Source organism: Conexibacter sp. CPCC 205762, from assembly GCF_030646155.1.
Taxonomy (GTDB): Bacteria; Actinomycetota; Thermoleophilia; order Solirubrobacterales; family Solirubrobacteraceae; genus Conexibacter.
Genome location: NZ_JAUTDN010000012.1, coordinates 56983 through 114653 on the forward strand (window position 1 = coordinate 56983; position 57671 = coordinate 114653).

Sequence of the window (57671 nt, forward strand, 5' to 3'; positions counted from 1 at the left end):
GGCGGTATCGTGCTGGTGATCGGCGGCGTCGTCGCGCTCGAGGCGGGGGCGTCGCATTGAGCGGTCCGGTCCCCGAGGACGGCCGCCGCGCGCGCGGCGCCGCGCGCCGCGAGCAGCTCGTGCGCGCGGCGATCGAGGTGATCGAGCAGGGTGGCGTCGCCGCGCTCACGCACCGCGCGATCGCCGAGCAGGCCGGCGTCTCGCTCGCCTCCGTCAGCTACCACTTCGCCGGCATCGACGGCCTCGTCGCGACCGCGCTGCAACAGGCGACCGACGACCTCCTCGCGACCCTGCACGAGCAGCGCGACCACTCGCTCGCCGCGCTCGCGCGGCTGCTCGTCGAGGACCTCGGCGGCACCGGCGACCGGCTCGTGATCAGCTACGAGCTGTACCTGCTCGCGCTGCGCAGACCGCACCTGCGGCCCGCCGCGCTGAGCTGGCTGGAGGCCGTCGCCGACAGCTTCGCGCCGGCGCTGAGAGGCGCCGAGCGGCAGGCGTTCCAGGCGGCGGTCGAGGGTGTCTGCCTGCACATGCTGCTGCGCGACGAGCCGTGGCCGCCGGAGCAGATCGAGACGCTGCTCAGGCTCACCTGGCCGGGCGCGCGCCCGCGCTAGGATCGCCCGCCGCGGTCGCTCACGGCTCGGCGCGCGCCACTTCCCAGGCGCGTCATTTTTTACGCGTCCGAGTTATTCGAACCCCGTCAGCACCGGTTCGGAAGATCCGAACAGGGACCTATTTATTCGCTTGATTGTCTCTGTGACGTGCCGCTAGAGTGCGCGCCGTACGGTTGTGACGGACGGCGTTCGAGAGGTTCGAACGGGCCGCGTCACCAAGCTCGGCTGCCGTGGTACGCATCAAGGCGCGCCGAGCGGACGGAGGAGAGACGTGTGCTGCTGCCTGCACGCCGGGACGCCCCCGCGCCCGGTGACAATTCACCCTGCCCGCCGGCGGGAGGACACGCGATGATCGCCGAGGGCTCCGGCACCTCGACCAGCGTCGTGCGCGCCTTCGACGTGCTCGAGCGGATCGCGCTCGCCGGCGAGGACGGGATCACGCTCGGACAGCTCGCCGCGATGATCCCGACCGCCAAGTCGACGACGCATCGCTACGTCGCGACGCTGCTGCGCCTCGGCGTGCTGCGGCGCGACGAGCGCGGCCACCTGAGACTCGGCTACAAGCTCGTCGAGCTGGCTGGCACGCTGCTCGACGGCGACGACGTCCGCAGCGCCGCCGCGCCGATCCTCAACACGCTCGCGGCGCGCACCGGCGAGACCGTCCACCTCGGCGTCGTCGCCGACGACGAGGTCGTCTACATCGCCAAGATCGAGAGCCCGCACTCGGTCCGGCTCGTCTCCCGGATCGGCGCGCGCGTCCCCTTCTACTGCTCCGCGATGGGCAAGGCGATCCTCGCCAACCTCGACGGCGAGCCGCTGGAGCGGGCGCTCGCGATCCCGCGCGCGGCCCGCACCGAGCGCACGATCGTCGAGCGCGCGGCGCTGCTGGCCGAGGTCGACAGGGTGCGCGCCGTCGGCGTCGCGCTCGACGACGAGGAGAACGAGATCGGCGTCCGCTGCATCGGCGCCGCGGTCGTCGTCGGCCACGAGCCGGTCGCCGCGATCAGCGTCTCCGCGCCCGAGGTGCGGATGAGCCACGAGCGCTGCACCGAGCTGACGCCGCACATGATCGCCGCCGCCGCCGAGATCTCCAGACGGCTCGGCCGCGCCCGCATGCACGCCCCCGCTTCGACCCACACGAGGTAGACGACGATGACCGCCACCGCAGCGCACGAGCTGGAGATCCGCAACCCCGCCGACGGCTCGCTCGTCGGCACGATGGAGATCGCCGACGCAGCCGCCGTCGCGCGCGCGATCGCGCAGGCGCAGGAGGGCCGCAGAGCGATGGCCGCGCTGCCCGCGCACGCGCGCGCCGACCTGCTCGCGCGCATCGCCGACGGGATCGCGGCGCGCGACGAGGAGCTGGCGACCCTGCTCGCGCGCGAGAACGGCAAGCCGATCGCGCAGACGCGCGGCGAGGTCGCCGCCGCGATCCGCATCTTCCGCGGCTACGGCGAGGAGGCCAAGCGCCTCTTCGGCCGCCAGATCCCGCTCGACGCCGTCCCCGGCCTCGAGCGCCACCTCGCCTTCACGCGCCACGAGCCGCTCGGCGTCGTCGCCGCGATCGTGCCGTTCAACTACCCGGTCGAGCTGTACGCGCACAAGGCCGCCGCGGCGCTCGCCGCCGGCAACGCGGTGATCGTCAAGCCGCCGGAGAAGTGCCCGCTGGCGGTGATCGAGGTCGCGCAGATCGTCGAGCAGGCCGGCGCGCCACCCCACGCGCACCAGCTGCTCGGCGGCGGGCCGGAGGTCGCCAGCGCGCTCGCCGCCGACCCCGGCGTGCAGCTGATCAGCCTCACCGGCTCGACCGCCGCCGGCCGCGCGCTGTCGGCGCTCGCCGCGCCGACGCTCAAGCGCGTCCACCTCGAGCTCGGCTCCAACGACCCGATGATCGTCTGCGCCGACGCCGACCTCGACAAGGCCGCCGAGGCGATCGTGCTCGGCCGCCTCGCGCGCGGCAACGGTCAGATCTGCTGCGCCGTCAAGCGCATCTTCGTCGAGGACGCCGTCCACGACGCGCTCGCTGAGAAGCTCGTGGAGCAGGCGCGCGGGCTGAAGCTCGGCGACCCGCTGCAGGAGGAGACGGAGGTCGGCCCGCTGATCACCGAGGCGGCCGCGAAGGCGGTCGAGGCGTCGATCGCGCAGGCGGTCGCCGACGGCGCGACGCTCGCGCTCGGCGGCACGCGCGACGGCGCCTTCGTCGCCCCGACGGTGCTGACCGGCGTGAGACCCGACGAGCCGGCGATCCGCGACGAGATCTTCGGCCCGGTCGCGCCGCTGGTGCGCGTCGACAGCGCCGAGCAGGCGGTCGCCTACGCCAACGACTCCGACTACGGCCTCCACGCCGCCGTCTTCACGCGCGACGTGCAGCGCGCCTTCGCGCTCGCCGCGCGGCTGGAGGCCGGCGGCGTGATCGTCAACGGCTCGACCGCGCTGCGCTCGGAGAACCTGCCGTTCGGCGGCGTCAAGCAGACCGGCGGGGCGCGCGAGGGGATCCACGACACGCTCAAGGACATGACCGAGGAGAAGACGGTCGTGGTCATGGACGCCTTCAGCTGATGCTCTCGCTGAGAGGAGTCCGCAAGGCCTACTCGGGCGTCGAGGTCCTGCACGGGATCGACTTCGAGGCGCACGGCGGCGAGGTCGTCGCGATCGCGGGCGCCAACGGCGCCGGCAAGTCGACGCTCATCAAGATCCTCTGCGGCGCGGTCGCGCGCGACGCCGGCACGATCGCGGTCGACGGCCGCGAGGTCGCGCTCGGCTCGCCGGCCGCGGCCGCCGCGCTCGGGATCCGCACCGTCCACCAGGAGCTGACGCTGGTGCCGCAGCTGAGCGTGACCGAGAACGTGCTGCTCGGCGACCTGCCGAAGAGAGGCGGGCTGGTCGACTGGCCCGCCGCGCACGAGCGCACGCGCGCGCTGCTGAGCCGGACCGGCTTCACCGGGGTCGACCCGAGAACGCCCGCGAAGCGGCTGAGCGTCGCGCGCCAGCAGATGGTCGAGATCGCGAAGGCGATGGCGAGCGAGCCGCGGATGCTGATCCTCGACGAGCCCTCCGCGGTGCTCGCCGGCGACGACCTCGACCAGCTGTTCGCGCTGATCCGCTCGCTGCGGGCTGACGGCGTGCTGGTGCTGTACGTCTCGCACCGGCTCGACGAGGTGATGGAGATCGCCGACCGCATCACCGTCATCAAGGACGGGCTGATCGCGGCCACGAGCACACCGAGAGAGACCAACGAGGAGGAGATCGTGCGGCAGATGGCCGGCCGCCGGCTGGAGCAGATCTACCCGGACCGGCGCGAGAAGCCCGGACGGGAGCTGCTGGGGACCACCGGACTGACGCGCGAGGGCGCGTTCGAGGAGGTCTCGCTGAGCGTCTGCGCCGGCGAGGTCGTGGGCGTCTTCGGGCTCGTCGGGAGCGGGCGCACCGAGCTGGCCGAGTGCCTGTTCGCGGCCGCCCCGCACGACGCCGGCGAGATCCGCCTCGCCGGCAGAGCGGTGAGGCTGCGCTCGCCGAAGGAGGCGATCGCGCAGGGGCTCGCGTTCGTGACCGAGGACCGCAAGGGCAGCGGGCTCGTGCTCGACCTGTCGGTGCGCGACAACGCGGCGCTGGCGACGCTGCCGCGCTGGCGCAGACACGGCCTGCTCGACCGCAAGCGCCAGCAGGCGGCGATCGAGGACATGAACGAGCGGCTCGACGTGCGCCCGCGCACGACCAGCAAGCCGGTCAAGCAGCTCTCCGGCGGCAACCAGCAGAAGGTGGTGCTGGCGAAGTGGCTGCTGTCGAGACCGAAGGTGCTGATCCTCGACGAGCCGACGCGCGGCGTCGACGTCGCCGCGCGCGTCGACCTCTACCGCGAGATCGACCAGCTCACGCGCGCCGGGCTCGGCGTGCTGATGATCTCCTCCGACCTGACCGAGGTGATCGGCGCGACCGACCGCGTGCTGGTGATGCACGAGGGCCGGCTCGTCGCCGACGTGCCCAGCGCCGAGGCCGACGAGGAGCTGCTGCTGGCCCATTCGATCGGGGTGGCGGCGTGATCGTGCAGCGTCTGCGCGACGACCGCAGCCTGCTGATCAACGGCAGCTTCGTCGTCGCCTTCGTCGTCCTGCTGATCGTCGCCGCGACGACGACCGACTCGTTCATGACCGACGACAACATCACCAACCTGATGAAGCAGTCGGTCACGACCGGCCTGCTCGCGCTCGGGATGCTGATGGTGATCCTGACCGGCGGCATCGACCTGTCGGTCGGCTCGGTCGTCGCGCTCGCGGGCATCATGGCGGCCGGCCTCTCGGCCGACCTGCCGATCCCGCTCGCGATGGCGATCGGCGTCGCCGCCGGCGTCGCCTGCGGCTTCGTCAACGGCATGCTGGTGGCGCGCTTCCGGCTGGCGCCGTTCGTCGTCACGCTCGCCGCGCTGACGACGATCCGCGGCCTCGCCTACGTCTACAGCGAGACGCCGGTGACGCCGACCGACATCGGCTTCCTCTGGATCGGGACCGAGTCGATCGGCCCGTTCCCGGTCGCGACGCTGATCGTCGTCGCCGTCTTCGCGCTCGCGTGGGTCTTCCTCACGCGCACCGGCGCGGGCCGCGCGATCATCGCGATCGGCGGCAATCGCGAGGCCGTCCGCCTGGCCGGCGTCAACGTGCCGCGCCACATCCTCGTCACCTACATGATCAGCGGCTTCCTCGCCGGCCTGGCGGGCGTGATCCTCGCCTCGCGCGTCGGCATCGCGCAGCCGTCCGTCGGCGTCGCCTTCGAGCTGAACGCGATCGCCGCCTGCGTGATCGGCGGCGCCAGCCTGGCCGGCGGGCGCGGCTCGGTGCTCGGCACGCTCGGCGGCGTCGTGCTGCTCGCGCTGATCGACAACCTGCTCACGCTCTACGACGTCCAGAGCTACTGGCAGCAGGTCCTCAAGGGCCTGATCATCGTCGCCGTCGTCCTGGCCCGGCGAACGGAAGACGAACGATGAGGGACCGGCTGCTGGTTGGCGCCGTGAGCCGGTCCCCCCATCGCCCATTCGTACCAACAAGGAGGAGTATCCCAATGCGACGACTGCTCGCTTTGGCAGTTGCCGTGCTGTGCGTCTTCGGGGTCGCGGCCTGCGGCTCCAGCGACGACAAGGACAGCGGCTCGTCCGGCTCGTCCGGCACCGCGTCCACGACCGCCTCGGAGGGCTCGGGCGGCAGAAGATTCAAGATCGGCATGGCGAACTTCACGCTCGGCGCGCCGTACTTCATCGGCATCTCCAAGACCGTCGAGCGCGACGGCCAGAGAGCCGGCAACGAGGTGCTCGTGACCGACGCGAAGGGCGACGCGGCCGCGCTGACCTCCAACGTCGAGGACCTGCTCGCGCAGGGCGTCGACGGGATCGTCATCTCCGGCGGCCCGCTGGAGGCGGCGCCGGCGGCGCTGAACGCGATCAAGCAGAAGGGCATCCCGGTGGTGCTCGTCGACCGCAAGTTCCAGTCCGGCGACTACACCAGCTGGGTCGGCCCCGACAACGAGGCGATCGGCAGACAGGACGGCGAGTACATCTCCGAGAGACTCGGCGGCAGCGGCAAGGTCGCGATCATCCGCGGCGGCCCGGCCGACAACTCGATCGGCCTCGCCCGCACCGAGGGCGTCAGATCGGTGCTCGAAGGCGCCGGCATCGAGCTGGTCGTCGCGCCGGACTTCGGCGAGTGGTCCTCCGACGGCGGCCTCAGAGTGATGGAGAACCTGCTGGCGAAGAACAAGGACCTCGACGCCGTCTTCTGCGAGAACGACTCGATGTGCCTCGGCGCGCAGAAGGCGATCAGAGACGCCGGCAAGAGCGAGCAGATCTTCATCGCGGGCGTCGACGGGCAGAAGGAGGCGCTGGCGGAGATCAGAAGAGGCGGCAACTACGAGGTCACCGGCCTCAACGACGCCGTCACGATGGGCGACGCCGCCTTCGAGCGCCTGATCGAGCTGCTCGACGGCGGACAGGCCGAGAAGGACACGGTCGTTCCCTCGCCGCAGATCACGAGAGCCAACGTCGACGACTACTACGACCCGAACAGCGAGTTCTGATGTCGTGGTCACGGATCGCACGGGAGCGGATCCGATGACGGATGTCCGCGACGGAGGGCGCCAGCACGGCGCCCTCCGGGCCGGGCCGGCGTGCATCGCGACGCTCGGCGAAGGACTGCTGGAGGTCGGTGTCCACCCGCGCCTCGGCGAGGACGTGCTGGCCCGCGGCTACGGCGGCGACGCCGCCAACGTCGCCGTGATGGCGGCGCGGCTGGGGGCGCGGGCGCGGCTGCTGAGCCGCGTCGGCGACGACGCCGCCGGGCGGCTGCTGCTCGGCTTCTGGCGCGGCGCAGGGGTCGCGCTGGACGAGGTCGCGGTCGACGGCGACGCGCCGACCGGCCTCTACGTCAACGAGGTCGACGAGGCCGGCCGTCATCAGTTCAGCTTCCACCGCAGCGGCTCGGCCGCCTCGCTGCTGGCGCCCGCCGACGTGCGCGCGAGCTGGTTCGCCGGGCTCGACGTGCTGCACGTCAGCGGCATCGGCCTGTCGATCTCCGACTCCGCCGCGGCCACCGTCGAGCAGGCGGTCGCGCAGGCGCGCGCCGCCGGCGCGGCGATCTCCTTCACCGTCAACTTCCGGCCCCAGCTGCGGCCCGACCGCGAGCGGCTGCTCGCGCTCGCGCGCCGGGCCGACGTCGTCTTCGTCTCGGCCGAGGACGGCCGCGCGCTCGTCGGCGAGAGCGACCCCGAGCCGCTCGTCGCCGCGCTCGGCGCGCCGGCCGCGGAGATCGTCGTCACGCAGGGCGAGCAGCCGGCGTGGCTGTTCGCCGACGGCGACGCGCTCTCGCTCGCGCCGCCGCCGGTGCTGCTGGTCGACGCCGCAGGCGCGGGCGACGCGCTCGCCGGCGCGTACCTGGCGCGGCGCTTCGCCGGCGCCGCTCCGGCGGCCGCGCTCGCGGCCGGCGTGGCGGCCAGCGCGCTGTCGTGCCAGGCGAGCGGCTGCGCGCTCGGCTACCCGCAGGCCGACGAGGTCGCGGCTGCGACCGCGCGGCTCGGCGTGCCGGTGCCGGTGCCGGCGCCGGCCGCCACCGCGCGCGCGAGGGGCGCCCCCGCGCGCGGCGCCGCCCGCTCGCGTGACACGGGAGCCGTCCGGTGAGCGCGCCGGCACCCGCCGGCGACGCGGCCGGGCTGGCACAGGCCGGCATCGTCGCGGTCCTGCGCGGTCCCTCGCCGGAGGCGGTCGTCGCCGCCGGCGGGGCGCTGCTGCGCGGCGGCGTGCGGGCGCTGGAGGTGACCTTCACGACGCCCGGCGCGGCGCTCGCGCTGCGCGAGCTGCGCGCCCGCCACGGCGATGAGCTGCTGCTCGGCGCCGGCACGCTGCGCAGACCGGCGCAGGTCGAGGAGGCGGTCGCCGCCGGCGCGCGCTTCCTCGTCTCGCCGGGCCTCGACGGGACCGTGCTGGCGACGATGGGCGCCAGCGGCCTGCCGACCTGGGCCGGCGTCTGCACGCCGACGGAGGTGATGCGAGCGACGGCGCAGGGGCTGACGACGCTGAAGCTGTTCCCGGCCGGCGTTGGCGGGGTCGCGCTGCTGCGGGCGCTGCGGGAGCCGTTCCCGGAGGTCAGCTTCATGCCGACCGGCGGCGTCACGGTCGCCAACCTCGGCGAGTGGCTCGCGGCCGGCGCGGTCGCGGTCGGCGCCGGCGGCTCGCTCTGCCCCGCGGCGGAGCTGGCCGAGGGCGCCTGGGAGGCGATCGAGCGGCGCGCGCGGGAGTTCGGCGCCGCGCTTTCGGACGCCCGATCGAATTATTGAGACGGTCGAATAATTCAAACGGCGAAGTTTGACGGTGCAGTACCGCTGGGCTAGGTTAATTGTCCCACCCATGAGGAGGATCGACCGTGAGTCGACGAGGCAAGGGCGTGGTCGCCACGGCGCTCGCCGCGATCGCGGCTGCCGCCGTGCTGCCGGCCGCTGCGCAGGCTGACCCACCGGCCGCGAGCAACTGGAGACTGAAGTACCACGAGACGTTCGACAGACCGATCGGTCTCGACAACACGCCGTGGGTGCGTGAGGACTACGTGCAGTCGTTCGACAACATCATGGACGACGCCAGCCCCTGGTGGGCCAACGACTACGGCGCCCCCTGGCTCAACCAGTTGCACAGCTTCACGACGTACAGAAAGAAGGTCAAGATCGGCCAGGACGGCTGGCTGACCGCGTCGATGACCGCGCGCGACTGGAACAACGACGGCGACATCGAGGCGCCGCCGACGATCCGCACCGAGACGGTCGAGGGCCAGGGCGGCGTCGCGAAGATCGACGTGCCCGACCACACCGGCGGCGCGATCTTCGTCCCCTCCGACGCGCTGCCGTCGCAGTACCGCGTCGAGTACAGACTGAAGACGCTCGACTTCGGCGGCAGACGCAACGGCTCGATCTTCTACGACGGCAAGGAGAACGGCTACAAGCTCGACGGCAGATGCCGCACGCAGCACCCGTGGCCCGAGGGCGTCAACACGCCCGGCTGGAACTCCGACCCGTCGGCTCCCTACTGCGAGTGGCAGGAGGTCGGCAGAGGCAGATACGGCTACAACGGCTTCCACTACATGGCGATCGTCGACTTCGACCATCCCGAGCCGCGCAACAACCACTTCTGGCACTACCGCCGCAAGGTCCTGATGGACGGCTTCGCGCAGCACCCGGACCGCGTCGGCACGGGCACCGGCGGCCTCGTCTGCAACGCCGCCACCGGCCAGACCTACACCTACGCCGAGTCGACCTACAACACGGTCAACATGTGGGTCAACGGCCTGCCGACATTCAGACCGGGCAGAGGCGGCATCACCGGCAACCAGCAGCGCTTCATCACCGACTGCCAGGGCGGCGTCGACAGAACCGGCCTCGCCTCCGCGGCCGAGCTGCAGCCGGAGCTGATGCCGAGAGAGGACTACACGTTCGCGATCGAGCGCGACGCGACCGGCTACGTGCTCGAGGTGACGGGCGACTTCGCCCGCGCCGGCAGACGGACGATCCGCTTCCACCGCAACTTCGTCGAGAACAACGTGCCGATCTGGCACTACAACAGCTCGCCCGGCGAGTACGACGGCAGATACAACAGCTCGATCTTCCAGAACGGCTGGCTCGGCACCAGACAGGAGATCCCGAACCAGTGGCCGAGAGGCTCCGCCTACCCCGACTACTTCGTGATCGGCGACCTCTACACGAACGTCTACGAGGGCAACGCGCGCGTCGACGACATCAAGCTCTACATCCCGCGCGACGCCGGCGACCGTCCCGGCCCGGTCGCGACCGCGCCGCCGCAGATCGAGGGCGCCGCGACCGAGGGCGAGACGCTGACCGCGACCGACGGCACCTGGACCGGCCTCGCGCCGACGTTCAGACACCAGTGGCTGCGCGACGGCCAGCCGATCGCCAGCGCGACGGCCACGACCCACGTCGTCGCCAGCGGCGACGTCGGCCACGCGCTGCGCGTCCGCGTCACCGCCTCCAACGCCGAGGGCGTCACCGAGTCGACCTCCGAGGCGGTCACGCCGCAGCCGCGCGGCGCGACCGGCGAGAGAGGCGAGCAGGGCGACAAGGGCGATCCCGGCCCGGCCGGCCCGAAGGGCGAGAAGGGCGATCGCGGCCCCGCCGGCCGTGACGCGAAGGTCACCTGCACGATCGGCGGCCGCCCGAACGCGCCCAGCATCAGCTGCAAGATCACCTACGCCAGAGGCGCCGCCGCGAGAGCGAGAGCGTCGAGCGCGCGCGTGAAGGGCAGCGCTCGCCTGGTGCGCGCCGGCCGCACCTACGCCGTCGGCACCAAGCGCGGGTTGAAGGCGACCCGCGCGATCAAGCGCGGCAGCTACCAGCTGCGGATCCGCAGCGGCACGCACGTGACCGTGCTGCCCGTCCGCATCCGCTGAGCACTCAAGTCCCCCCCAGCAGGAGAGAACCCAGATGGCTCATCCCTCCGCACGCCGGCACGGCGTGCGCGTCCTGCCGGCGGTCGCCGTCACCGTCGTCGCCTGCCTCGGCAGCGGCGTCGTGACGAGCGCCGCCGGCGCGGCCGGCCTCTCGATCGAAGAGGTCGTCGCGCGCGACGCCAAGACGATCGACGTCGCCTTCAACAAGCCGCTCGGCCCCGACCTGCTCGGCATGGTCGCGGCGAACAACAGCAACACCAGCTACCTGCACCAGTTCGTGCGCGTCGCGGGCGGCCAGCCGAGCGAGTCCGACGCGGCGCTGACCGGCGCCGCGGCGCTCTCCAGCGAGGCGTCCGGCACGCGCAACTACGTCGTCGAGACGCCGCGCCGTGACACGCTGCGGCTCGTGCTGCCGGCCAGCGGCCCGGCGCTCGTCGCGGGCCGCACCTACCAGCTGCAGCTCGACGCGAGCGGCGACTCGCTCGCCGGCCTCTTCTTCAGAGGCGACGACGGCTCGTCGGTCAGCGGCACGAGAACGGCGCCGGTCGCCTTCACGGGCCCCGCCGACGCCGCGACGACGGCGGCGATCTCCTCCGCCAAGGCGCTCGACCGCCGCACCGTCCGCGTCGCCTTCAAGACGCCGGTCCTGAGCGGCTTCCCGGTCGGCACGTACACGAACACGTCGAACATCCAGCTGAGAGAGAGCGGCAGCGGGACGGTCTTCACGCCCGCCTACATCGAGCCGGGCGTCAACAGCGACCGCAAGGTCTGGGACCTCCAGTTCACGAGAGACCTCGACCCCAACGCGACCTACGACCTGACGCTCGCGACCGGCCTCGGCCTGACGACCTCCGGCGGCAGAGCGCCCAGCGCGCTCGTCGCCCCCGGCGTCGCCTCCAGCGCGAAGCCGTGGAACCAGCCGGAGATCACCGGCGTGACGGTCGACCAGAACCGCAACGAGCTGCGGATCTCCTTCAACCACCGGATCGCGAAGGTGAGAGTGCCGTCGGCGCCGGCTGTACCGGCGAGAGTCGACGGCGAGTCGGCGAGAGGCTACGTGATGGTGCGTGAGACGGCGAACCAGCGGATCGCCGCCGCCACGCTCACCGCCGAGGACGTGCGCGCGCTGCTCGACGTCGACGCGACCGTCGAGGACGACCAGGGCGGCCCCGGGCCGTTCAACGAGATCTTCGGCGACGCCTCCGACGGCGCCAGCCGCCTGCACGACGTCGCCGGCTACTTCCCCGATCGCAGAACGCTCGCGATCCGCTTCGAGAACGGCGTGCGCCTGCAGCCGTTCGCGCGCGGCAGCGTGCAGCTGCGCGGCGGCGGCCGGCTGGTCGACGTCGCCGGCGCCGACAACGCCGCGGCGGGCAAGGCGCATGCCTTCGCGGCGCCGGTCGGCAGCGTCACGGGCGCGGGCACCGCGCCGGGCTACGACCCCAACAGCGCCGACTTCCTCTCGATCGACAAGCAGGAGTCGACGACCTTCCGTCACTTCGCCTACGACATGAGAGACCCGGAGGGCTTCTTCGTCAGAGGCGCCGACGTGAAGGACCGCCTCACCGACGAGAGACTCAACGCGATCGTCGTCGAGAACAAGTACATCAAGGCGCTCTTCACGCCCGAGTACGGCGGCCGCATGGTCTCGCTGATCTACAAGCCGACCGGCAACGACCTGCTGTACACCAACCCGGTCGGCACGCCCTACGGCAACGGCACGGACCCGAGAACGTCGCCCTTCTACGCCGGCTGGCTGATGGTCTACGGCGGCGTCTTCCCGACCTGGGTCGAGGCCGAGCACGGCAAGTTCTGGTTCAGACCGTGGGATTACAGAATCGTCCAGAGCGACGACAGAATCGACATCGTCATGACCAAGGACGACGATCTCGACTTCTCCGGCAGACCGACCCGCTTCCGCTACGGCCGCACCGACCTGAGAGCGACCGTCACGTACTCGATCTCGAAGACGAGCCCGGTCGTCGACATGAACGTCTCGCTGCACAACCCGACCAGCGCCGACAAGGAGTACGAGTACTGGACCTGCACGACGCTCGCGCCCGGTGAGGAGACCTACAACGGCTCCTCGACGATGGAGATCATGTCCAACGTCAGAACGCTGAGACAGGGCTCCGGCTACAACTGGATGCGCGACGTCGAAGAGGTCAGAGAGATCAGAGACGGCTTCGCCTACCTGAGACTCGACAAGCTCAACAAGATGTCGGAGTGGACGAGAGACGGCATCGCCTACGGCCAGGAGCTGGCGACGCTGCCGCAGGCCAACTGGTGGGGCGTCGTCAACCACGAGAACGGCGAGGGCGTCGTCCGCACGGGCGACAACACCAAGACGCCCGGCATGAAGTTCTGGGAGTGGGGCTACAACGGCTCGTTCAACACCTCGCCGTACACGAAGGGCTCCTCCGCCCGTCCGTACATCGAGCTGTGGGCCGGCGTCTCGCCGGAGTTCTTCACGCCCGACGTGCTGAGAGCCGGCGCGACGAAGACCTGGACCGAGTCCTACGCGCCGTCGATGGACATGAAGAACGTCACCAACGCGACCAGAGCCGGCCAGGCGCTGATCGAGTTCGGCGACCACCGCGCCAGCGCGCGCGCCTGGTCGACGCTCGTCGGCCAGCAGCTGACGGCCGAGCTGAGCGACGCCGCGACCGGCAGAGTGATCGACACCGTCGCCTTCAGCGGCGACCCGATGCGCTCGGTCGAGCTGTCCGGCTACGTCAAGTCGGGCACGACCGTGAAGCTCGTGATCAAGGACGCCAGCGGCACCGTCGTCGTCAGCGCCGAGAAGTCCGACGGCCTCGCGCCCAACCCGGACGACCCCGACGCGCCGACCGTCGCCCCGGCGCTCGTGAGCGCGCCGCAGGTCGTCGGCGACGCCGTCGAGGGCGCGACCGTGACGGCCGCGCCCGGCAGCTGGGACGGCACCGACCCGGCGTTCGCGTACCAGTGGCTGCGCGACGGCCAGCCGATCGCCGGCGCGACCGGCGCGACGCACACGGTCGCCGCGGCCGACGTCGGTCACGCGCTCAGCGTGCGCGTGACGGCGAGCAACAGAGCCGGCAGCGCCGAGGCCGACTCCGCCGAGGTGCGCCCGGTCGGGCGCGCGCAGGACGGCGCGCAGGGGCCGGCCGGCCCGAGCGGCCCGGCGGGTCCCGCCGGTGAGCGCGGCGCCGACGGCGCGAGAGGCGCGGACGGCGCGAGAGGCGCGGACGGCGCGCGCGGTGCCGACGGCGCCGCCGGCCCCCGCGGCGAGCAGGGCCCCAGAGGCGCGACCGGCGCCGCCGGCCGCGACGCGAAGGTCACCTGCAAGCTCGTCAGCAGAGGCCGCCGCCAGTCGATCTCGTGCAAGGTCACCTACACGAGAGGCAGCGCGACGAGAGTGCGCGGCAGAGCGCGCCTCGTCCGCAACGGCCGCACCTACGCGGTCGGCACGAAGGCGGGCCTGCGCACGACGCGCAAGCTCACCCGCGGCGCGTACACCCTGCGCCTCGCCGGCGCCCGCACCGTCACGAAGCTGCCGGTGACGGTCCGCTAGCGAGCGCGGGCTTGCAGACGCCGGTCAGAAAGGCGTCCAGCAGCTCACGCCCCGAGGAGGCGGGCAGGCGCGCCAGCGCGTCCTGCCCGCGCTTCTCGGCCGCATCGGTCGCCGCGCGCGCCGTCGCCTTCAACGCGGCGACGCGCGCGGCATCGGACTGCTCCCGTGCGATCTCGTCGCTCGCCAGCCGGTTGCTCGTCATGAAGTCGAGCGTCGTGTCGAGCCGGGTGCGGCGGCCGTCGAGCGCGAGCAGCTCGTCGACGTGGAGGAAGGCGCGCCCGCATTCGGAGCCGACGTCGCGCAGCGTCTCGACGGTCGCGTCGTCGGCGCGGGCCAGCTCGGCGCCGAGGCGAGCGGGGAACTCGTACATCGCCGCGCTCGTCGCGTCGGCCGAGACGTTCGGGTCACCGGCGAGTCGCTGGGCGCGCAGCGTCGAGAGGTCGGCGAGCCACTGCGCGAAGCTCCACGACACCTCGGGGCCCGACATCGCGATCAGGCGCGCCGCCTGGCCGAGCAGGAAGTCGCCGCCGACGACGACGCTGACCTGCGCCCAGTCGAGCCCGCGCCGCGCGTGCGCGTCGGGCGCGGCGCCGAGGAAGGCGAGCGCGCCCATCATCGCCAGCTCCAGCCCGCCGCCGAGTGTCGCGTGACGCACGTCCAGCTCGCGCCCGGCGGCGAGCGTCGCGGCGAACAGCAGCAGCGCCGGCCGCAGCCGCTCCTCGGTTCCGACACCGGTCACCGCCATCCGCGCCAGGAACGGCCAGTCCTCGCGGATCGTCGACACCATCACCTCGTCGCAGGCGATCAGGAACGGGCCCGCGAGCGCTTGCAGCTCCGGCTCCAGCGTCGCGATCAGCGTGTCGGTGATCCCTTTCAGCCCCTCCGGCAGCAGGATCGCCCGTCGCCCCTTCGCGAGGAACGGGTGATCGCTCTCGGCGGCGTCGGACAGGTAGCGCCAGGCGAGGTGGTCGCGCCGCACCGCGCGGCGCGAGGTCTCGACGTTGCCGGCGAAGGCGAAGTCGACGCGGCGGACGTAGCCGCGCTGCGCCTCGGCCGGGTCGTCGGGATGGGCGAGGATCGCCTCGGCGGCCATCGCGCCGCTCTCCAGCGCGTAGCTGAGCCCTTCGCCGGTGAACGGGTTGACGAGCCCGGCGGCGTCGCCGACGAGGATCCCCTCGGCGCCCGCGACCCGCTCGCGCGAATAGCCGGTGTCGAGCACACCTGCGACGAGGCCGCCGAGCGGCGTCAGCGGGCCCAGCTGCGGCACCTGCGCGCGCAGCGCGTCGAGCCCTCTCGCCAGCAGCGACGCGTGGTCCTCGTCGTCGGGATTGGTCGCGGCGACGCGGATCGTCAGCTCCGCGTCGGTCACGCCGGGGACGGCCCAGACGCTGAGCGCGGTCGCGCTGAGCGTCGTCGCGTCGGGCGGGACGAACAGCATCTCCATGCCGCTGTCCTCCTGCGGGGAGGCGCCGGCGCAGCGCGCCGCGACCGCCACCGCCCGGCGCTCGTCCGCACTGTGCCCCGCGGCCGGGACGCCGATCCCCGCGCCGCCGCTGGCGACGATCAGGTGGCGGGCGCGCAGCGGTGTGGCGCGCTCCGCCGTCATCAGCTCGAAGCAGCCCTCGCCGCGCTCGATCGCGATCGCCTCGTCGGCGCGCAGCCGCACGCCGGCGGAGGTGGCGGCGAAGAAGAGCGCGTCGTGCAGCGCCCCTCGCCGGATCGCGTAGGCGCCGACGTCGGTCAGCGTCCGCAGCGGGCGGCCCGGCAGGCGCAGGCGGATCGACTCGATCGCGTGGTGGGCCGCGAGCTCGAGCGAGGGCGTGTCACGCAGCGTCTGCACGGCGACCGACGTCAGCAGCAGGTCGATCGCCGGCTGCGGGCCGACGGCGTCCTGGACGATCGCGACGTCCATCCCCGCGCTCGCGAGCTGGATCGCCGCCGAGCAGCCGGCGGCGCCGGCACCGACGACGACGACGTCCAGCAGCGGTGGCACGCTCATGCGGGGGCTCCCTTCAGCTGACGTGCGAGCGCCGCGAGCTGCTCGCGGCCCGGCCCGGCGGGAACCGCGTCGAGCACGCTCAGCGCGCGGTCGATCCGTTCGGCCGCGAGCGCACGCGCCGTCGCGACGCCGCGGTGCCGCTCGACCAGCGCGCAGACGCGCCGCATGTCGCTGCCGTCGAAGTCCGGGTCGAGCAGCAGCCCGGCCAGCTCGCGGTCGTCGCCGGCGGCCTGCAGCGCGCAGAGGATCGGTGCGCCGAAGATCCCGAGCGCGAGATCGCGACCGCCGGGCTTGCCGGTGCCGGCGTCCTCGATGTCGAGGCAGTCGTCGAGCAGCTGGAAGGCGACGCCAAGATCGGCGCCGAAGGCCGCGACGGCGTCGGCGACCTGCTGGTCGCAGCCGCCCTGTACCGTCCCGAGCTGGCAGCCGAGCCGGAACAGCGGCGCCGTCTTGCCCTCGACGACCGCGAGATAGTCGGGCTCGTTCAGCTTGACGTCGAAGGCGCGCTCGACGTCGAGCATCTCGCCGCGCGCGAGATCGGCGACCGCGCGCGCCGTGACGGCGTTCGTCGCATGGCCCAGCTCGGCCGCCTCCAGTCCCGCCAGCGCGAAGCAGGCGACGCCGCCGAGCAGCGCGGACTCGACGCCGTGCGAGACATGCGCCGCGGGCGCGAAGCGGCGCGTGTCGGCCTGGTCGACGACATCGTCGTGCAGCAGCGAGGCGACCTGCAGCAGCTCGACCACCGCCCCCGCACGCACGACGGCCTGCGCATCGGCCGGCGTGCCGAGCGACGCGCAGATCGCGACCAGTCGCGAGCGCAGCCGCTTGCCGGGGCGCTCGACGAGGCCGCAGACGACCTGCTCCAGCTCCGGCCCGAGGCCGCGCGTGAGCGTGCGCAGCCGCGCGCTCACCTGCTCGGCGAAGGCGGCGGGGTCGAACGCTGCCGATCCCGCCGCCGACGCGGCCGTGTCACTCAACGGCGTCGAACGTTCTCGCGGTGCCCCACAGTCTCAGGGAGGTCATCCCCTGAGCCGCCGTGCGAATCGAGTTGAGGCAGACCGCGGTGTTCATGTAGTCGATCACCGCGGCGCGGTTCATGCCCAGCATCACCTGGTGCGTCTGCGCGAGGTCGTAGGCGATTCTGCTCTCGGTCGCCGTCAGCACGCCGGTCTGGCCGAGCTGGGTGCAGAGTGCCTGGTACGTCTGGCCGTCCTGCTGGGTGATCGCCCGCGTCGAGCTGGGATTGGTCATCACGTCGGTGATGACCGGCTGGTACGTGTTGTAGAGGGACTGCATGTACGCTCTCGACTGCGGCGTCTGCGTCGGCGCCAGCCGCGTTCTCACGAGCGTCGTGTTGAGGTACGTGAGCGTGATCAGGAAGCGGCCGGTCTCGCTCTGCGTCATGAATCTGTCGCGCACGTTGTCCGACAGCGCCTGGTCTCTCGTTATCGGGACGTCGTAGGCGAGCTGCATCGCGGTCAGCACCTCGCACGGATCGAACTTGCCTCTGATCAGCGACGAGATGTAGTCGCGCGAGTCGAGCTCGTCGCCGTCGAGCGCGTCGTCCTGGCCGGCGGAGTCACGCTTGATCACCATCGCGCCGGAGTCGCCGTTCCAGCCGAGCCACTGCGTCCATATGAGGTCGGTGTATCTGACCAGCCCCTGGCCCGGGACGTTGACCTGCATCGTCTGCCCGGTGCCGAGCACGCGGCCGACCGTCTTGCCGGTCGTGCGGCCGACCTTCTCGACCTTCGTGCCGATCGGCGGCACGGTCGTCATCAGGTTGGTGCCGCCGGTGTCCGGCAGGAGCGAGACGTTGAGCGCGGTCAGCGTCGTCGACAGCCGCGTCAGCCAGACGTTGCCGAAGCCGTCGCCCGCGACGACCATGCCGACCGCCGGGCGATTCGCCGACGGCGCGCTCAGCTCGGCGCCGCTGTAGTTGCTGTTGACTCTGACTCTGCTGTCGATCGACGCTATCGCCGCGTCGACCGCGGTTGCGCCGCCGACTATCGAGACATACCGCTTCAATGTCCCGACTCTGTAGTTGCTCGAGTCGTCGAGCGACGCCGGCTGGTAGATCGGGTCGCCGATCGGCGCGCCGTTGTTGTCGGCGATCACGTGGTTCGCCGTCAGCATGTTGACGGTGCCGTCGGTGTTGTCTCTGACGAAGGCGCCGAGCGTTCCGGCATCCGGCGCTGCATCCGAGAAGTTCGAGATGCCGACGCCGAACTGCAGCGGCCGGTACATGTCGGGGACGCGCGGGGGCGTGCCGTCCGCGCTCATCAGCACCGCTTGGGCCTGGACCACGTCGGTCGGGCAGCTGACGCCGTCGACGTCGACGGCGGTTGGGATCAGCCGCAGGCGCGAAACGAGCGACGGGCGCCGTTTCTTCTTGACCATCACCGTGACGACCGGCTCGTCGGTCAGCTTGCCGCCGCAGCGGCGGAAGCCGACGCCGACGCCGGTGACGTTGTCGTCGTGGCCGAAGCGCTCGAGCAGGCGCTCGCCGGCGCGTGCCAGCCGCTCGCGGACGGTCGGATCGATCGTGCTCATGGCGCCGCCTCCACGACCGGTCTGTCGCCGTTCTCGTGCATGATCGCGAGCGTGCCGAGCCAGATGCCGGGGCCGATCTCGCCGTCGGGGTCGATCGCGTCGGCGAGCGTCGCGGCGGCGACGCCGACGAGCGCGTTGAGATCGTCGAGCTGGCCGGCGTCGGCCTCCCCGACGATCGTGCTCAGCCGCACCAGCAGCGATTGGGTGCCGAGGCCGCCGAGCCCCGCGTCGGTCAGCCGCTGCGCGGCGCGCTCGGCCTGAGCGGTGCGCACCGACGAGCAGCGCGCCCACGCCGCGACGACGTGCGGCGCCGTCAGCCGGGCCTCGATCGGCCCGCCCTCGCCTGTCTCGGCCTCGAACGGCCACACTGCGGCCGCGGCCGCCAGCTGCAGCACGATCGCATCGACGTCGTTCGTCGGCGCCGCCGCCGCCGCAGCAGCGCCGACGCCGCCGAGAGCGACGGTGGCGGCGCCGGCGCGCGCACCGGCCGTCAGGAACGCGCGGCGCGACATCCACCAGCGCGATTGGTGCTCGGCTCTTGCCTGAGGCACGACGAATTCCCCCTGTGAATCGAAAGCAGTTGTCATACGTGAACAACCAAAACCGAATAGCAGTGTTATGCCGCCACGTCTGTGATGTCAAGCGTTGACTGGGTCTGGTCCGCATATCGCTGTTGCGCCTTGATTCTGAACGTTGGGTCTGCGAAGGTGCCAAATTGTGGGAGGGCGGATTCAGCGGTTTTGCGGCTTGACGATCGTTGCGTTGATCGCGTCGTCGGCAGCAGTCGCAGACGCGTCCGCGGCCGGATGGCTGCCGCCCGCGAGCACCGCGCCGAGCGTCCGCAACGTCGACGGGCAGGACGTCGCGGTCGACGCCGCCGGCAACGCCGTCGCGGCATGGACGGTCGAGGGGAACAGCCCGTTCACGCAGGTCGCGTCGCGGTCGGCCGGCGGTGGCTGGGGCGCGCCGGTCACGCTCGTCCCGCCCGGCGAGGACAACGGCTGGGATCCGGCGATCGCGGTCGGCCCTGACGGCGACGCGGTCGTCGTCTGGTCGAGCGTCCGCCGCCCGACGGGCTCTGCCGCGTGGACGAGACAGATCGTGTTCGCGTCGAGCCGTCCCGCAGGCGGGACGTGGAGCACGCCGGTCGCGCTCTCCGACGAGGACGGGATCGCGCTGACCTACCAGCCCGACGTGGTCGTCGACGCTGACGGCACCGCGACCGCGATCTGGAGCGAGGAGACCGGCGACGCCTGTGTCGTCCGGACGCGCGAGCGGCCGAGAAGCGGGACGTGGGGGCCGGCGGTCGACCTGACCGACACTGCCGTCGCGACCGAGCCGCAGCTCGCCGTCGACCTGGCCGGCGACGTGACCGCCGTGTGGAACTTCCGCGCCGTGCCCGAGAGCGGCGGCGGGGTGATTCAGTCGAACGTCCGCCCAGTCGGCGGGACGTGGGCCGCCGAGCCGGACGACCTCTCCGCCGCCGGCGCCTTCTCGTTCGATCCGCAGGTGGCGGTCAACCTGAGCGGCGACGCGGTCGCGGCCTGGACCGAGTACACGAGCGGCGGTGCGTTGAGCGCGAGCGCGGCACGGCGGACCGGCGGCGTCTGGGGCGCGGCGGCCGACCTCTCGCAGGGCGTCCCGAGATCGTCCAACCCGCGCGTCGCGATCGATCCGCAGGGCACCGCCACCGCCGTCTGGGAGTCGTACGACGCCGCCGGTGCGATCGCGCACGCCAGCACGAGCGCGTCCGGTGGCGCGTGGAGCGGCCCGGTCGACATCTCCTCCCGCGACGACGACCCGTCGCCCGGGATCTTCCCGCAGGTCGTCGTCGACGCGGACGGCAACGTGACCGCGGCGTGGCGGGCGTGGCGCAGACCGGGCCGCAACGCCGTCGAGGCGGCGCGGCGCGAGGCCGGCGGCGGGTGGGGCGCGCCGGTCGAGCTGGGGCCGAGCAACGGCGTCATAGAGGCGCGTCCGCTCGCCGTCGACCCGCAGGGCTACGTGACGGCGGTGTGGGGGCGCGGCAACTCGCTCGTGTCGTCGGTCTACGACGCGGTCGCGCCGACGCTGCGCGGCGCGACGGTGCCGGCGAACGGAGTCGTCGGGAAGCCGCTCACGCTGTCGGCGGACCTCGTCGACCTGTGGTCGCCGGTGACGACGAGCTGGTCGTTCGGCGACGGCAGCAGCGGCACGGGCGCGACCGTCGTGCACTGCTTCAGCACACCCGGCGAGCGCACGCTGACGCTGACCGGAACCGACGCCGCGGCGAACGCGACGAGCACGACGCGGCCGATCTCGATCGCGGCCGATCCGTCGCTGGAGCCGGGTGTCGATCCCTGCACCACGCCGGAGCCGAGGCCGGAACCCAGACCTGAGCCGAGACCGGAACCCAGACCTGCGCCCGATCCCCCCGGCGGTGGCTTCGGGCCACCGCAGGGTCCTGCGGCGACCGCGCCCGTGCTCACCGGCCTGCGGCAGACGAGCGCGCGCTGGCGCACCCGCGCGGCCGCTCGCGGCCCGCGGCTGCCGGTCGGCACGAGCTTCCGCTTCCGGCTCGACCGCGCGGCGCAGGTGCGCCTCGCCTTCTCGCAGCTCTCCGACGGGCGCCGCGTCGCGGCGCGCTGCGTCACCCCGGCGCGTGCCAACCGCGGCCGGCCGGCGTGCGTCCGCGAGCAGCTCCGCGGGACGGTGACGCTGGCGGCCAGAGCGGGCGCGAACGCGTACGCCTTCCGCGGCCGGATCGGCGGGCGCACGCTCCAGGCGGGTCACTACCGGGTGCGCGTCACCGCGCACGCCGGCGCCCACGTCTCACCGGCGACCACGCTGCGCTTCACGATCGTCCGCTGACTCCACCCGACGCTGACCGCAGCGTCGCGTCAACCGCTGCTCAGGCGCCGCGCGCGCGGCTGCTGCGGCCCCAGCGACCGAGCACGATCAGCGACTTCGTGCCGGTCACGCTGGGGCTGCGGCGCAGCTCGTTGACGATCCGCTTGAGGTGGGCGACGTTCTCGACGCGGATCCGCACGAGCGCGTCGGGGTCGCCGGCGGTCGTGAAGACCTCGCGCACCTCCGGCCGCTGCGCCATCGCCGCGACGACGTCGTCGACGTCGGCGTTGCTGTCGAAGGTGACCTCGGTGAACGCCTCGATCTCGGCGCCGAGCTTGGTGTGGTCGAGCGTGACCGTGTAGCCGGTGATCACGCCGAGCTGCTCGAGCCGGTCGACGCGCCGCTTGACCGGCGCGGGGGAGAGGCTCACGCGCGCGGCGATGTCGGCGATCGTGCGCCGCGCGTCCTCCTGCAGCAGGCCGATGATCTGGTGGTCGACGTCGTCGAGCTGGATGCGGTCGCTCATCGGCGTGACAGTAGAGCGCGCAAGAAAGAAGCGCAAGCGTCCCCTGTCCATCTCGAAAGTTGCGTGCGCGGCTCGATTCGATCGTGAGAGTTGCGCGGCCGCCGTCGGTGCGGTCTGCTCGTTCTCACTGTTCCGCGTGGTGATCGGAGAGAGTCGTGGAGACGACGTTGACGCATGACGGCGAGGTCTGGGCGAGCGAGCAGCTGGTGCTCTGCCGTGACGAGGAGCGCGGCCTGCGGGCCGTGATCGCGATCGACGACACGACCCTCGGGCCCGGCCTCGGCGGGATCCGCTACCGGCCGTACCCGAACGCCGCCGCGGCGATCTTCGAGTGCCGCCGGCTGGCGGCCGCGATGACGCTCAAGAACGCGCTCGCCGAGGTCCCGTTCGGCGGCGCGAAGTCGGTGATCCTCGACGACGGGCCGGTCGCCGACCGCGCCGCGCTGATGCACCGCTTCGGCGACTTCGTGCTGCGCACGGGCGGCGCCTACCTGCCCGGCGTCGACATGGGCACCCGCGTCGGCGACCTCGCGACGATCCGCGCTGCCGGCGCCGACGTCTCCTGCGCCGACGACGACCCGTCGCCATGGACCGCGCTCGGCGTCGCCGCCGCGATCGTCGCCGCCGTCGAGCAGGTCGACCGGCGCAGCGGCGTCGAGGGCGTCAGCGTGCTCGTGCAGGGCGCCGGTCACGTCGGCGACAGCCTCGCCCGTCACCTCGCCGCCAGGGGCGCCCACGTGCTCGTCGCCGACGTCGACGGCGCGCGCGCCGCGGCGCTGGCGGAGGCCGTCGGCGGCGCCGTCGTCGCGCCCGAGGAGGCGCTCAGCACGCCCTGCGACGTGCTCGCGCCGTGCGCGGTCGCGCGCGTCGTCAACGCGCACACGGTCCCCCGCTTCGCCTGCCGGATCGTCGCCGGCGCCGCCAACGACACGCTCGCCGAGCGCGACGACGCCGAGCGGCTGGCGGCACGCGGGATCGTCTACGTGCCCGACTACGTCGCCAACGCCGGCGGCGTCGTCCACATCGACGCCGTCCGCACGCCGGGCGGCACGGCGCGGCTGGGCGAGCAGGTGCTGGCGATCGGCGATCGCGTCCACGAGCTGCTGGTCGAGGCGGCCGACGAGGGCGTCACCGCGACGACCGTCGCCGAGCGACGCGCGGCGCGGATCCTGCAGGCCGCGCGCGCCTCCAAGCGGGAGGCGGTGGCGGCATGACCGCGCTGGCGCGGCAGCCGGCGCTCGCGCGGCCCGGCGTCCGGCTCGACGACAAGTACGACGCCGTCGCCGGCCCGGTGCTGCTGAACGGGATCCAGGCGCTCGTGCGGATCGCGCTCGACCAGCGCCGGCTCGACGCGCGCGCCGGCCGCCGCACCGGCATCTTCCTCAGCGGCTACCCCGGCTCGCCGCTCGGCGGCGTCGACCGCGAGCTGCTGCGCGAGCGCAGACGGCTCGACGCCGCCGGCGTCGTCTTCCGCGCCGGCCTCAACGAGGAGCTGGCGGCGACGGCGGTCGCCGGCACGCAGCTGCTCGGCGAGCTGGAGCGGCGCCGCGTCGACGGCGTCACCGGCTTCTGGTTCGGCAAGAGCCCCGGCCTCGACCGCGCCGCCGACGCGATCCGCCACGGCACGCTCAGCGGCACCGCCCCGCTCGGCGGCGCCGTCGCCTGGATCGGCGACGACCCGGCCAGCAAGTCCTCGACCGTCCCCTCCTCCTCCGAGCCGCTCTGCCGCAGCCTGCTGCTGCCGCTGCTGGCGCCGGGCACGGTTCGCGAGCAGCTCGAGCTGGGGCTGCACGCGGTCGCGCTGTCGCGCCACGCCGGGCTCTGGAGCGGCCTGAAGATCGTCGCCGACATCGCCGACGCGACCGCCGTGGTCGAGCTGGACGGGCTGCTCGACGCGATCCCCACGTTCGAGCCGCGCGCCGCGTTCAGACCGCCCGTGCTGCTGCCGCCCTCCAACCTCGCCGCTGAGCACGACCTGATGACCGAGCGGCTGGAGCGGGCGCAGGAGTACGCGCGCGCGGCCGAGCTGAACCGGATCGTCTTCGAGCCGCGGCGGCCGCGGCTGGCGCTGATCGGCGCCGGCAGCTCCTACCAGGCGATCGTGCGCGCGCTCGACGACCTCGGACTCGACTCCGACGGCGCGCGCGAGCGGGCCGGGCTGCGGCTGGTGCGGCTGTCGATGCCGTGGCCGCTCGGCAGAGCGGAGCTGCGGCGGCTGGCCGGCGGTGTCGAGACCGTGCTCGTGGTTGAGGACAAGCTCCCGTTCGTCGAGCAGCTCGTGCGCGACGCGCTCTACCGCGAGCCGGACGCGCCGCTCGTGCTCGGCAAGCAGGACGGCGACGGCGCGCCGCTGCTGTCGTCCCACAGCACGCTCGGCGCCGACGACGTCGCGCGCGCCCTCGGGCGGCTGCTCGACGCCGACGCGCTCGGCGCCGCCGGGCGGGCGCGGCTGCAGCTGATCGAGCAGCGCTCCGTCGAGACCGGCCGGCTGCTGCCGCTGCCCAAGCGCACGCCGTACTTCTGCTCCGGCTGCCCGCACAACGTCTCGACGCGCGCCGACGCCGAGCAGCTCGTCGGCGTCGGGATCGGCTGCCACGTGATGGTCGCGCTCGACGCCGACGGCCGCCGCGGCAAGCTGCTCGGCATGCCGCAGATGGGCGGCGAGGGGATCCAGTGGCTGGGGCTGGAGCCGTTCACCGACGACGAGCACTTCGTCCAGAACCTCGGCGACGGCACCTTCCACCACTCCGGCTCGCTGGCCGTGCGTGCGGCGACCGCGGCCGGCGCCCACATCACCTACAAGCTGCTCTACAACGACGCCGTCGCGATGACCGGCGGGCAGGACCCGACCGGCCGCATGGCGGTGCCGCAGCTGACCCGCTGGCTTGCGCTGGAGGGCGTGCGGCAGGTCGTGATCACGACGCCCGAGCCGCGTTCCTATCGCGGCGTCGCGCTCGACCCGATCGCGCAGGTTCGCCACCGCGACGAGCTGGCAGAGGTGGAGCGCGAGCTGGCGCGGGTGGACGGCGTCACCGTGCTGATCCACGACGACCGCTGCGCGACCGAGAAGCGGCGGCTGCGCAAGCGCGGCACGCTGCCGGCGCCGGCCAGACGCGTGTGGATCAACGAGCGCGTCTGCGAGGGCTGCGGCGACTGCGGCGAGCAGTCGAGCTGCCTCTCGGTGCTGCCGGTCGAGACCGAGTTCGGCCGCAAGACGCGGATCGACCAGTCGTCGTGCAACCAGGACTTCAGCTGCCTGAAGGGCGACTGCCCGTCGTTCCTGACGGTCGTGCCGGCCTCAGCGCGGGGCGGCACGGCACGCGCGGCGGGCAGCGGCGGCGCGGCATCCGGCGGTGCGGCGCGGGTGCCGCAGCCGCCGCGCGCGCTGCCCGAGCCGCTGCCGCGCGTCGGGCGCGACGTGCTGCTGCGGATGCCGGGCGTCGGCGGCACGGGCGTCGTGACCGTCTCGGCGATCGTGCAGATGGCGGCCCATCTCGACGGCCGCTTCGCCGCCGGCCTGGAGCAGACCGGGCTGGCGCAGAAGGGCGGCCCGGTGATCTCCGACCTGCGCATCGGCGACGGGCCGATCGCCGGCCTGGTGCGCGCCAGCACCGGCTCGGCCGACGTGCTGCTCGGCTTCGACCTGCTCGGCGCGGCGGCGGCCGAGACGCTCGCCGTCGCCGACCCGGAGCGGACGGTCGCGGTCGTCAACGTCGCCGCGACGCCGACCGCGCAGATGGTCACCGATCCCGACGCGGCCTTCCCGGCGCTGCACGGGCCGCGCCGCCGGATCGAGCGCGCGACGCGGGCGCAGGATGCGCTCTTCCTCGACAGCGCCCACCTCGCCGAGCGGCTGCTCGGCGACCACCTGCCGGCGAACATGCTGCTCGTCGGCGCCGCCTACCAGCACGGCTGCCTGCCGCTCTCGGCGGAGGCGATCGAGGCGGCGATCGAGCTGAACGGCACTGCCGTCGCCGCCAATCTGGCCGCCTTCCGCTGGGGCCGCGCGGCGGTCGCCGACCCGGAGGCGGTCGAGCGGGCGCTGGCGCCGTCCGAGCGCAAGCCCGGCGCCCCCGCGACGGACGCCTCCGCGACCGACGCCTCCGCGCTGACGCGGCTGCTCGACCTGCGCGTGCGCGAGCTGACGGCCTACCAGGACGCCGCCTACGCGCGGCGCTACCGGGAGGCGGTCGAGGCGGTTGCGGCGATCGAGCGGGAGCGGACCGGCGGCGACGCCGGCGTGGTCGCGCAGGCGTACGCGCGCGGCCTCTTCAAGCTGCTCGCGTACAAGGACGAGTACGAGGTCGCGCGGCTCCACCTCGACCCGGCCGAGCGCGCCCGCCGCGAGCAGGAGCTGGGCGCGGGGGCGACGGTGAAGGTGATGCTTCACCCGCCCGCGCTGCGCGCGCTGGGGATGCGCAGAAAGCTCGCGATCGGCGTCGGCGCGGGGCCGCTGCTGCACGGCCTGGCGGGCGCGAAGCGGCTGCGCGGCACGCGCCTCGATCCGTTCGGCTACGCGCACATGCGCAGAGTCGAGCGGGCGCTGCCGGCCGAGTACGAGGCGCTCGTCCGTCGTGCGCTCGCGCGCCTGGACGCCGGCAATGTCGCGCTCGTCGCCGAGGTCGCCGCCCTGCCCGAGCTGGTGCGCGGCTACGAGCAGGTGAAGCTGCGCAACGTCGAGCGCTTCCGCACCCGCGCCGCGGAGCTGCTCGCGCGGTTGGAGGCGCCGGACGTGGCCACGCTGGATGTGATCAGGGTTAGCTGACGCGGCACGGGGCGGCGCGACGGCGTCAGGCGCTGACGCGGCGATGCGGCGGCGTCGCCGACGGCGCGCGGCGACGTCAAGCGTCGACGGCGGCGCGCGGCGGCGTCAGGCGGCGACGGCCGCGCGCTGCGGCGTCAGGCGTCGACGGCGGCGCGCTGAGGCGTCAGGCGTCGACGGCGGCGCGTGCGGCGGCCTCCAGCTCTGACGCGGCGGCGGCGAGCGCCTCGGCCAGCGGGCGGCCGGCGGGGCCGAGGGGGCGGACGTCGCGGGCGCCGCGGCGGCGCAGCTCGGCGGCCGCCGCCTCCTCGACGCGCCCGCCGAGCACGACGACCGGCACGCCAGCGCGGGCGCAGCGTCCGACGACCGCGGCGACCGCCTTGCCCTGCAGCGTCGAGGCGTCGACCGAGCCCTCGGCGGTGAGCACGAGGTCGGCGTCGGCGAGCAGCGCGTCGAAGCGCTTCAGGTCGAGGATCGCCTCGGCGCCCGCGACGGTGCGCGCGCCGAGCGCCTGCAGCGCCGCGCCGAGACCGCCGGCGGCGCCCGCGCCGGGCGTCGCGGGGTCGATCCCGAGCGCCGCCGCCCAGCGTCCGTGGGCCGCGTCGAGCGCCTCGACCTGCGCCGCCGTCGCACCCTTCTGCGGCCCGAAGCGGCGGGCGGCGCCGTCGGGGCCGGTCAGCGGCGCCGCGACGTCGACGAGCAGCTCCACCTCGACCTCGCGCAGGCGCGGGTCGAGGCCGGCCAGCCTCACAGATTGGTCTGTCAGAAGCCCAGCCCCATTGTGCGCACACGACGCCCCGAGCGCGGCCAGCATGCCGGCGCCGCCGTCCATCGTCGCGGTCCCGCCGACGGCGACCAGCAGCCGCGCCGCGCCGCGGTCGAGGGCCGCGACGATCAGCTGGCCGACGCCCCACGACGACGCCCGCAGCACGTCACGTTCGTCCGCGGCGAGCCCGTGCAGCGGGACCGCCTCGGCGGCCTCGACGAGCCACGTCCCGGCCGTCGCGCGCGCGCCGGAGCCGTCGCCGTCGCGCCCGGCGAGGGCCGCCTCGCGCGTGTTGGAGCCGTCGCGCCCGGCGAGGGCTTCCTCGCGCGGGCCGCCGCCGTCGATGCGCGCCAGCCGCGCCTCCCGCGGTCGGCCGAGCGCGTCGCGGACGGGGACCGACACGACGGACGCGCCGGCCAGGAACGCGTCGAGCGTGCCCTCGCCGCCGTCGGCGATCGGCAGCTCGACCGCCGTCGCGCCCGCGGCGCGCGCGCCGGCCGCCAGCGCGGCTGCCGCGGCTGCTGCGTCGAGCGCGCCGCGGAGCTTGTCGGGGGCGCAGAGGACACGGGTCGTCATCAGCGGAAATACATCAGAGCGATCGGCACAAGGGGATTGTCGCATGTATAGTCAACGTCATTGACAATGTCCGTGGCACGGACGGCGGGAGGAGACGCGGTGGAGACGAGGGTGGTGAGGCATCGCTGCGGCGACGGTGTGGAGATCGAGGCCGAGGTGCGCGGTGACGGGCCCGCGGTCCTGCTGCTGCACGGCTATCCCGAGTCGCGCGCGATGTGGGACGAGGTCGCGCCCGTGCTCGCCGCCGCCGGCCGCACCGTCGTCGCCGCCGACCTGCGCGGCTACGGCGCCTCGTCGAAGCCCGCGCCGCGAACCGCCGCCGACGCGACCGGCGCCGCGCGCGAGCCAGGCCCCGCGCGCGAGCCCGACGCCGACGCGCCCCGCCCCGACGCGACCTACTCCAAGCGCGCGATGGCGGCCGACCAGCACGGGCTGATGGCCTCGCTCGGCTTCGACCGCTTCGACGTGATCGGCCACGACCGCGGCGCCCGCGTCGGCCACCGGCTCGCGCTCGACCACCCGCAGGCGGTCCGCTCGCTGGCCGTGATGGACGTCGTCCCGACGCTGCACATGTTCGAGCACGTCGACCGCGCGATGGCCGCCACGTACTTCCACTGGTTCTTCCTCGCGCTGGAGAGCGAGATGCCGGCGAAGCTGATCGAGGCGGCGCCGGAGGTCTGGCTGCGCAGCCGCTTCGAGGGCCGCAACGTCGGCGGCGGGATGCCGATCGCGGAGGAGCGCTACGCCGCCTACGAGCGCTGGTTCGCGACGCCGGAGGCGATCGCGGCGACCTGCGCCGACTACCGCGCCGCCGCGACCGTCGACCTCGACGCCGACCGCGCCGACCGCGATGCCGGCACCAAGATCGAGGCGCCGCTGCTGACCGTCTGGGGCAGCGAGAGCTACGTCGGCCGCAGCTTCGACGTCGTCGCGACCTGGCAGCCGTACGCCGCCGGCACCGTCGCCGGCGCCGCGATCCGCTCCGACCACTACATGGCCGAGGAGCGCCCGGCCGAGACCGCGGCCGTGCTCGCGCGCTTCCTCGACCAGCTCGGAGCGACCCCGTGAGCGACCTCGGCGAGACGCATGGGACGCAGCCCGCCGCGCGCGCGGCGGACTCGACCCGCAGACAGGACGCCGCGCGCGCGGCGGCCGCGACCCGCAGACAGCCCGCCGCGGGCGACGCGGCCGCGACCCGCGCGCTGACCGCCGACCGCCTGCGCGCGCTGGTCGAGCACGAGACGCCGACCGGCGACCGCGCGCGCATCGCCGCCGCCTTCCAGACGCTGCGCGAATGGGTCGAGCCGGCGCTCGGCCGGCCTGGCGAGCTGGTCACCGTCGACGGCGTCGACCACCTGCTGTTCGCGCCCGCGGCCGAGCCGTACGTGCTGCTGCTCGGCCACGTCGACACCGTCTGGCCGCTCGGCACGCTCGCCGACTGGCCGTTCACGCTCGACGCCGACGGCATCGCCCGCGGCCCCGGCATCTTCGACATGAAGGCCGGGCTCGTCGCCGCCGCCGGCGCGCTCGCGACGGCGAGCGACCCGAGCCGCGTCGCGCTGCTGGTGAGCGGCGACGAGGAGATCGGCTCGCTGACTTCGCGCGCGCTGATCGAGCAGCTCGCCGCGCGCGCGGAGGCGGTGCTGGTGCTGGAGCCGAGCGAGCGGGGCGCGCTCAAGCTCGCCCGTTGCGGCGCGAGCATCTACCGCGTCCGCTTCGAGGGCCGCGCCGCCCACGCCGGGCTGGAGCCCGAGCGCGGCGCCAACGCGCTGACGGAGCTGTCGCGCCAGGTGCTCGCGAGCGGCGAGATCGCCGACGCCGCCGCCGGCACGACCGTCACGCCGACGGTCGCCTCCGCCGGCACCGTCACCAACACGGTCCCCGCGCAGGCCGAGCTGATGGTCGACGTGCGCGCCCGCACGCTCGCCGAGCTGGAGCGGGTCGACCGCTGGTTCGCGGCGCTGGCCGCGACCGACCCGCAGGTGACGATCGCCGTCGAGGGCGGGATCAACCGCCCGCCGCTGGAGCAGGAGTCCTCGCGCGAGCTGTTCGCGCTCGCGCAGGAGGCGGCGCGCGACGCCGGCCTTGCCGCGCTCGACGGGGTCGCCGTCGGCGGCGCCTCCGACGGCAACTTCACCGCGGCGCTCGGGGTGCCGACGCTCGACGGCCTCGGGCCGCTCGGCGGAGGCGCGCACGCGCGCTCGGAGTGGGTCTCGCTCGACGCGGTCGTCGAGCGCTCCCGGCTGATCGCCGGGATCATCGATGCGATCGCCGCGCGGCGGCGAGGAGAGGAACGATGACTGTGCCGGCACCCGATCCGTCCGCCTGGGAGCGGCGCTTCACCGCGCCGCAGCTGCTGACCGCGCGCCCGACCGCCGACCGCACGGCCGCGGTCGTCGTGACCGCGGAGGCCGACGGCGCGACCGCCCGGATCCTCGACACCGCCACGGGCGAGCTGTCGGAGCAGCTTCCGTTCGGCGCCGGCTACGACGCGCTGCTGACGTGCGACCGCGCTCATGTCGTCCAGCTCGCCGACGACGGCGGCACCGAGGTCGGCCACCTGCTGGCCCACCCGGTCGCGGGCGGCGAGCCGGTCGACCTGACGCCCGGCCGCGACCCCTACGTCGTGCGCGGGCTGGAGCAGAGCGCCGGCGGCTCGCTGCTGGTCGGCGCGCTCGTCGACGAGGACGGCCACCACCTGGTCGCGATCGAGGCGCAGCCATGGGGCGCGGCGCGCACGCTCGCCACGACCCAGAACGAGCTGTGGTACCCGAGAGCCTCGGCCGACGGCACGCTCGTCAGCGCCGACACGACCGAGACCCAGCCGGGCGTCCGCCGCGCCGCCGTGACCGTCTACGACCGCGACGGCGCGGTCGTCGGCGTCTGCGACGACCTGCCGGCCGGCCCCGTCCGCGCGATCCGCTTCAGCCGCGTCGCCGGCGACCAGCGGCTGCTCGTCAACACCGAGCGCAGCGGCTGGGCGCGCCCGGCGATCTGGGATCCGCGCAGCGGCGACCGCGTCGACTTCGAGCTGCCGCAGCTGCGCGGCGACGCGATCCCGCTCGACTGGGACGCCGCCCGCCAGACGCTGCTCCTGCTGCACGTCGAGGACGGCGTCCAGCGCCTGCTGACGCTCGACGAGGGCAGCTGCGAGGTGACCGTGGCGCGCGCCGGCAGCGGCAGCTACGGCGAGCCCGACGTCGCCTCGCAGAACGACTGGTACTCGTCCTCGTGGCTCGCCGCCGACGGCACGCCGCACGTCTTCGAGCAGGACTGGACGGCGCCGCCGCGGCTGCTCGCGCTGGCACAAGACGGCAGCGCGAGCACGCTCGCCGAGTCAGCGCCCGCCCCGGCCGGCCGCGCACTCGCATCGACCATGATCAGCGGCTCGGAGGAGACGCCGGTGCAATTGTGGTGGGCGCTCCCGGAAGGCCCGCCGGCCGGCACCGTGCTGTCGGTCCACGGCGGTCCGAACCTCGTCACGGTCGACCACTGGGACCCGTCGTTGCAGGCGTGGCTGGACGCGGGCTTCGCCGTCGCGGCGCTCAATTACCACGGCTCGGTCACCTTCGGGCGCGATCTGCGCGAGGGCTTCTGGGGCCGTGCCGGCGACGCCGAGGTCGCCGACGTCGCCGCCGCGCTGTCGTTCCTGCGCGAGCAGGGTGCGGCCGACCCGGCCTCGACCTTCATCACCGGCGCCTCCTACGGCGGCCACCTCTCGCTGCTGTCGCTCGGGCGCCTGCCGCAGCAGTTCGCCGGCGCCTTCGGCGAGGTCGCGATGGCCGACTGGAGAGCGGCGATCGGCGAGATGAACCCGGCGATCCGCGTCTCCTGGATCAACTTCCTCACGAGCCCCTCGCGCGTGACCGGCGAGCCGTTGGAGCTGGAGGCGGCGATCGCCAGATTCAGCCCGATCTCGTGGGTCGGCGACGTGCAGGGGCGCGTCTGGCTGTCGCAGGGCAAGCGCGACACGCGCACGCCGCCGACGCAGGCGCAGAGCTACGTCGACGCGCTGCGGGCGCGTGGCGGCGACGCGCTGATCGAGTGGTTCGACGCCGGCCACGAGCCGGTCGGCTTCGACGGCCCGCTGCAGGCCCAGCGGCGGATGCTGGAGCTGGCGCGCGCGGCGATCGCCGGCGAGCGCTGGTCCTAGCTCAGGACTCCGAGGCGGCGTCGCGCTCGATCTGCAGCGCGATGCCGTCGAGCAGCAGCTCGAGCCCGGTCCAGAAGACCGACGGGTCGCCGATCGGCGTGAGGTGGCCGTCGAGCGTGTTGATCGCGGGGAAGCGCTCCGCGTCGAGCTGGCGGTACTCGACCTCCCACGCGAGGTTGTCGGCGCGGCGGCTCTCCTCGTCGAGCGTCTGCAGCGACGCCTCGATCGCCGCGGCCGAGCGGATGTAGTTGCCGAGCGCGCGGATGCAGGCGGCCGCCGACGCCGGTCTGAGGCCGGCGTCGAGCAGCACACGCGCCGTGAACTCGACGTTCGCGAACTCGGTCGGGCGGCGGGTCGTGCGGGCGGCCATCTGCTGCGCGAAGGTCGGGTAGCGCAGGTAGTGGTCGTGGATGTGCCGCGCCTGCTCGCGCAGGTCCTCGCGCCAGTCGCCGGACGGTCTCAGCAGGCCGCCGTAGGAGCGCGCGCGGAGGTCGTCGATCAGGTCGAGCAGCAGCTCGTCCTTGTCGCGGTAGTGGCGGTAGACGGAGGTCGGGTGGGCCTCCAGCTCGCGGCCGATCGCCTGGAAGGTGAGGCCGTCGAGGCCGTCGCGCACGGCGATCGCGCGCGCCGCCTCGAGGATCACCTCGCGGCTGAGCGTGTCACGCCCGCGGCGCGCTCTGCTGGCTCTTCTCGACTTCGACTCGTCTCTCACGGGTGGCACGCGCTCACAATACAACGGCGCACGGCTGTTCACAGCGCTTGCCCACAACTAAGTCAACGCCATTGCCTATGCCATTGACAGTCACTCTGAGGCGGCGTAAGATCGTCACCGTCAAGTGGTGGTGCGGCCTCCCCCGGGGTCAGCACGTACGTCGTCGTATCCCTGGTGGAAGGTGGCAAATGCCGGACTTTCTCTTGGCCCGCCGTCGCGGGCACACCGCCCTCATCGCTGTTCTGCTCGCAGCCGGCGTGACCGCCTGCGGCAGCTCCGGCGGGGGCGGAGGCACCGTCAACGGCGCAGGCGGAGGCAGCAGCACGACAAGCAGCGCCAGCGGCGCGAGCGGCGGGACGCTCGTCGTCGGCGCCGAGCAGGAACCCGACTGCGCCGACTGGATCGCGGTCTGCGCCGGCAACATCTGGGGCAGCTACACGATGCAGGTGACGACCCTGCCGACCGCGTTCGACACGCGCGAGCAGGACGGCAGATGGGCGCTCGTCCCCTCCGACGTGCTGGCCGGCGAGCCGCAGGTCGAGGTCAGAGGCGACACGCAGACGATCACGTACAGAATCGCCCCCGAGGCGGTCTGGTCCGACGGCACGCCGATCAGCTCCAGAGACTTCGAGTACACGGCGCTGCAGATCCGCGACGGCGAGGGCATCTTCGACAAGACCGGCTACGACCTGATCGAGAGCGTCGAGACGCCCGACGAGAAGACCGCGGTCGTCAAGCTGAGATCGACCTTCGGCCCCTGGCGCTCGCTCTTCGGCGGCAGCTACAGCATCCTGCCCGAGCACCTGCTGAGAGGCAGAGATCGCGACAAGATCATGAAGGACGGCTACTCCTTCTCCGGCGGACCGTGGAAGATCGAGAAGTGGCAGAAGGGCACCTCGGTGACGCTCGTCCCGAATGACAGGTACTGGGGCGACAAGCCGAAGCTCGACAAGGTCGTCTTCCAGTTCATCCCCGACACCTCCGCCGCCTTCCAGGCGCTCAAGAGCGGCCAGGTGCAGTCGCTCTACCCGACGCCGCAGGTCGACGCGATCTCGCAGATCAAGGCGGGCATCCCCAACACCAGAGTCGAGGTCGACGCCGAGACCGGCAACCTCGAGGCGCTGTGGATGAACAACGGCAGATTCCCGCTCGACGACGAGGCCGTCCGCAAGGCGCTCGCGTACGCCGTCGACCGCAAGGCGATCACCGAGCGGCTGTACGGCCCGCTCGGCGTCAGCGAGCCGGCGCAGAGCTTCATCTCGCCGCTCGTCGGCGCCTTCGCCGGCAGCGACTTCGACGTCTACACGCCCGACCCGGCGAGAGTCGAGGAGCTGATGACGGGCGCCGGCTGGAGCAGAGGCGGTGACGGCATCTGGGCCAAGGACGGCAAGAAGGCCGAGATGACGATCACCTCGCTCGCCGGCAACAAGCGGCGCGAGCTGACCGAGCAGATCCTCCAGCAGCAGCTGAAGGAGGCCGGCTTCACGCTCAAGATCACGAACACGACGCCGGCCGAGATCTTCAGCAAGCTGGCGCCGGCCGGCGACTTCCAGCTCGGCCTCTGGACGCTGATCGACCAGTACCCCGAGCCGTCGCTGAGCGCCTCCTTCAGCTCGACCTCGATCCCGACGAAGGCCAACGGCAACTCCGGCATCAACTTCTACCGGGCCAACATCCCCGGCCTCGACCAGGAGCTGAGAACGGTCGACATATCGGTCGACCAGGCGCAGCGCAGAGCTGCCTCGCTGAGAGCCGACGCGCTGATCGCCGCGGCGGTCCCGTCGCTGCCGATCGCGACCGTGCCGAACGTGCTGATGACCAACGACGCGATCGGCGGGCCGATCAGCATCAACCCCTCCGAGGGGCCGTGGTGGAACCTCGAGGAATGGACCCGAGGGCAGTAGCTTGCTGCGCTTCGCGCTGCGGCGCTTTGCCTGGTCGGTCCCGGTCGTCCTGATCGCGTCGTTCCTGCTCTTCTGGGCGGTGCGCGCGACCTTCGACCCTGTCGCGAAGCTGCGGCAGGGTCATGACGCCGGGGCCGTGCAGCGGGAGATCGAGCGGCTCGGCCTCGACCGCTCGATCCCCGAGCAGTACGTGCTGTGGATGAAGGGCTTCCTGACGGGCGACTGGGGCACGAGCACCCGCACCGGCGGGAGCGTCTCGTCGCTCGTCGGCAGCGCGCTGTGGCCGACGCTGCAGCTGATGTTCTGGGGCGTGCTGCTGGCCGCCTTCGTCGCGCTCGCGATCGGCGTCTACACCGCCGTGCGGCAGTACTCGGCCGGCGACTACGTGCTCAGCGGCCTCGCCTACGTCGGCATCTCGCTGCCGGCCTTCTGGTTCGGCCTCGTGCTGATCCAGCTGGTCGCGGTCTGGCCGGTGCAGTCGCTCGGCTGGAGCGAGCCGCCGTTCTACTTCGTCGGGCTCCACTCGCCCGGCACGAGCGGCTTCAACCTCGACTACCTGCGCCACCTCGTGCTGCCGCTGGCGACGCTGACGGTGACGCTGACCGCGAGCTGGAGCCGTTTCGCCCGCACCTCGATGCTCGACGTGCTCTCCAGCGACTACGTGCGGACGGCGAGAGCGAAGGGCGTGCCGCCGCGCGCGATCGTCCTGCGGCACGCGCTGCGCAACGCGCTGGCGCCGTTCGTGACGATCGTCGCGCTCGACACCGGCGTGCTGTTCGGCGGCCTGATCGTGACCGAGCAGATCTACTCGATCCCCGGCATGGGCCGGCTGTTCCTGCAGTCGCTGCAGGCCGGCGACGTGTTCGTGCTGGTGCCGTGGATGTTCGTCGTCGCGATCGCCGTCGTCTTCTTCAACCTGATGGCCGACCTCAGCTACGCGCTGCTCGATCCGAAGGTGAAGCTGCGATGAGCGCCTCCGTGGAGAGCCCCGCCGCGGCGCGGCCGGAGAAGGCGCGCTCGCAGTGGCGCGTGATCGGGCGCCGCTTCCGCCGCCACCGGCTCGCGATGGCCGGCGCGATCGTCCTGCTGCTGCTGGCGATCTGCTGCTTCGGCGCGAACCTGATCGCGCCCTATGCGCAGAACCAGCAGGACCTGCTGCTGGGCCCCGTCGGCCCCGGCAGCGACGGCCACCTGCTCGGGACCGACGCGCTCGGCCGCGACTTCCTCAGCGAGCTGCTCTACGCCGGTCGCATCTCGCTCTCGATCGGGCTCGCGGTCGCGGTCCTGTCGACGATCATCGGCACGCTGCTGGGCGCGCTGGCCGGCTACCTCGGCGGCTGGGTCGACGAGCTGATCATGCGCACCGTCGACCTCTTCCTGATCGTGCCGGCGGTCGCCGTGCTGGCGCTCGCGCTGCAGGGCCTCGGCAGCTCGCCGTTCACGATCATCCTCGTGCTGAGCGCGATCGGCTGGACCTCGATCGCGCGCGTCGCGCGCTCGCAGGTGATGTCGCTGCGCGAGAAGGAGTTCATCGAGGCGTCGAAGCTGCTGGGCGCGAGCACGACGCGGATCATCGTCCGCCACATGCTGCCCAACCTCGCGGGCGTGATCGCGGTCAACGTCTCGCTCGCGGTCGCGGCGGCGATCATCGTCGAGTCGACGCTCAGCTTCCTCGGCTTCGGCGTGCAGCCGCCGCAGAGCAGCTGGGGGCAGCTGCTGAGCGACGCGGCCGGCCTGCTCGGCACCGACCAGACCTATCTGCTGATCTTCCCGGGCGTCTTCATCCTCGTGACGGTCCTGTGCGTCAACTTCATCGGCGACGGGCTGCGCGACGCCTTCGACCAGCGCGCGAGGAGACGGTGATGGAACCGATCCTGAGGATCGACGAGCTGCGCGTGACGTTCGCGACCGACGACGGCCCGGCCGTCGCGGTCGACGGGCTCAGCCTCGACGTCTTCCCCGGCGAGACCGTCGGGATCGTCGGCGAGTCGGGCTCGGGCAAGAGCGCGACCGCGATGGCGGTGCTCGGCCTGCTGCCCGACACGGCGACGCTCGGCGGCTCGATCCGCTTCCGCGAGCGGGAGCTGATCGGCGCGCCCGAGAAGGAGCTGCGCGGCGTGCGCGGCAAGGGCATCGCGATGGTCTTCCAGGACGCGCTGGCGGCGCTCAACCCGGCCCACACGGTCGGCCGCCAGCTGATGGAGGCGGTCCGCGTGCACGACCGCTCGGTGCCGAAGGAGGCCCTGCGGGCGCGCGCGATCGAGCTGCTGGAGACGGTCGGGATCCCCTCCGCGCAGCAGCGTGCCGACCAGTACCCGCACGAGTTCTCGGGCGGCATGCGCCAGCGCGTGATGATCGCGATGTCGATCGCCAACGACCCCGACGTGATCATCGCCGACGAGCCGACGACCGCGCTCGACGTGACCGTCCAGGCGCAGGTGCTGGAGGTGCTGAAGGAGGTGCAGGAGCGGACGCAGGCGGCGGTGCTGCTGATCACGCACGACCTCGGCGTCGTCGCCGGCCTCGCCGATCGCGTCGTCGTCATGTACGCCGGCGGCAAGGTCGAGGAGGCGCCGGTCGAGCCGCTGTTCGCGCTGCCGTCGCACCCTTACACGCAGGGGCTGCTGCAGTCGCTGCCTCGGCTCGACGACGACGCCGACGACGGCCGCCTGCGGTACATCCCCGGGCGCCCGCCGAACCCGACCGAGCTGCCGGCCGGCTGCCGCTTCCTGCCGCGCTGCCCGCACGCGCTCGCCGGCCTCTGCGACAGCGACCCGCTGCCGGTCGCGGAGATCGCCGCCGGGCACGTCGCCGTCTGCGCCCGCATCGACGTCGCGAGAGAGGGATGGACGTGACCGCAGTGCTCGAAGTCGACCAGCTCGTGAAGGCGTACGAGAGCGGCGGCAACGGCTTCCGCCGCAAGGGCGCGCCGGTGCAGGCGGTCTCCGGCGTGTCGTTCGAGGTCGGCCGCGGCGAGACGTTCGGGATCGTCGGCGAGTCGGGCTGCGGCAAGAGCACGCTGGCGCGCTCGATCGTCCAGCTGCATCCGCCCGACACGGGCTCGGTGCGGCTCGCGGGTGAGGAGATCTCGGGCCGCGCGCGCGGGCGCCGGCTCGCCGTGCGGCGCAAGATCCAGATGGTCTTCCAGGACCCGTACGCGTCGCTGGACCCGCGCATGTCGATCAACGCGATCCTCGCCGAGCCGCTGCAGATCCACGGCCTCCACCGCGGCGGCCAGGACGCGCGCGTGCGTGAGCTGCTCGACCTCGTCGGCCTCAACCCGGCGCACGCCAACCGCTACCCGCACGAGTTCTCCGGCGGCCAGCGGCAGCGGATCGGGATCGCGCGGGCGCTCGCCGTCGAGCCGCAGGTGATCGTGCTCGACGAGCCGGTCTCGGCGCTCGACGTCAGCGTCCAGGCGGGCGTCGTCAACACGCTCGCCGACCTCCAGCGCGACCTCGGCCTGACGTACGTCTTCATCGCCCACGACCTCTCCGTCGTGCGCCACGTCAGCGACCGCGTCGCGGTCATGTACCTCGGCAGATTCGTCGAGACGGGGACGGTCGCGCAGCTGTTCAAGGCGCCGCGGCATCCGTACACGCACGCGCTGCTGTCCGCCGTCCCGGTCGCCGACCCGGTGGTCGAGCGCAGACGCAGACGGATCGTGCTCAGCGGCGCCGTGCCGAGCCCGGCCGACCCGCCGAGCGGCTGCCGCTTCCGCACCCGCTGCTGGAAGGCGACCGAGCTGTGCGCACAGGTCGCGCCACCGCTGGAGGGCGCCGACGGGCACGCTGTCGCGTGCCATTTCCCCGAATCAGGAAGAGAACAGAGTGTCTGACGTGCAGGCGAACACGATCGCCGTCATCCCCGGCGACGGCATCGGCACCGAGGTCGTGCCCGAGGGCGTGCGCGTGCTCGACGCGGCCGCCGCCGCCTTCGGCATCTCGCTGTCCTACCGCGAGTTCGACTTCGCCAGCGCGCCGTACTGGCAGCGCACCGGGAAGATGCTGCCGGACGACTGGTTCGAGACGCTGCGCCCGTTCGACGCGATCTTCTTCGGCGCCGTCGGCTGGCCCGAGGTCGTGCCTGACCACGTCTCGCTGTGGGGCAGCCTGCTGCAGTTCCGCCGCGGCTTCGACCAGTACGTCAGCCTGCGGCCGACGCGGCTGATGCCGGGCGTCGCCTCGCCGCTGACGGGGCGTGAGCCGGGCGACGTCGACTTCTGGGTCGTGCGCGAGAACACCGAGGGCGAGTACTCCTCGATCGGCGGGCGCATCTTCGAGGGGACCGAGCGCGAGACGGTGATGCAGGAGACGGTGATGACGCGCACCGGCGTCGACCGCGTGCTCAAGTACGCCTTCGAGCTGGCGATGAGACGGCCGCGCCGCAAGCTCACCTCGGCGACGAAGAGCAACGGCATCTCGGTGACGATGCCGTACTGGGACGAGCGTGTCGCGGCGATGGCGGCCTCCTACCCCGAGGTCGCCGTCGACAAGTTCCACATCGACATCCTGACGGCGAACTTCGTCCTGCACCCGGACTGGTTCGACGTCGTCGTCGGCTCCAACCTGTTCGGCGACATCCTCTCCGACCTCGGTCCCGCCTGCGCGGGCACGATCGGGATCGCCCCGAGCGCCAACATCAACCCCGAGCGGCTCTTCCCGAGCCTGTTCGAGCCGGTCCACGGCTCCGCGCCGGACATCGCCGGCAAGGGGATCGCGAACCCGATCGGCCAGATCTGGTGCGCCTCGATGATGCTCGACCACCTCGGCCATGACGCGGCCGGCGCGGCTGTCCTGCGCGCGATCGAGCAGGTGCTCGCGCGCGGCCCGCAGGAGGCGCCGCTGACGCCCGACCTCGGCGGCAGCGGCACGACCGTCGAGCTGGGCAGCGAGATCGCGGCCGAGGTCACGCGCATCGCCGCCGCGGCCGCCTCGCCGAGCGCATGAGCCGCCGCGCCGTGCGCCGCGCCCCGTCCGGCCCCGCCGCGCGCCGGCGCCCGGCCACCCCCTGACGCGATGCCGGGCGCCGTCCACGTCGACGACGTCGACCGCGCGCTGCTGGCGCTGCTGCGGGCCGACGGGCGGCTGCCGGTGGCGGAGCTGGCGCGGCGGGTCGGGCTGTCGCCGGCGCCGGTCGGTCGCCGCGTCGAGCGGCTCGAGCGGGCCGGCGTGATCAGCGGCTACACGGCCGTGATCGACGAGACGCTGCTCGGCGGCTCGCTGGAGGCGCTGGTCGAGCTGCGCGTCGCCGGCCGCGCCGGCGTCGGCGAGGTGCTCGCGCGCCTGCGCCGGCTCGACGCGGTCGTCGAGGTGCTGACGCTCGCCGGCGACCCCGACGCCGTCGCCCGCCTGCGCGTCAGCGGCCCCGACCAGCTCCGCACCACGATCGCCGCCCTCCGCCGCGAAGCGGACGTCGCCTCGACGCGCACGCTGCTGGTGATCGACTCGTGGCGGCGGGAGCAGGTCCCGCCGCCGAGCCGTCTCGCCGCTCAGTCGCCGGCGACCCCGTAGCCGCCGAGCCCGGCGGCGAGCTGGTCGTAGGCGCGGGCGGCCTCGGGCCGCATGCGCTGCGCGACCGCGGCGGGGTCCTCGCCGGCCAGCAGCGCGGCGAACGTCTGGCGGAAGATCGCGATCAGCGTCCAGGCGAGCGTGCGCGCGACGACGTCGGGGACGAGGTCGCCGGGGTAGGCGCCGGTCGCCTCCGCCATCGCGGCGGCGAGCGCGTCGACCTCTCTCGCCCAGCCGGCCGTCAGCCGCTCCTGCAGGTGCGGGCTGCCGCGCACGATCCGCGGGACGAGCAGGCTGTTCTCGGTCTCGCCTCTGGCGACGACGGCGAGCATCGCCTCCGAGTTCGCGCGGAAGACGTCGAGCACGGAGGTGCCCGCGGGGCGTTCTCTGACGGCGCTGACGAGCGCCAGCATCCCCGTGTCCCCGCCGGCGAAGACGAGGTCCTCCTTCGTCGCGAAGTGGTTGAAGACCGTCTTCTCGGAGACGTCGGCGGCGACGGCGATCTCGGCGACGGTGACGGTGTCGAAGCCGCGCTCGGCGAACAGGCGGCGGGCGGTGGCGGCGATCGCGTCGCGCGTGGCGCGCTTCTTGCGCTCGCGCAAGCCCTCAGGTCTGTGGCCTGTCATAAGCATACACGATACAGACGCCCTATTCTTACAGTGACTGTACTGTTACAGTGCCCGTCATGACTTCCACATCCCCACCCGCGATCGAGGTCGACGGCCTCGGCAAGTCCTTCGGTGAGGTCGAGGCCGTGAGAGGGGTCTCCTTCACCGTTCCGCCGGGCGAGGTGTTCGGCTTCCTCGGCCCCAACGGCGCCGGCAAGAGCACGACGATCAACATGCTCTGCACGCTCGCGAAGCCGACCGCGGGCGCCGCGCGCGTGAGCGGCTTCGACGTCGTCGCCGCGCGCGACAGCGTCCGCCGCCACATCGGCCTCGTCTTCCAGGACTCGACGCTCGACAACCAGCTGACCGCCGACCAGAACCTGCGCCTGCACGCGGAGCTGTACGGGATCGACCCGGCCGTGATCCCCGCGCGGATGCAGCAGATGCTGGAGATGGTCGACCTCGCCGACCGCCGCGACCAGCCCGTGATCACCTTCTCCGGCGGCATGCGCCGGCGGCTGGAGATCGCGCGCGGGCTGATGCACTCGCCGCGCGTGCTGTTCCTCGACGAGCCGACGATCGGCCTCGACCCGCAGACGCGCAGCTCGATCTGGCGCTACATCCGCGCGCTGCAAGAAAGAGAGGGCACGACGATCTTCATGACGACCCACTATATGGACGAGGCCGAGTTCTGCGACCGGATCGCGATCATGGATCGCGGCGAGATCGTCGTGCTCGACACGCCTGAGGCGCTGAAGGCGAGCGTCGGGACCGACCGCGTCGTGATCGGCACCGCCGACGACGAGGCCGCCCTGGCCGAGCTGCGGGAGCGGTTCGGGATCGAGGCGACCGTCGCCGAGGGGGCGGTCACCTTCCACGTCGAGTCGGGCGAGGCGTTCGTGCCGCGGCTGTTCGCCGAGCTGGACGTCGCGATCACCTCGGTCGCCGTATCGCGGCCGACGCTCGACGACGTCTTCATGCGCTGGACCGGCTCGACGATCCGCGACGCCGAGGGCGACGCCGGCTCCAACCGCAACCGTGCCCACCTGCAGATGATGAAGGCGATGCGCAGATGACAGCACTCACCACGATCCCCGAACCCGTCGCGATCCGCGTGCCGGAGCGCTCGTGGCGCTCCGAGCTGCGCGCGGTCAAGATCGTCTGGCGGCGCGAGCTGACGCGCTTCGTCAGCGACAAGGCCGGCATGGTCGCCTGGCTGGTGCAGCCGCTGCTGTTCCTGTTCGTGATCGGCAGCGGCCTGCAGCAGCTGTCGGCCGCCTCGACCGACGGCGTCGACCTGAAGACGTTCATCTTCCCCGGGATGCTGTCGTTCGCGGTCGTCTTCACCGCGATGTTCAGCGCGATCACGCTCGTGATGGACCGCGAGCTGGGCGTGATGCGGGAGATGCTGGTGGCGCCCGTCAGCCGCAGCTCGATCCTGCTCGGCAAGGCGCTCGGCGGCACGACCGTCGCCGCCTCCCAGGGCGTCGTGATGCTGGCGCTCGCCGGCCTCGTCGACGTGCCGTACGACCCGCTGATGCTGCTCGGCCTGCTCGCGCTGCTGCTGATCGCGGCCTTCACCGTGACCGCCTTCGGCCTGATGGTGGCGACGCGGATCAAGAACATCCGCACCTTCACGAGCATCATGCAGCTGTTCGTCTTCCCGCTCGTCTTCCTGTCGGGCTCGCTGTTCCCGGTCTCCGGCCTGCCGACCTGGCTGGAAGTGCTCAACCGCATCAACCCGCTGACGTACGTCGTCGACCCGATGCGGCGGCTCGTCTTCGACCACCTCGACGTCTCCGACGCCGCGCGCGCGACGCTCGACCCGGGCGTCTCGTGGTTCGGCTGGACGCTGCCGGTCTGGTTCGAGGTCGCGCTCGTGCTGCTGCTCGGGCTGGTGCTGATGACGATCGCGGTGCGGCAGTTCCTGCGCGCCGAGTAGCCCCGGCCCCGCGCGCCGCCCCTCGCCGGGCGGCGCGCGGTCGTTCCAGGACGGGTGGTTGACCAGCTCTGATATATTAGTTGCGTGGTGAGAGGAGAGGCCAGCACGAGCGCGCCCGACGGCGGCGGCGCGGGCAGCGGCGGCAGCGGCGGCGGGGGCGGCGATGCGCTCGGCGTCGGCATGCTCGGCCGCGGCTTCATGGGCCGCGCGCACTCGATCGCGCTGCGCAAGCTCGCGTGGGTCGCTCCCGAGCTGCCGCTGCGGCTGGTCGCGCTCTGCGCGCGCGACCGCGAGGCGACCACGCGGATGGCGCGCGAGTTCGGCTACGAGCGCGCCGTCTTCGACTGGCAGGAGCTGATCGAGGACCCGGCGATCGGGCTCGTCTCCAACGGCGGACCCAACGCGCTTCATGCCGCGCCCACGATCGCCGCCGCGCGCGCCGGCAAGCACGTCCTCTGCGAGAAGCCGCTCGGGCGTGACGCGCAGGAGGCGTTCGCGATCTGGGCGGCGGTCGAGCGCGCGGGCGTCGTCCACATGACCGGCTTCAACTACCGCTTCTTCCCCGCCGTCGCGCTCGCGCGGCAGCTGATCGCCGACGGCGCGCTCGGCGAGATCCGCCACTTCCGCGCCCGCTACCTGCAGTCGTGGCTGGTCGATCCAGACGCGCCCGCCACGTGGCGGCTCGACGCGCAGCAGGCCGGCGCCGGCGCGCTCGGCGACCTCGGCTCGCACGTCGTCGACCTCGCGCGCCACCTCGTCGGCGAGCCGGCCGCCGTCGCCGCGCGCCTCGCGACCTTCGTCGGCGAGCGTCCCGGCGGCGCGGTCGACGTCGACGACGCCTTCGCCGCGACGGTCGCCTTCGACAACGGCGCGATCGGCACGCTCGAGGGGAGCCGCGTCGCGCCCGGCCGCAAGAACCAGCTCGCGATCGAGGTCAACGGCACCCGCGGCTCGCTCCTGTTCGACCAGGAGCGCAAGGACGAGCTGCAGCTGATGACGGTCGGCGACGCGGTCAGCGACGGCTTCCGCCGGATCGCGGTGACCGAGCCGGCGCATCCGTTCCTGCGGACGAGCTGGCCGGCCGGGCACGCGATCGGCTGGGAGGACAGCTTCGTCTTCGAGCTCGCCCACCTGGTCGGCGCGATCGCCGGTCGTCACGCGGTCGCGCCGCTCGGCGCGAGCGCGGAAGACGGCTACCGCTGCGCCGAGGTCTGCGACGCGATCGCGCGCGCGGCGCGCAGCGGGACCGAGCAGCAGATCGCCTATCGCACGTTGGACGAGGAGACCGCAGGATGATGCAGACAGCGTCGGGCAGTGCCGGCCGCTTCGCCGGCCGGGTCGTCGTCGTGACCGGCGCCGGCTCCGGCATCGGCCGCGAGATGGCGCGCCGCTTCCTCGGCGAGGGCGCGCGCGTCGTCGCCGCCGACCTCGACCCCGCGGGCGTCCCCAAGGGCGCCGACGCGCAGGCGCTCGACGTCACCGACGGCGCGGCGTTCGCACAGGCGATCGACGCCGCCGTCGACCGTCACGGCCGCCTCGACGTGCTCTGCAACAACGCCGGGATCGGCTCGACCAGAGACGTGATCGAGACGACCGCGCAGGAGTGGGAGCGCGTCTTCGCCGTCAACGTCACCGGCACCTTCAACGGCATCAGGCACGCGCTGCCGCACATGCTCGCGGCCCGCCGCGGGGCGATCGTCAACACCGCCTCGATCGCCGGCATGGTCGGCCTGCGCGACCGCGCCGCCTACTGCGCCAGCAAGGGCGCGGTGATCGCGCTGACCAAGCAGGTCGCGGTCCAGTACGCCGCCAGCGGCGTGCGCTGCAACTGCCTCTGCCCGGGGACGGTCGACTCGCCCTGGGTGGGTGCGCTGCTGGACGCCGCCGCCGATCCGCAGGCGGCGCGCGCGGCGCTCGTCGCGCGTCAGCCGGCCGGCCGGCTCGGCCGGCCCGAGGAGGTCGCCGAGGCGGCGCTCTACCTCGCCTCCGACGCGGCCGCGTTCGTGACCGGGTCGGAGTTCGTCATCGACGGCGGGCTGACGGCCGCCTGACTCACACGCAAGAGGGCTGGAGAGAGATGCAGGTCATCCTGGGGCAGATCAGCACGCTCGACGAGGGGCTCGCGGCCTACGCGCGCCAGCTCGGCATCACGGGCGTGCAGTTCAACACGCCGGAGCTGCCGGCGGCCGACGGCCGCTGGCGGTACGAGGACGTCGCCGCGCTGCGCGACCGCTGCGCCGCGCTCGGGCTGCGGCTGGAGGTGATCGAGAACCTCCCGTACGGCTTCTACGACGACGTGATGCTCGGCGGCCCGCGCCGCGACGAGCAGCTCGCCGCGATCGCCGACACGATCCGCGCGCTCGGCCGCGCCGGCGTGCCGATCCTCGGCTACAACTTCATGCCGACGTTCGTCTGGCGCACCGATCTCGCCGCGCCCAGCCGCGGCGGCGCCGCGGTGACCGCCTTCGACCTCGCGCAGGTCGAGGCCGGCAACCGGATCGAGATGCCGCACGCCTCGCCGTCGCAGCAGCTGTCGGCGGAGGCGCTGTGGGCCAACCACGACCGCTTCCTGGCGGAGCTGCTGCCGGTCGCCGAGGAGGCGGGCGTGCGGCTGGCGCTGCACCCCGACGATCCGCCGGTCGCGGCGATCGGCGGCAACGCGCGCATCTTCACCTCGCCGGAGGCGCTCGCGAGAGCCGACGCGGCCAGCGGCGGCTCGCCGGCATGGGGCGTCGACCTCTGCCTCGGGACCGTCTCGGCGATGCCGGGCGGCGCGGCCGCGGTCGAGCGCGCGATCGACCTGCTCGGCCCGTCCGGGCGGATCGCCTACGTCCACTTCCGCGACGTGCGCGGCACCGTCCCGCGCTTCGAGGAGGCGTTCATCGGCGACGGCAACTTCGACCCGGCCGCCGTCATGCGGCAGCTGCGGCGCGTCGGCTTCGACGGCCCGCTGCTGGACGACCACGTCCCGAGGATGATCGGCGACAGCGGCTACCTGCAGGCGAGAGCGCACGCGATCGGCTACCTGCAGGGCCTGATCAAGGCGGCCGCATGAACGTGCTGGTGACCGGCGCCGGCGGCGGCATCGGCCGCGTCGTCGTCGCGGAGCTGGCAGCAGGCGGCCACGCCGTCGTCGCACTCGACCGCGCCGGGGCCGGCATCCCGGCGGGCGACGGCGGCGCGGCCGCGATCCACGTCGGCGACTGCCGCGACGGCGCGCTCGTGCGCACCGCGCTGGCAGGGGCCGACGCGGTCGTCCACCTCGCCGGCGTGCCGGCGCCGGGGATCGTCCCCGACCCGGAGCTGTTCGCCGGCAACACGCAGGCGACGTTCACCGTGCTCGACGAGGCGGTCCGCGCCGGCGTGCGGCGGGTCGTGACGGCGTCGAGCGTCTCGATCCTCGGCGCGGCGTGGGCCGAGGATCACGTCTCGCCGCTGTACCTGCCGCTGGACGAGGCGCATCCGCTGCGCCCGAGAGAGGCGTACGCGCTCGCGAAGCAGTGCGACGAGGCGACGGAGGCGATGTTCTGCCGCCGCGACGGGATCGCGGTCGTCGCGCTGCGCTTCCCCTTCACCGACACGTCCGCGGCGATCGCGGCGCGGGCCGCGCGCGTGGCGGAGGATCCGGCGGAGGGGTCGAGAGAGCTGTGGGCCTATCTCGACGTGCGCGACGCCGCGCGCGCCTGCCGGCTGGCGGTCGAGGCGACCGTCGCGCCCGGCTTCCATCCCGTCTACGTCGTCGCCGACGACACGCTCGCGCCGCTGCCGACCGAGCAGCTGGTGCGCGCGTTCCATCCGGAGACCGAGCTGCGCGCGCCGCTGCCGGGCCGCCGGACCGCCTACGCGACCGCCCGCGCGGTCGCGCTGCTGGGCTTCAGGGCCGCGCACCCGCGCGGCTGACGCACGTTGTCGTGACCGCGGCCTTGACAGAGCGGCGGTGCAGTGGTGATGATCTCATATATCAGTTGGGTGGCCGGTCGCGGGCGCCCGAGGAGGAGAGCATGGTAGGCACGAAGCACGGGCACGGACGTCTGCGCGCGAGGATGCGCGCGGCCGCACTGCTGAGCGCCGGCGCGCTGATCGCGTTCGGCGCCGGCTGCGGCAGCAGCGGCGACGATGGCGGCAGCGGCTCCGGCGACGCCGGCAGCGGCAAGAACCTGACGATGTGGACGTTCAAGCAGTCGAACGTCCCCGGTCTGGAGGCGGCCGCGGAGGCGTGGGGCAGAAGCACCGGCAACACGCTCAGAATCCAGGTCTACACGCCGGACGACGCCTACGCGACGAAGGTCCGCGCGGCCGCCAACACGCGCGACCTGCCCGACATCGTCTCCGCGCACAGCGCGAGCGAGGAGTGGCAGTTCGCCGCCGCCGGCGTGCTCGACGACATCAGCGGCGAGTTCGACAGAGCGTGGCAGGACGAGCTGTACCCGAGCGCCGTCGCCGCCACCAGCCTGACGGAGGAGAGAATCAAGGCCTCGGCGGCCAACTCCAGCACGAGCCTGGAAGGCCTCGAGCCCGGCCACTTCTACGCCGTCCCGTACCTGTCGGGCTCGGCCGGCTTCGTCTTCGCGCGCAAGTCGGCGCTCAGAAGAGCCGGCGTCGACGTCTCGAAGCCGCCCGCGACCTACCAGGAGATGATCGCCGCGATCGAGAGAACGCGCGCGAGACTGGGCGACAGCGGCGGCATCGCGACCGGCCTGAAGATCCCGCCGACCGGCTACTACTGGTTCTTCCGCCCGCTCTCGTTCGACTACCTCGGCAGAGCCGACTTCCTCAACCGCCAGGGCAAGAACCCGAGCGTCGCCTGGAACTCGCCCAAGAGCATCGAGACGCTGGAGCTGTACGACAGGCTGACGCCGCTGTGGGTGCCGGGCGTGCTCGCGCTCGGGATCGACGAGGCCGACCAGAAGTTCGCCGACGGCAGCGCCACCTGGGACGTCGGCGGCACGTACACGTTGTCGTTCCTGCTCGATCAGGGGATGGACCTCGACGACGTGATGGTCTTCCCGGTCCCGCCGCCCGAGGGCGGCGCCTACGACAAGACGAAGCTCGCCCCCGCGCCGCTCGTGTCGGCCGGCGTCGCGAGCACGAGCAAGAACCGCGCCGAGGCGATCGACTTCCTCAGATTCCTCAGCAGCAGAGAGGGCGCGAGACTGTTCGGCGAGGGCGCCAACGACATCCCCGCGACCGACCTCGGCGACGAGACCGCGAGCTGGAACCCGGCGCTGCGCGAGATGTTCGCCGCGCTCAGCCCGCCCGGCGACGACGTCCTCGACGTCAACGACTTCTCGGCCGACCCGGGCGCCGGCGCCGGCCCCGTCACGCCCGGCACGGCCGACACGCTGAACAAGCTGGTGGCGGGCAAGGCGACGCCTCAGCAGGTCGGCGACGAGCTGACCGAGACGTACGCGAAGGCATGGGCAGCGCAGAAGTAGACGCGAGCGCGGAGGCGGGGGCGCGGCGGCCGCAGGGCCGCCGCGCGCTCGCGCGCCCGCGCCGCCGCCGGGCCGCGCGCCGCTACGGCCTGAAGCAGTCGCTGACGGCGTACGGCTTCCTCGCGCCCGCGGTCGTGCTGTTCGCGATCTTCGGCGTCTACACGGTCGCGTACGGCTTCATGCTCAGCTTCAACCGCTGGAACGGCCTCTCGCCCGAGTGGACGTGGGTCGGCCTGCAGAACTTCAAGGACCTCTTCTCGGCCGATCCGGTGCTGGCGCCGCGCGTGCGCGGCGCGGTCGGCAAGACGGCGATCGTGATGGTCGCGCTGCCCGTGCTGGTCGTCGGCATCAGCCTGCCGATCGCGGTGATGCTGAACTCGATCGCGCGGCTGCGCGCGACGCTGCGGACGCTCTACTTCCTCCCGTACGTGACCGCCGGCGTCGGCGTCTACTACGCCTGGCGCTTCATGTACGAGCCGGCCGGCGCCGTCAACTCGCTGCTGAGAAGCGTCGGGCTCGACTCGCTCGCGCAGGCCGACGGCTTCCTCGGCTCGACCTCGACAGCGCTGCCGGCGACGATCGCGGTGCTCGTTTGGATGACGGTCCCGCTCGGGATCCTGCTGTTCCTGACCGGCCTGCAGACGATCGACGAGTCGCTGTTCGAGGCGGCCCGCGTCGAGGGCGCGAGCCAGTGGACGATCGTGCGGCGCGTCGTATGGCCGCTGCTGGCGCCGATCACCGCGCTGCTGATCGTGATCTGCCTGCGCGAGGCGCTGCAGAACTTCCAGCTGTTCCTGCTGATGACCAACGGCGGGCCGGTCGACTCGACCAACGTGCTCGGCCTGCAGGTCTACAGACTCGCGTTCGACCGCGGCAACAACAACCTCGGCCTCGCCAGCGCGCTCGGCTGGACGTTGTTCGCGCTCGCGCTCGCGCTGTCGCTGCTGAACCTCCGCATCATGCGAGATCGGACCCGCTCATGAGCAGGCTGCGCGAGATCCGCCCGCTGCGCGCGCTCGTCGGCGCGCTGCTGGCGCTCTACCTGATCGTCAGCGTCTATCCGTTCCTGTGGATGCTGGGCGGCGGCTTCAAGTCCCAGCAGGACGTGCTCGGGACCGCCTCGCCGCTGCCGTCGGAGCCGACGCTCGACGGCGTGCGCGCGGTCTGGGAGCAGCTCGACTTCGTCACGCTGCTGCTCAACAGCACGCTGATCACGGTCGCCGCGATCGTGCTGATTCTGATCGTCTTCCCGCTCGCCGCCTACGCCTTCGCGGTGCTCGACTTCCCGTTCAGAAACGCGCTCTTCCTGCTGTTCGTCGGCGCGCTGCTGGTGCCGGCGGTGACGGTGCTGCTGCCGATCGTGATCCTCGACCGCGAGCTCGGCCTGATCGACACCAAGTGGGGCGTGATCCTGCCGGTCGTCAACGGCGCGGGCCCGCTGGCGATCCTGATCCTGCGCGGCTACTTCGCGTCGATCCCGGGCGAGCTGCGCGACGCCGCGCGGATGGAGGGCTACGGCGAGCTTGCCGTCTTCGCGCGCGTCTACTTCCCGCTCGCGCGGCCGGCGCTGATCACCGTCGCGGTGCTCAACTGCGTCAGCGTCTGGAACGAGTACGTGCTGCCGAGCGTGACGTTGAACGAGAGAGACTCGTTCACGCTCCCGCTCGGCCTGCAGAACCTGCTGAGCCAGAACGTCGTGCACTGGAACGAGGTGCTCGCGGCGGCGACGATCATCGTCGTCCCGATCATCGTCCTGTACGCCGTCCTGCAGCGCTACGTGAACGCCGGCCTGACCGGCGCGGTGAAGGGTTGAGAGATGGCTGAGGTTGCATTCGAGCAGGTCACCAAGACCTTCCCCGACGGCTCGACCGCGGTCGACCGGCTGAGCCTGACTACGCGCGACGGCGAGCTGGTCGTGCTGGTCGGCCCGTCGGGCTGCGGCAAGTCGACCACGCTGCGGATGCTGGCCGGGCTGGAGACGGTCAGCAGCGGCGAGATCCGGCTCGGCGAGCGGCGGCTCAACGACGTCGAGCCGCAGCAGCGCGACATCGCGATGGTCTTCCAGAGCTACGCGCTGTTCCCGCATCTGTCGGTCGCCGACAACATAGCCTTCGGCATGCGCGCCCGCAGGGTCGCCAAGCAGGAGCGAGCGAGACGGGTCGAGGAGGTCGCCGCGACGCTCGGGCTGACGCCGCTGCTGAAGCGCAAGCCGCGCGCGCTCTCCGGCGGCCAGCGCCAGCGCGTCGCGATGGCGCGCGCGATGGTCCGCGACGCCGCGCTGCTGCTGATGGACGAGCCGCTCTCCAACCTCGACGCGAAGCTGCGCGTGCAGATGCGGATGGAGGTCAGCCGGCTGCAGCGCCAGCTCGCGGTGACGACGCTCTACGTCACGCACGACCAGGTCGAGGCGATGACGCTCGCCGACCGGATCGCGATCATGCGCGACGGCGTGCTGCAGCAGTTCGCGACGCCCGAGGAGCTGTTCGAGCGGCCGGCCAACCTGTTCGTCGCGAGCTTCATCGGCTCGCCCGCGATGAACCTGTTCGAGGTCGAGCTGGTCGCGCGCGCGAACGGCGGCGTCGCCGCGCGCGTCGGCGCCGAGGAGGTCGTGCTCGGGGCGGAGCAGGCGCGGGCGGTCGCCGACCGGGTCGGCGGCCGCGTCGCGCTGGGGGTGCGGCCGGAGGACGTCGCCGAGGCCGGCGCGCGTCCGGGCGCGCCGCTGCTGTCGGGGGTCGTCGCCGGCACCGAGGTGCTCGGCTCGGAGGTGCTCGTGCACGTCGAGACCGGCGCGCGGCCGGTCGCGACCGCCGAGGTCGAGGCGGCGCGCGAGGCCGACGACGGCACGCCGGCGCCGCTGGCCGGCAGCGGCGCGACGCTGATCGCGCGGCTGGCGACGCGCGCGGCGATCGGCGTCGGCGAGCGGGCGCAGCTCGCGCTCGATCCCGAGCGGCTCTACCTGTTCGACCTCGACGGCGGCGGCGCGCTGGCGACGCCGGTGGCCGAGCGCTCGCGCTTCGGGGTGGCGGCGTGAGCGCGCTGGCGGCGGTCGGGCGGTCGCCGCTCGGGAGCGCGGCGTGAGCGCCTTCGCGGCAGCCGAGGCGCTCGTCCCGCTGGCGCGGGCGCGCTCCTTCCACGACGGCCAGGCCGAGCGCCCCGCGCTGCGTCATCCGGAGGGGATCGCGGTCGCCGCCGACGGCACCGTCTGGTGCGGCAGCGAGACCGGCGAGCTGCACCGGATCGCGGCCGGCGGCGGCGCGCGCGAGGTCGTCGGCTCGACCGGCGGCTTCCTGCTCGGGATCGCCGTCGACGAGGCCGGCGACCGCGTGCTCGCCTGCGACGCGCAGGCCGCGCAGCTCGTCGCCTACGAGCGCTCCAGCGGCCGGCTGGCGCCGCTGGAGGCGACGCGCGGGCTGCTGGTCCAGCCGAACTTCGTCGTCGTCGACGCCGCCCGCGGCTGCCTCTTCGTCTCCGACAGCGCGACCCGCGATGGCGCGCCGCGGCCGTCGATCTGGCGCTTTCCGCTCGACGGCGGACCGGGGCGGATCTGCGTCGAGCAGCCGCTCCACTTCGCAAACGGGCTGGCGCTGTCGGCCGACGGCGCGACGCTGTGGGTCGCCGAGACCTTCCGGCGGCAGGTCGTCGCGATCCCGCTCGACGCGGCCGGCGACGCCGCCGGGCCGGCTGAGGTCGTCGCCGACGGGCTCGACGGGCTGCCGGACGGGCTCGTCGCGACCGCCGCCGGGACGCTGCTGGTCTGCTGCTACGAGCCGTCGGCGGTGCTCGCGATCGCGCCCGGCGGCGCGGTCCGGACGCTCGTCGCCGATCCCGAGGCGCACCTGCTGTGCCGGCCGACCAACGGCGCGCTCGACGCGAGCGGCGACCTGCTGCTGGCGAACTTCGGCGGCTGGCACGTGACGCACGTGCCGCTGCCGGCGGCGCTGGGAGGCAGCGGTGCCTAGCGCCTCAGGCGAACAGGTCCGGCCGCACGCGCTCCAGCCGTTCGAGCACGTCGAGCACGCGCCGCACGTGCAGGCGCATCGTCACGGTCGCGCCGTCGGCGTCGCCGGCCTCCATCCGCTTGACGATCCGCCCGTGGTCCCTGATCAGCTGCGGGAACGCCTCCGGCCGCTCGTTGAGCTTGCGGACGCGGTCGAGGTGGGCGCGGCTGGGGGCGGCGACTCTCGCGACGGCGGGGAAGCCGCTGGCGGTGAAGATCGCCTGGTGCAGCGCCGTGTCGAGCGCGGCGAAGGCGGGGATGTCGTCGGCCGCGATCGCCGCTCTCTGGGCCGCGACGTTGGCGTGCAGCGAGGCGAAGTCGAGCCGCTGCGGATGCTCCAGCGCGGCGTTCAGCGCGGCCAGCTCCAGCGCCTCGCGGATGAACTGCGCCTCGCGCACGGCCTGCGGGTCGATCGGCGTGACGAACGTGCCCGAGCGCGGGCGGACCGCGACCAGGCCCTCCTCGGCCAGCCGCAGGATCGCCTCGCGCGCGGGCGTGCGGCTGACGCCCAGCTCGGCCGCGACGGCGACGTCGGAGAGACGCGCGCCGGGCGGGTATCTGAGCTGGACGATGCCCTCCAGCAGGGTCGCGTACAGCACGTCGCGGGCCTGGCGAGGCTGCTCCGAGATGCTGGCCATGACTGATATATTACCCGAGGAGACGTGATGGCGCCGCAGTTGGCGGAGATCCTGCTCGACCCCCAGCCTACGCCCGCGTGGCGACAGCTGCGACAGGTCGGGATCGAACGCGCCGTCGGCGTCCTGCCGCGGCGGCTGAAGGACTGGCGCGGCGACGACGGCGAGGTCCCGTGGGGGCTGGCGCCGCTGTCGATCCTCGCCGGGATGGTCGAGGCGGACGGCTTCGCGCTCGACGTGATCGAGGACAACCCGCCGATGGACCGGATCCGCCTCGGCCGCCCCGGCCGCGAGGAGGAGCTGGAGCAGTTCGCGCTGCTCGTGCGCAGCATGGGCCGGCTCGGGATTCCGGTGCTCTGTTACAACTGGAGCGCGCTGCTCGGCTGGGTCCGCAGCGAGCTGGCGGTGCGCGGCCGCGGCGGCGCGATCGTCGCCGGCTTCGACGCCGCCCGCTTCGCCGGCGCCGAGGTGCCGCTGCGCGACGGCGAGGACGAGGCGGCGCTGTGGGAGAACCTGCGCTGGTTCCTGCAGCGGATCGTCCCCGTCGCCGAGGAGGCCGGCGTGCGGCTGGCGCTGCACCCCGACGACCCGCCGCTGTCGCCCGTCCGCGGCGTGCCGCGGATCATCCGCTCGGTCGAGGCGTTCGAGCGGCTGCTGTCACTGCACGACAGCCCAGTCAACGGGATCACCTTCTGCCAGGGCAACGTCGCGCTGATGACGGCCGACGTGCCCGCCGCGATCGATCGCCTGTGCGCGACCGGCCGCGTCCACTTCGTCCACTTCCGCGACGTGCGCGGCACGCCGGAGCGGTTCCTCGAGACGTTCCACGACGAGGGCCCGACCGACATGCTCGCGTGCATGCGCGCCTACGTGGCCGGCGGCTACGACGGCGTCCTGCGGACCGATCACAACCCACTCCTGGAAGGAGACGTGGCCGGCGTCCCCGGCTATTCGAACCTCGGCCGGCTGCACGCGATCGGCTACGTGCAGGGCCTGCTGGAAGCAGCGAAGTGAATTGATCCCACGGCGCCGCCCCGGCGCCAGCATCAGAGGAGAGAGATGACCGTTCCCCTGCGCCGCGCGCTCGCGCCGGCGCTGGCCGCGCTCGCCTGCGCGGCCGGCTCAGCCGTACCCGCATACGCCCACGGCGGCCCGTCCGGCCCGCCCGCGAGAGCCGCGTGGGCGGGCGGGGCTGGTTCCCCGCAGCTCGTGCGCGACCCCGACGGCGTGCCCGTCGTCGCCCGCTACGACGTCGCCGCCTACGGCGCCGACGCCTCCGGCAGAAGCGACTCCCACGCCGCGATCCAGAGAGCGCTCGACGCGGCCGGCGCCGACGGCGGCGGCGTCGTCTGGATCGGCGCCGGCAGCTACCGCGTCGCGACGCCGCTGTGGGTGCCCAGAGGCGTCACACTGCTGGGCGACTGGCGCGACCCGCAGCAGGGCGGCCGCCGCAGCGACCGCCAGACGGTCCTGCTCGCCGATCCCGATCCCGCCTCGCAGACGCCGTTCCTGACGCTCGTCGGCGGCGGTGGCGTGCAGGGCCTCAACGTCTACTACCCGAGACAGCGCGCCGACCAGCCGCTCGCCTACGCCCCGACCGTCCGCCTCGGCGGCGGCGGGTCGCAGTTCGCCTCCGTCAAGCAGGTGACGCTCGTCAACCCGTACGAGGCGATCCGCGCCGGCACCGACAACAACGAGCTGGGGATCCTCGACGAGGTCCGCATCTCGCCGCTGCGCAGAGGCATCACGATCGACTTCGCGACCGACGTCGGCCGGATCGAGGACGTGTCGGTCTCGCCGCGCTTCTGGGCGGCCTGGGACGGCACCTCGGAGCGGGCGATCGCGGCGCAGTCGCGCGCGAACGTGATCGGCCTCGACATCGGCCGCTCCGACACGCAGTACGTGAAGGGCCTCGAGGTCACCGACGCCGCCGTCGGCGTGCGGCTGCGCAGAGACAACGGCGTCGTCAACGACGTCACGACTTCCTCCTCGGGCCAGTACTCCGACCTCGACCTGCGCCGCGTCGGCACCGGCGTGCGGCTGGACGACGTCAACACGATCGCCGCCCAGCTGACGCACGCGCGCATCGACGCCGAGCAGGCCGGCATCGCGACCGGAGAGGGCTTCAGCGGCACGACATTCAACTGCCAGGACTGCGCCGTGACCGCCTCGCAGGGGCCGGCGGTCGACCTCGGCGCCGGCTCCGACGGCGTCGTCGGCCTCTACGCCTCGTCGCTGCGCGGCGCCGCGAACGGGCCGGCCGCGATCGTCTCCGGCGGCGCGCTGCAGCTCCAGCGCTCGCTCGTGCAGCGGCCGCGCAGAGGTGCGGCGGTGCAGCTGCGCAGCGGCGCCGGCGCGCTCGACCTGGTCGACACGAACCTGCTCAGACGCGACGTCAGCAGCGCCGAGCCGAGCGCGGCGGTCACGGTCGACCACGGCCTCGCGCCGCTGCTGCGGCCGGCGCCGAAGGCGCCGCGCCTGCCCGCGCTGCCGCGCCCGCGCGGCAGCGCGCTGATCGACGCGACCGCCGCGCCCTACAGCGCCGACAGGAGCGCCGGCAGCGACGCGACCGCCGCGATCCAGCGCGCGCTCGACGCGACCGCGCGCAGCGGCGGCGGCATCACCTACCTGCCGGCCGGCCGCTACAGGCTCGCCGGCTCGCTGAACGTGCCCAGCGGCGTCGAGCTGCGCGGCGCGCAGATCACGCCCTTCCACACCAACGCCGCCGCGACCGTCCTCTACGTGACCGGCGGAGCGGGCAGATCGACCGGTCCGGCGGCGGTCACCGTGCAGGCGCGCGCCGGCCTCAGCGGCCTGCTGACCTGGTACCCGCAGCAGTCGGCCGACGCGCCGGCGCAGTACCCCTACGCGGTCCGCGTCGCCGGCCGCGACGCGTGGGTGCGGATGGTCGACGTCGGCAACGCCTGGCAGGGCGTCGACGCCGCCTCGGCCGACACGACCGGCCACCAGCTCGACTGGGTCGTCGGCGCGCCGCTGAAGACCGGCATCGCGCTCGGCCGCTCCGATGGCGGCGTCGTGCGGCGGACCCACTTCAACCCGCACTTCTGGTTCCGCACGACCGACACGACGCTGCCCGGCGCGCCCGCCGACTGGGACGCGATGATGGCGCTCTTCTTCAAGATCATGAAGATCCAGGACACGAACCTGGACGCCTTCCTGCTCGGCTCCGCGCGCAACGAGGTGATCGACCAGGCGTTCGCGTACCGGCAGAAGGTCGGCGCCCACTTCGTGCGCCAGGACGGGCGCGGCTTCGAGGGCCTGCTGTACGGCTTCTGGCTCGACGCCGCCGTCGACTCGTACGTGATCGAGGGCACCGGCCCGCGCGGCTTCGACTGCGTCAACTGCGACGCGGGCGCGGTCCCGTGGGGCTTCGACGCGACCAGAGGTGAGATCCCGACGCCCGCCCCGGGCAGCTTCAGCGAGTCGTTCCTGCGGCTGGAGCCGGGCGCCGGCGCCGCGACACAGGCGCGCTTCTTCAACTTCGGCGCCAACGCCTTCAACTGGAACGCGTTCAGAGGCGTCGTCGTGCGCGACGGCTCGCTGCAGCTCGCGCAGGCGGCCTTCTCGGGCAACCCGCGTGACGACGCGGGCGCGCTGCAGCTGCTCGGCGGCGCGACCGACGCGGTTGCGCTCAGCTTCAACCGCACCGGCCGGATAGCGGCCGACAACGTCTCGTTCCTGCGCCAGCCGGTCTGGACCGACGTCTTCGTCGGCGCGGGCGTGCGGCACGCGCAGATCGCCGGAGCGGTCGCCCGCGACGGCGTCAAGAACGTGCTGCAGCCGAGAGCGCCGGGCGTGCGCGTGCGCGGGGAGGTGGTCCTCAGATGAGCCGCCTCCGTCGTGCGGCGGTCGCGTGCGCGGCCGCCGTCGCCGGGGCGGGCGGGTTCGCCGTCGCGTTCGCCGCCGCCGCCTCCGCCGCGCAGCCGACGCAGTTCGTCGCCAAGCTCTACAGCGAGGCGCTCGGAAGGGCGCCCGACCAGCCCGGCTGGGCCGACGCCGTCTCCTTCTTCGACAGAAACGGCTGCTCGGCCGCGACGCTGAAGACGAAGGGCGAGCAGGTCTTCCAGTCGCCCGAGTACGCCGCGCTCGGCTACGGCAGCGCGGCGAAGGTGCTGACCGCCTACCGCGCGATCCTCAGCAGCGAGCCCGACCAGGCCGGCTTCGACACGCGCGTCGCCGCGCTCGACAGCGGCTATGCGTTCACGTCGTTCGTCAGCGACCTGTTCGACAGCGCCGCGTTCAGATCGATGGCGTCCACGATCTGCAGCGCCGACCAGGGCTACGGCTGGGGCGTCAACGACGCGCCGACCGCGCCGCTGGGCGGCAGCGGCTTCTCCGGCACGCAGGCCGCGCTGCAGGCGGCGATCGACGCGACCCCTGCCGGCGGCACGCTGGCGCTGGCGCCGCGCGCGGTCGTGCGGCTGACGGGGACGCTGTACGTGAAGGCGGGCGTGACGCTGACGACGACCGGCGCGCCGGACGTCAACCACTACGCGAACATGGGCCGGCTCGTGCGACAGCCCGGCTGGAGAGGCGTCTCGGTCGTGCTCAACCCGGGCGCGCGGCTGCAGAACGTCTGGGTCTCGGGCGCGCGGCCGCGCGAGTCGAGCTACGACCGCGAGCGCTACAGCGTCCAGGTCCACGGCGGCA

The 57671-nt window shown here is 73.2% G+C and carries 47 protein-coding genes (2 of these 47 only partly in view); 38 read left to right on the plus strand and 9 right to left on the minus strand.

The features are described 5' to 3' along the window. From Q7L73_RS12155 to Q7L73_RS12205, 11 genes are all read left to right on the plus strand, one after another. On the plus strand, positions 1-60 hold the final stretch of the coding sequence (locus Q7L73_RS12155; RefSeq protein ID WP_304691974.1) for a multidrug efflux SMR transporter. Its footprint begins 264 nt before the window's first position; only the last 60 of its 324 coding nucleotides appear in the window; its start codon lies off the left edge, out of view; its stop codon occupies positions 58-60. Continuing rightward, positions 57-614 carry a TetR/AcrR family transcriptional regulator gene (locus Q7L73_RS12160; RefSeq protein WP_304691975.1) on the plus strand — a complete coding sequence of 186 codons (558 nt, stop codon included), beginning with the start codon at positions 57-59 and terminating at the stop codon, positions 612-614. Before Q7L73_RS12155 ends, Q7L73_RS12160 begins: the two co-directional genes overlap by 4 nt. 348 nt (positions 615-962) lie before the next feature. Further along, positions 963-1760, plus strand: coding sequence for an IclR family transcriptional regulator (locus Q7L73_RS12165; protein WP_304691976.1), 798 nt, complete (start codon positions 963-965; stop codon positions 1758-1760). Positions 1761-1766: 6 nt separating this feature from the next. Beyond that, entirely contained in the window at positions 1767-3173 is a 1407-nt protein-coding gene (locus Q7L73_RS12170) for an aldehyde dehydrogenase family protein (protein ID WP_304691977.1), read from the plus strand. Continuing rightward, positions 3173-4654, plus strand: coding sequence for a sugar ABC transporter ATP-binding protein (locus tag Q7L73_RS12175; protein ID WP_304691978.1), 1482 nt, complete (start codon positions 3173-3175; stop codon positions 4652-4654). The genes Q7L73_RS12170 and Q7L73_RS12175 overlap by 1 nt, the downstream gene beginning before the upstream one ends. Next, a complete protein-coding gene (locus Q7L73_RS12180) occupies positions 4651-5592 on the plus strand; it encodes an ABC transporter permease (RefSeq protein ID WP_304691979.1) in 942 nt (313 codons plus the stop codon). Before Q7L73_RS12175 ends, Q7L73_RS12180 begins: the two co-directional genes overlap by 4 nt. 74 nt (positions 5593-5666) lie before the next feature. Further along, entirely contained in the window at positions 5667-6674 is a 1008-nt protein-coding gene (locus Q7L73_RS12185; RefSeq protein WP_304691980.1) for a substrate-binding domain-containing protein, read from the plus strand. 34 nt (positions 6675-6708) lie between these two features. Further along, positions 6709-7770 carry a sugar kinase gene (locus Q7L73_RS12190; RefSeq protein ID WP_304715560.1) on the plus strand — a complete coding sequence of 354 codons (1062 nt, stop codon included), beginning with the start codon at positions 6709-6711 and terminating at the stop codon, positions 7768-7770. Next, positions 7767-8426: a bifunctional 4-hydroxy-2-oxoglutarate aldolase/2-dehydro-3-deoxy-phosphogluconate aldolase gene (locus tag Q7L73_RS12195; RefSeq protein ID WP_304692449.1), complete on the plus strand. Its 660-nt coding sequence runs from the start codon at positions 7767-7769 to the stop codon at positions 8424-8426. Before Q7L73_RS12190 ends, Q7L73_RS12195 begins: the two co-directional genes overlap by 4 nt. An 86-nt stretch (positions 8427-8512) precedes the next feature. Further along, complete coding sequence (locus Q7L73_RS12200; protein ID WP_304692451.1) at positions 8513-10540, plus strand: collagen-like protein; 2028 nt, start codon at positions 8513-8515, stop codon at positions 10538-10540. Between the two features lie 34 nt (positions 10541-10574). Beyond that, positions 10575-14093 carry a DUF5107 domain-containing protein gene (locus Q7L73_RS12205; RefSeq protein WP_304692453.1) on the plus strand — a complete coding sequence of 1173 codons (3519 nt, stop codon included), beginning with the start codon at positions 10575-10577 and terminating at the stop codon, positions 14091-14093. Here the strand turns inward: Q7L73_RS12205 and Q7L73_RS12210 are convergent. The 4 genes from Q7L73_RS12210 to Q7L73_RS12225 are packed head-to-tail and all read right to left on the minus strand — an operon-like array spanning position 14065 to position 19157. Continuing rightward, positions 14065-16092: an NAD(P)/FAD-dependent oxidoreductase gene (locus Q7L73_RS12210; RefSeq protein WP_304692455.1), complete on the minus strand. Its 2028-nt coding sequence runs from the start codon at positions 16090-16092 to the stop codon at positions 14065-14067. The two genes, Q7L73_RS12205 and Q7L73_RS12210, sit on opposite strands and share 29 nt — an antisense overlap. Continuing rightward, positions 16089-17069: a polyprenyl synthetase family protein gene (locus tag Q7L73_RS12215; RefSeq protein ID WP_304692457.1), complete on the minus strand. Its 981-nt coding sequence runs from the start codon at positions 17067-17069 to the stop codon at positions 16089-16091. Before Q7L73_RS12215 ends, Q7L73_RS12210 begins: the two co-directional genes overlap by 4 nt. After that, entirely contained in the window at positions 17062-18645 is a 1584-nt protein-coding gene (locus Q7L73_RS12220; RefSeq protein WP_304692459.1) for a hypothetical protein, read from the minus strand. The genes Q7L73_RS12215 and Q7L73_RS12220 overlap by 8 nt, the downstream gene beginning before the upstream one ends. Beyond that, positions 18642-19157: a hypothetical protein gene (locus Q7L73_RS12225; RefSeq protein ID WP_304692461.1), complete on the minus strand. Its 516-nt coding sequence runs from the start codon at positions 19155-19157 to the stop codon at positions 18642-18644. The genes Q7L73_RS12220 and Q7L73_RS12225 overlap by 4 nt, the downstream gene beginning before the upstream one ends. Before the next feature lie 250 nt (positions 19158-19407). On the opposite strand from Q7L73_RS12225, the gene Q7L73_RS12230 reads away from it, so the two are divergent. Beyond that, positions 19408-21495 (plus strand): PKD domain-containing protein, encoded by a 2088-nt coding sequence (locus Q7L73_RS12230; protein WP_304692463.1) that lies wholly within the window; start codon positions 19408-19410, stop codon positions 21493-21495. Between the two features lie 40 nt (positions 21496-21535). Here the strand turns inward: Q7L73_RS12230 and Q7L73_RS12235 are convergent, their stop codons facing one another. Next, positions 21536-22000, minus strand: a complete 465-nt coding sequence (locus Q7L73_RS12235; RefSeq protein WP_304692465.1) for an Lrp/AsnC family transcriptional regulator — start codon at positions 21998-22000, stop codon at positions 21536-21538. A 155-nt stretch (positions 22001-22155) separates the two neighbouring features. On the opposite strand from Q7L73_RS12235, the gene Q7L73_RS12240 reads away from it, so the two are divergent. Together Q7L73_RS12240 and Q7L73_RS12245 are read left to right on the plus strand one after the other, a co-directional pair. After that, positions 22156-23214, plus strand: a complete 1059-nt coding sequence (locus tag Q7L73_RS12240; protein WP_304692467.1) for a Glu/Leu/Phe/Val dehydrogenase dimerization domain-containing protein — start codon at positions 22156-22158, stop codon at positions 23212-23214. Beyond that, complete coding sequence (locus Q7L73_RS12245; protein ID WP_304692469.1) at positions 23211-26765, plus strand: indolepyruvate ferredoxin oxidoreductase family protein; 3555 nt, start codon at positions 23211-23213, stop codon at positions 26763-26765. Before Q7L73_RS12240 ends, Q7L73_RS12245 begins: the two co-directional genes overlap by 4 nt. A gap of 163 nt (positions 26766-26928) precedes the next feature. On the opposite strand, the gene Q7L73_RS12250 is transcribed toward Q7L73_RS12245, so the two are convergent. Next, a complete protein-coding gene (locus tag Q7L73_RS12250) occupies positions 26929-28104 on the minus strand; it encodes a glycerate kinase (protein WP_304692471.1) in 1176 nt (391 codons plus the stop codon). A gap of 99 nt (positions 28105-28203) precedes the next feature. Here Q7L73_RS12250 and Q7L73_RS12255 point away from each other — a divergent pair, with 99 nt between their 5' ends. The 3 genes from Q7L73_RS12255 to Q7L73_RS12265 are packed head-to-tail and all read left to right on the plus strand — an operon-like array spanning position 28204 to position 32257. Then, complete coding sequence (locus Q7L73_RS12255) at positions 28204-29172, plus strand: alpha/beta fold hydrolase (protein WP_304692473.1); 969 nt, start codon at positions 28204-28206, stop codon at positions 29170-29172. After that, a complete protein-coding gene (locus Q7L73_RS12260; protein WP_304692475.1) occupies positions 29169-30404 on the plus strand; it encodes a M20/M25/M40 family metallo-hydrolase in 1236 nt (411 codons plus the stop codon). The genes Q7L73_RS12255 and Q7L73_RS12260 overlap by 4 nt, the downstream gene beginning before the upstream one ends. Then, positions 30401-32257: a prolyl oligopeptidase family serine peptidase gene (locus tag Q7L73_RS12265; protein ID WP_304692477.1), complete on the plus strand. Its 1857-nt coding sequence runs from the start codon at positions 30401-30403 to the stop codon at positions 32255-32257. The genes Q7L73_RS12260 and Q7L73_RS12265 overlap by 4 nt, the downstream gene beginning before the upstream one ends. Position 32258: 1 nt before the next feature. Here the strand turns inward: Q7L73_RS12265 and Q7L73_RS12270 are convergent, their stop codons facing one another. Then, the gene (locus Q7L73_RS12270) at positions 32259-32978 is read right to left on the minus strand and encodes a TetR/AcrR family transcriptional regulator (protein WP_304692479.1); all 720 of its coding nucleotides are present in this window, start codon (positions 32976-32978) and stop codon (positions 32259-32261) included. 248 nt (positions 32979-33226) lie between these two features. On the opposite strand from Q7L73_RS12270, the gene Q7L73_RS12275 reads away from it, so the two are divergent. From Q7L73_RS12275 to Q7L73_RS12305, 7 genes are all read left to right on the plus strand, one after another. After that, entirely contained in the window at positions 33227-34873 is a 1647-nt protein-coding gene (locus tag Q7L73_RS12275) for an ABC transporter substrate-binding protein (protein WP_304692482.1), read from the plus strand. 1 nt (position 34874) lies between these two features. Continuing rightward, positions 34875-35843 carry an ABC transporter permease gene (locus Q7L73_RS12280; protein WP_304692484.1) on the plus strand — a complete coding sequence of 323 codons (969 nt, stop codon included), beginning with the start codon at positions 34875-34877 and terminating at the stop codon, positions 35841-35843. Beyond that, the gene (locus Q7L73_RS12285; RefSeq protein ID WP_304692486.1) at positions 35840-36736 is read left to right on the plus strand and encodes an ABC transporter permease; all 897 of its coding nucleotides are present in this window, start codon (positions 35840-35842) and stop codon (positions 36734-36736) included. Before Q7L73_RS12280 ends, Q7L73_RS12285 begins: the two co-directional genes overlap by 4 nt. Next, positions 36736-37728, plus strand: coding sequence for an ABC transporter ATP-binding protein (locus tag Q7L73_RS12290; protein ID WP_304692488.1), 993 nt, complete (start codon positions 36736-36738; stop codon positions 37726-37728). Before Q7L73_RS12285 ends, Q7L73_RS12290 begins: the two co-directional genes overlap by 1 nt. Further along, complete coding sequence (locus tag Q7L73_RS12295) at positions 37719-38711, plus strand: ABC transporter ATP-binding protein (protein WP_304692490.1); 993 nt, start codon at positions 37719-37721, stop codon at positions 38709-38711. Before Q7L73_RS12290 ends, Q7L73_RS12295 begins: the two co-directional genes overlap by 10 nt. Before the next feature lies 1 nt (position 38712). Next, the gene (locus Q7L73_RS12300) at positions 38713-39822 is read left to right on the plus strand and encodes a tartrate dehydrogenase (protein WP_370552429.1); all 1110 of its coding nucleotides are present in this window, start codon (positions 38713-38715) and stop codon (positions 39820-39822) included. A 69-nt stretch (positions 39823-39891) separates the two neighbouring features. Next, positions 39892-40386 (plus strand): Lrp/AsnC family transcriptional regulator, encoded by a 495-nt coding sequence (locus Q7L73_RS12305; RefSeq protein ID WP_304692494.1) that lies wholly within the window; start codon positions 39892-39894, stop codon positions 40384-40386. Here the strand turns inward: Q7L73_RS12305 and Q7L73_RS12310 are convergent. Continuing rightward, on the minus strand, positions 40365-41009 hold the full coding sequence (locus tag Q7L73_RS12310) for a TetR/AcrR family transcriptional regulator (RefSeq protein WP_304692496.1): 645 nt from the start codon (positions 41007-41009) through the stop codon (positions 40365-40367). The genes Q7L73_RS12305 and Q7L73_RS12310 overlap by 22 nt on opposite strands. 59 nt (positions 41010-41068) lie before the next feature. Here Q7L73_RS12310 and Q7L73_RS12315 point away from each other — a divergent pair, with 59 nt between their 5' ends. From Q7L73_RS12315 to Q7L73_RS12365, 11 genes are all read left to right on the plus strand, one after another. Continuing rightward, positions 41069-42067: an ATP-binding cassette domain-containing protein gene (locus tag Q7L73_RS12315; RefSeq protein WP_304692498.1), complete on the plus strand. Its 999-nt coding sequence runs from the start codon at positions 41069-41071 to the stop codon at positions 42065-42067. Next, positions 42064-42933 carry an ABC transporter permease gene (locus tag Q7L73_RS12320; protein WP_304692500.1) on the plus strand — a complete coding sequence of 290 codons (870 nt, stop codon included), beginning with the start codon at positions 42064-42066 and terminating at the stop codon, positions 42931-42933. Before Q7L73_RS12315 ends, Q7L73_RS12320 begins: the two co-directional genes overlap by 4 nt. Before the next feature lie 84 nt (positions 42934-43017). Beyond that, a complete protein-coding gene (locus tag Q7L73_RS12325) occupies positions 43018-44229 on the plus strand; it encodes a Gfo/Idh/MocA family protein (protein WP_304692502.1) in 1212 nt (403 codons plus the stop codon). Continuing rightward, positions 44226-44984: an SDR family NAD(P)-dependent oxidoreductase gene (locus tag Q7L73_RS12330; protein ID WP_304692503.1), complete on the plus strand. Its 759-nt coding sequence runs from the start codon at positions 44226-44228 to the stop codon at positions 44982-44984. The genes Q7L73_RS12325 and Q7L73_RS12330 overlap by 4 nt, the downstream gene beginning before the upstream one ends. Before the next feature lie 26 nt (positions 44985-45010). Continuing rightward, positions 45011-45988 (plus strand): mannonate dehydratase, encoded by a 978-nt coding sequence (locus tag Q7L73_RS12335; RefSeq protein WP_304692504.1) that lies wholly within the window; start codon positions 45011-45013, stop codon positions 45986-45988. Then, entirely contained in the window at positions 45985-46833 is an 849-nt protein-coding gene (locus Q7L73_RS12340; protein ID WP_304692506.1) for an NAD(P)-dependent oxidoreductase, read from the plus strand. The genes Q7L73_RS12335 and Q7L73_RS12340 overlap by 4 nt, the downstream gene beginning before the upstream one ends. A gap of 101 nt (positions 46834-46934) precedes the next feature. Beyond that, on the plus strand, positions 46935-48368 hold the full coding sequence (locus tag Q7L73_RS12345) for an extracellular solute-binding protein (RefSeq protein WP_304692508.1): 1434 nt from the start codon (positions 46935-46937) through the stop codon (positions 48366-48368). Beyond that, positions 48350-49351 (plus strand): carbohydrate ABC transporter permease, encoded by a 1002-nt coding sequence (locus Q7L73_RS12350; protein WP_304692511.1) that lies wholly within the window; start codon positions 48350-48352, stop codon positions 49349-49351. The genes Q7L73_RS12345 and Q7L73_RS12350 overlap by 19 nt, the downstream gene beginning before the upstream one ends. Beyond that, positions 49348-50181: a carbohydrate ABC transporter permease gene (locus tag Q7L73_RS12355; protein ID WP_304692513.1), complete on the plus strand. Its 834-nt coding sequence runs from the start codon at positions 49348-49350 to the stop codon at positions 50179-50181. The genes Q7L73_RS12350 and Q7L73_RS12355 overlap by 4 nt, the downstream gene beginning before the upstream one ends. Positions 50182-50184: 3 nt before the next feature. Further along, the gene (locus Q7L73_RS12360; RefSeq protein WP_304692515.1) at positions 50185-51399 is read left to right on the plus strand and encodes an ABC transporter ATP-binding protein; all 1215 of its coding nucleotides are present in this window, start codon (positions 50185-50187) and stop codon (positions 51397-51399) included. 43 nt (positions 51400-51442) lie between these two features. Further along, entirely contained in the window at positions 51443-52327 is an 885-nt protein-coding gene (locus Q7L73_RS12365) for an SMP-30/gluconolactonase/LRE family protein (RefSeq protein ID WP_304692517.1), read from the plus strand. Positions 52328-52331: 4 nt separating this feature from the next. Here the strand turns inward: Q7L73_RS12365 and Q7L73_RS12370 are convergent, their stop codons facing one another. Then, positions 52332-53003 (minus strand): GntR family transcriptional regulator, encoded by a 672-nt coding sequence (locus tag Q7L73_RS12370; protein ID WP_304692519.1) that lies wholly within the window; start codon positions 53001-53003, stop codon positions 52332-52334. Between the two features lie 27 nt (positions 53004-53030). On the opposite strand from Q7L73_RS12370, the gene Q7L73_RS12375 reads away from it, so the two are divergent. The 3 genes in view from Q7L73_RS12375 to Q7L73_RS12385 are tightly spaced (at most 45 nt apart) and all read left to right on the plus strand, a layout consistent with a single transcriptional unit that may run on beyond the window. Then, a complete protein-coding gene (locus tag Q7L73_RS12375) occupies positions 53031-54014 on the plus strand; it encodes a mannonate dehydratase (RefSeq protein ID WP_304692521.1) in 984 nt (327 codons plus the stop codon). 45 nt (positions 54015-54059) lie between these two features. Further along, positions 54060-56849 (plus strand): glycosyl hydrolase family 28-related protein, encoded by a 2790-nt coding sequence (locus Q7L73_RS12380; protein ID WP_304692523.1) that lies wholly within the window; start codon positions 54060-54062, stop codon positions 56847-56849. Next, positions 56846-57671: the 5' portion of a hypothetical protein gene (locus Q7L73_RS12385; protein ID WP_304692525.1), read on the plus strand. 746 nt of this gene lie beyond the right edge of the window; only the first 826 of its 1572 coding nucleotides appear in the window; the start codon lies at positions 56846-56848; its stop codon lies off the right edge, out of view. Before Q7L73_RS12380 ends, Q7L73_RS12385 begins: the two co-directional genes overlap by 4 nt.

Excerpts from the sequence above, each read along its gene's own strand:
- Q7L73_RS12165 (WP_304691976.1), top strand. The coding sequence starts at position 963 with ATGATCGCCGAGGGCTCCGGCACCTCGACCAGCGTCGTGCGCGCCTTC.
- Q7L73_RS12170 (WP_304691977.1), top strand. The coding sequence starts at position 1,767 with ATGACCGCCACCGCAGCGCACGAGCTGGAGATCCGCAACCCCGCCGAC.
- Q7L73_RS12175 (WP_304691978.1), top strand. The coding sequence starts at position 3,173 with ATGCTCTCGCTGAGAGGAGTCCGCAAGGCCTACTCGGGCGTCGAGGTC.
- Q7L73_RS12185 (WP_304691980.1), top strand. The coding sequence starts at position 5,667 with ATGCGACGACTGCTCGCTTTGGCAGTTGCCGTGCTGTGCGTCTTCGGG.
- Q7L73_RS12190 (WP_304715560.1), top strand. The coding sequence starts at position 6,709 with ATGACGGATGTCCGCGACGGAGGGCGCCAGCACGGCGCCCTCCGGGCC.
- Q7L73_RS12205 (WP_304692453.1), top strand. The coding sequence starts at position 10,575 with ATGGCTCATCCCTCCGCACGCCGGCACGGCGTGCGCGTCCTGCCGGCG.
- Q7L73_RS12210 (WP_304692455.1), bottom strand. The coding sequence starts at position 16,092 with ATGAGCGTGCCACCGCTGCTGGACGTCGTCGTCGTCGGTGCCGGCGCC.
- Q7L73_RS12220 (WP_304692459.1), bottom strand. The coding sequence starts at position 18,645 with ATGAGCACGATCGATCCGACCGTCCGCGAGCGGCTGGCACGCGCCGGC.
- Q7L73_RS12225 (WP_304692461.1), bottom strand. The coding sequence starts at position 19,157 with ATGTCGCGCCGCGCGTTCCTGACGGCCGGTGCGCGCGCCGGCGCCGCC.
- Q7L73_RS12235 (WP_304692465.1), bottom strand. The coding sequence starts at position 22,000 with ATGAGCGACCGCATCCAGCTCGACGACGTCGACCACCAGATCATCGGC.
- Q7L73_RS12245 (WP_304692469.1), top strand. The coding sequence starts at position 23,211 with ATGACCGCGCTGGCGCGGCAGCCGGCGCTCGCGCGGCCCGGCGTCCGG.
- Q7L73_RS12250 (WP_304692471.1), bottom strand. The coding sequence starts at position 28,104 with ATGACGACCCGTGTCCTCTGCGCCCCCGACAAGCTCCGCGGCGCGCTC.
- Q7L73_RS12265 (WP_304692477.1), top strand. The coding sequence starts at position 30,401 with ATGACTGTGCCGGCACCCGATCCGTCCGCCTGGGAGCGGCGCTTCACC.
- Q7L73_RS12285 (WP_304692486.1), top strand. The coding sequence starts at position 35,840 with ATGAGCGCCTCCGTGGAGAGCCCCGCCGCGGCGCGGCCGGAGAAGGCG.
- Q7L73_RS12290 (WP_304692488.1), top strand. The coding sequence starts at position 36,736 with ATGGAACCGATCCTGAGGATCGACGAGCTGCGCGTGACGTTCGCGACC.
- Q7L73_RS12295 (WP_304692490.1), top strand. The coding sequence starts at position 37,719 with ATGGACGTGACCGCAGTGCTCGAAGTCGACCAGCTCGTGAAGGCGTAC.
- Q7L73_RS12305 (WP_304692494.1), top strand. The coding sequence starts at position 39,892 with ATGCCGGGCGCCGTCCACGTCGACGACGTCGACCGCGCGCTGCTGGCG.
- Q7L73_RS12310 (WP_304692496.1), bottom strand. The coding sequence starts at position 41,009 with ATGACAGGCCACAGACCTGAGGGCTTGCGCGAGCGCAAGAAGCGCGCC.
- Q7L73_RS12315 (WP_304692498.1), top strand. The coding sequence starts at position 41,069 with ATGACTTCCACATCCCCACCCGCGATCGAGGTCGACGGCCTCGGCAAG.
- Q7L73_RS12320 (WP_304692500.1), top strand. The coding sequence starts at position 42,064 with ATGACAGCACTCACCACGATCCCCGAACCCGTCGCGATCCGCGTGCCG.
- Q7L73_RS12330 (WP_304692503.1), top strand. The coding sequence starts at position 44,226 with ATGATGCAGACAGCGTCGGGCAGTGCCGGCCGCTTCGCCGGCCGGGTC.
- Q7L73_RS12335 (WP_304692504.1), top strand. The coding sequence starts at position 45,011 with ATGCAGGTCATCCTGGGGCAGATCAGCACGCTCGACGAGGGGCTCGCG.
- Q7L73_RS12340 (WP_304692506.1), top strand. The coding sequence starts at position 45,985 with ATGAACGTGCTGGTGACCGGCGCCGGCGGCGGCATCGGCCGCGTCGTC.
- Q7L73_RS12345 (WP_304692508.1), top strand. The coding sequence starts at position 46,935 with ATGGTAGGCACGAAGCACGGGCACGGACGTCTGCGCGCGAGGATGCGC.
- Q7L73_RS12350 (WP_304692511.1), top strand. The coding sequence starts at position 48,350 with ATGGGCAGCGCAGAAGTAGACGCGAGCGCGGAGGCGGGGGCGCGGCGG.
- Q7L73_RS12355 (WP_304692513.1), top strand. The coding sequence starts at position 49,348 with ATGAGCAGGCTGCGCGAGATCCGCCCGCTGCGCGCGCTCGTCGGCGCG.
- Q7L73_RS12360 (WP_304692515.1), top strand. The coding sequence starts at position 50,185 with ATGGCTGAGGTTGCATTCGAGCAGGTCACCAAGACCTTCCCCGACGGC.
- Q7L73_RS12370 (WP_304692519.1), bottom strand. The coding sequence starts at position 53,003 with ATGGCCAGCATCTCGGAGCAGCCTCGCCAGGCCCGCGACGTGCTGTAC.
- Q7L73_RS12375 (WP_304692521.1), top strand. The coding sequence starts at position 53,031 with ATGGCGCCGCAGTTGGCGGAGATCCTGCTCGACCCCCAGCCTACGCCC.
- Q7L73_RS12380 (WP_304692523.1), top strand. The coding sequence starts at position 54,060 with ATGACCGTTCCCCTGCGCCGCGCGCTCGCGCCGGCGCTGGCCGCGCTC.